At 73.1% G+C, this 57,671-nt stretch carries 47 protein-coding genes (1 of these 47 running past the window's edge); 19 read left to right on the top strand and 28 right to left on the bottom strand.

Features of this window, described 5'->3' with window-relative positions:
* A partial coding sequence (locus FHX74_RS14715; protein WP_220484039.1) for a hypothetical protein occupies positions 1–189 on the top strand: 189 nt, incomplete at its 5' end.
* 144 nt (positions 190–333) lie between these two features.
* On the top strand, positions 334–2,226 hold the full coding sequence (locus FHX74_RS14720) for a hypothetical protein (RefSeq protein WP_182560971.1): 1,893 nt from the start codon (positions 334–336) through the stop codon (positions 2,224–2,226).
* 28 nt (positions 2,227–2,254) lie between these two features.
* On the opposite strand, the gene FHX74_RS14725 is transcribed toward FHX74_RS14720, so the two are convergent.
* Positions 2,255–4,264, bottom strand: coding sequence for a vWA domain-containing protein (locus FHX74_RS14725; RefSeq protein ID WP_182560972.1), 2,010 nt, complete (start codon positions 4,262–4,264; stop codon positions 2,255–2,257).
* A gap of 10 nt (positions 4,265–4,274) precedes the next feature.
* Positions 4,275–5,684, bottom strand: coding sequence for a sigma 54-interacting transcriptional regulator (locus FHX74_RS14730; protein ID WP_182560973.1), 1,410 nt, complete (start codon positions 5,682–5,684; stop codon positions 4,275–4,277).
* Between the two features lie 97 nt (positions 5,685–5,781).
* Between FHX74_RS14730 and sepH the strand changes: the two genes are divergently transcribed.
* Complete coding sequence (sepH, locus tag FHX74_RS14735) at positions 5,782–7,431, top strand: septation protein SepH (RefSeq protein WP_328823842.1); 1,650 nt, start codon at positions 5,782–5,784, stop codon at positions 7,429–7,431.
* Positions 7,432–7,461: 30 nt separating this feature from the next.
* Here the strand turns inward: sepH and FHX74_RS14740 are convergent, their stop codons facing one another.
* From FHX74_RS14740 to FHX74_RS14755, 4 genes are all read right to left on the bottom strand, one after another.
* On the bottom strand, positions 7,462–8,268 hold the full coding sequence (locus FHX74_RS14740; RefSeq protein WP_182560975.1) for an ABC transporter permease: 807 nt from the start codon (positions 8,266–8,268) through the stop codon (positions 7,462–7,464).
* Positions 8,265–9,188 carry an ABC transporter permease gene (locus FHX74_RS20415; protein WP_220484040.1) on the bottom strand — a complete coding sequence of 308 codons (924 nt, stop codon included), beginning with the start codon at positions 9,186–9,188 and terminating at the stop codon, positions 8,265–8,267. The genes FHX74_RS14740 and FHX74_RS20415 overlap by 4 nt, the downstream gene beginning before the upstream one ends.
* On the bottom strand, positions 9,185–10,201 hold the full coding sequence (locus tag FHX74_RS14750; RefSeq protein WP_328823843.1) for an ABC transporter ATP-binding protein: 1,017 nt from the start codon (positions 10,199–10,201) through the stop codon (positions 9,185–9,187). Before FHX74_RS14750 ends, FHX74_RS20415 begins: the two co-directional genes overlap by 4 nt.
* A gap of 190 nt (positions 10,202–10,391) precedes the next feature.
* The gene (locus FHX74_RS14755) at positions 10,392–11,252 is read right to left on the bottom strand and encodes a PHP domain-containing protein (RefSeq protein WP_182560976.1); all 861 of its coding nucleotides are present in this window, start codon (positions 11,250–11,252) and stop codon (positions 10,392–10,394) included.
* A gap of 122 nt (positions 11,253–11,374) precedes the next feature.
* Between FHX74_RS14755 and FHX74_RS14760 the strand changes: the two genes are divergently transcribed.
* Complete coding sequence (locus FHX74_RS14760) at positions 11,375–11,875, top strand: phosphoribosyltransferase (RefSeq protein ID WP_182560977.1); 501 nt, start codon at positions 11,375–11,377, stop codon at positions 11,873–11,875.
* Positions 11,876–12,149: 274 nt separating this feature from the next.
* Here FHX74_RS14760 and FHX74_RS14765 read toward each other — a convergent pair whose 3' ends face one another.
* Entirely contained in the window at positions 12,150–13,067 is a 918-nt protein-coding gene (locus tag FHX74_RS14765) for a sulfurtransferase (protein ID WP_182560978.1), read from the bottom strand.
* Positions 13,068–13,119: 52 nt separating this feature from the next.
* Here FHX74_RS14765 and FHX74_RS14770 point away from each other — a divergent pair, with 52 nt between their 5' ends.
* The gene (locus FHX74_RS14770; RefSeq protein ID WP_182560979.1) at positions 13,120–14,568 is read left to right on the top strand and encodes a serine hydrolase domain-containing protein; all 1,449 of its coding nucleotides are present in this window, start codon (positions 13,120–13,122) and stop codon (positions 14,566–14,568) included.
* A 335-nt stretch (positions 14,569–14,903) separates the two neighbouring features.
* Here the strand turns inward: FHX74_RS14770 and FHX74_RS14775 are convergent, their stop codons facing one another.
* The 5 genes from FHX74_RS14775 to FHX74_RS14795 all read right to left on the bottom strand — a co-directional run bounded on the left by FHX74_RS14775 (position 14,904) and on the right by FHX74_RS14795 (position 22,179).
* Complete coding sequence (locus FHX74_RS14775; protein ID WP_182560980.1) at positions 14,904–15,713, bottom strand: thymidine kinase; 810 nt, start codon at positions 15,711–15,713, stop codon at positions 14,904–14,906.
* A gap of 18 nt (positions 15,714–15,731) precedes the next feature.
* Positions 15,732–16,880 carry an alkaline phosphatase family protein gene (locus tag FHX74_RS14780; RefSeq protein ID WP_182560981.1) on the bottom strand — a complete coding sequence of 383 codons (1,149 nt, stop codon included), beginning with the start codon at positions 16,878–16,880 and terminating at the stop codon, positions 15,732–15,734.
* 132 nt (positions 16,881–17,012) lie between these two features.
* Positions 17,013–17,594: a DUF5998 family protein gene (locus tag FHX74_RS14785; protein WP_182560982.1), complete on the bottom strand. Its 582-nt coding sequence runs from the start codon at positions 17,592–17,594 to the stop codon at positions 17,013–17,015.
* Positions 17,595–17,664: 70 nt separating this feature from the next.
* A complete protein-coding gene (locus FHX74_RS14790) occupies positions 17,665–19,098 on the bottom strand; it encodes a C40 family peptidase (RefSeq protein WP_182560983.1) in 1,434 nt (477 codons plus the stop codon).
* Positions 19,099–19,530: 432 nt separating this feature from the next.
* Positions 19,531–22,179 (bottom strand): GNAT family N-acetyltransferase, encoded by a 2,649-nt coding sequence (locus FHX74_RS14795; RefSeq protein WP_182560984.1) that lies wholly within the window; start codon positions 22,177–22,179, stop codon positions 19,531–19,533.
* Positions 22,180–22,416: 237 nt separating this feature from the next.
* On the opposite strand from FHX74_RS14795, the gene FHX74_RS14800 reads away from it, so the two are divergent.
* The 5 genes from FHX74_RS14800 to FHX74_RS14820 all read left to right on the top strand — a co-directional run bounded on the left by FHX74_RS14800 (position 22,417) and on the right by FHX74_RS14820 (position 28,361).
* Positions 22,417–23,694: a sensor histidine kinase gene (locus FHX74_RS14800; protein ID WP_182560985.1), complete on the top strand. Its 1,278-nt coding sequence runs from the start codon at positions 22,417–22,419 to the stop codon at positions 23,692–23,694.
* Between the two features lie 56 nt (positions 23,695–23,750).
* On the top strand, positions 23,751–24,398 hold the full coding sequence (locus FHX74_RS14805; protein ID WP_182560986.1) for a response regulator transcription factor: 648 nt from the start codon (positions 23,751–23,753) through the stop codon (positions 24,396–24,398).
* Positions 24,395–24,952: a GNAT family N-acetyltransferase gene (locus FHX74_RS14810; RefSeq protein WP_182560987.1), complete on the top strand. Its 558-nt coding sequence runs from the start codon at positions 24,395–24,397 to the stop codon at positions 24,950–24,952. The genes FHX74_RS14805 and FHX74_RS14810 overlap by 4 nt, the downstream gene beginning before the upstream one ends.
* 73 nt (positions 24,953–25,025) lie before the next feature.
* Positions 25,026–26,543, top strand: a complete 1,518-nt coding sequence (gene glpK / locus FHX74_RS14815; protein WP_182560988.1) for a glycerol kinase GlpK — start codon at positions 25,026–25,028, stop codon at positions 26,541–26,543.
* Positions 26,544–26,648: 105 nt separating this feature from the next.
* Positions 26,649–28,361 (top strand): glycerol-3-phosphate dehydrogenase/oxidase, encoded by a 1,713-nt coding sequence (locus FHX74_RS14820; RefSeq protein WP_182560989.1) that lies wholly within the window; start codon positions 26,649–26,651, stop codon positions 28,359–28,361.
* A gap of 24 nt (positions 28,362–28,385) precedes the next feature.
* Here the strand turns inward: FHX74_RS14820 and FHX74_RS14825 are convergent, their stop codons facing one another.
* Positions 28,386–28,901 (bottom strand): DUF1707 SHOCT-like domain-containing protein, encoded by a 516-nt coding sequence (locus FHX74_RS14825; RefSeq protein WP_182560990.1) that lies wholly within the window; start codon positions 28,899–28,901, stop codon positions 28,386–28,388.
* Positions 28,902–29,060: 159 nt separating this feature from the next.
* Between FHX74_RS14825 and FHX74_RS14830 the strand changes: the two genes are divergently transcribed.
* Together FHX74_RS14830 and FHX74_RS14835 are read left to right on the top strand one after the other, a co-directional pair.
* Positions 29,061–30,833, top strand: a complete 1,773-nt coding sequence (locus FHX74_RS14830; protein ID WP_182560991.1) for an AMP-binding protein — start codon at positions 29,061–29,063, stop codon at positions 30,831–30,833.
* Between the two features lie 75 nt (positions 30,834–30,908).
* Positions 30,909–31,811 (top strand): CHAD domain-containing protein, encoded by a 903-nt coding sequence (locus FHX74_RS14835; RefSeq protein WP_182560992.1) that lies wholly within the window; start codon positions 30,909–30,911, stop codon positions 31,809–31,811.
* Positions 31,812–31,841: 30 nt separating this feature from the next.
* On the opposite strand, the gene FHX74_RS14840 is transcribed toward FHX74_RS14835, so the two are convergent.
* A complete protein-coding gene (locus FHX74_RS14840; protein WP_182560993.1) occupies positions 31,842–32,663 on the bottom strand; it encodes a PhzF family phenazine biosynthesis protein in 822 nt (273 codons plus the stop codon).
* A gap of 39 nt (positions 32,664–32,702) precedes the next feature.
* On the opposite strand from FHX74_RS14840, the gene FHX74_RS14845 reads away from it, so the two are divergent.
* Positions 32,703–35,168 carry a DNA gyrase/topoisomerase IV subunit A gene (locus FHX74_RS14845; protein ID WP_182560994.1) on the top strand — a complete coding sequence of 822 codons (2,466 nt, stop codon included), beginning with the start codon at positions 32,703–32,705 and terminating at the stop codon, positions 35,166–35,168.
* A 706-nt stretch (positions 35,169–35,874) separates the two neighbouring features.
* Here the strand turns inward: FHX74_RS14845 and FHX74_RS14850 are convergent.
* From FHX74_RS14850 to FHX74_RS14880, 7 genes are all read right to left on the bottom strand, one after another.
* Positions 35,875–37,740, bottom strand: coding sequence for an ABC transporter substrate-binding protein (locus tag FHX74_RS14850; protein WP_328823844.1), 1,866 nt, complete (start codon positions 37,738–37,740; stop codon positions 35,875–35,877).
* Positions 37,737–37,943: a hypothetical protein gene (locus FHX74_RS14855; RefSeq protein ID WP_182560995.1), complete on the bottom strand. Its 207-nt coding sequence runs from the start codon at positions 37,941–37,943 to the stop codon at positions 37,737–37,739. Before FHX74_RS14855 ends, FHX74_RS14850 begins: the two co-directional genes overlap by 4 nt.
* Positions 37,940–39,010, bottom strand: a complete 1,071-nt coding sequence (locus tag FHX74_RS14860; protein ID WP_182560996.1) for an ABC transporter ATP-binding protein — start codon at positions 39,008–39,010, stop codon at positions 37,940–37,942. Before FHX74_RS14860 ends, FHX74_RS14855 begins: the two co-directional genes overlap by 4 nt.
* Positions 39,003–40,091 carry an ABC transporter ATP-binding protein gene (locus FHX74_RS14865; RefSeq protein ID WP_220484043.1) on the bottom strand — a complete coding sequence of 363 codons (1,089 nt, stop codon included), beginning with the start codon at positions 40,089–40,091 and terminating at the stop codon, positions 39,003–39,005. The genes FHX74_RS14860 and FHX74_RS14865 overlap by 8 nt, the downstream gene beginning before the upstream one ends.
* Positions 40,091–41,005 (bottom strand): ABC transporter permease, encoded by a 915-nt coding sequence (locus FHX74_RS14870; protein WP_182560997.1) that lies wholly within the window; start codon positions 41,003–41,005, stop codon positions 40,091–40,093. The genes FHX74_RS14865 and FHX74_RS14870 overlap by 1 nt, the downstream gene beginning before the upstream one ends.
* Positions 41,005–42,096 (bottom strand): ABC transporter permease, encoded by a 1,092-nt coding sequence (locus FHX74_RS14875; RefSeq protein WP_182560998.1) that lies wholly within the window; start codon positions 42,094–42,096, stop codon positions 41,005–41,007. The genes FHX74_RS14870 and FHX74_RS14875 overlap by 1 nt, the downstream gene beginning before the upstream one ends.
* A 216-nt stretch (positions 42,097–42,312) precedes the next feature.
* Entirely contained in the window at positions 42,313–43,065 is a 753-nt protein-coding gene (locus FHX74_RS14880; RefSeq protein ID WP_328823845.1) for an inositol monophosphatase family protein, read from the bottom strand.
* 107 nt (positions 43,066–43,172) lie between these two features.
* Here FHX74_RS14880 and FHX74_RS14885 point away from each other — a divergent pair, with 107 nt between their 5' ends.
* Positions 43,173–43,787 carry a flavin reductase family protein gene (locus FHX74_RS14885; protein WP_328823846.1) on the top strand — a complete coding sequence of 205 codons (615 nt, stop codon included), beginning with the start codon at positions 43,173–43,175 and terminating at the stop codon, positions 43,785–43,787.
* Between the two features lie 45 nt (positions 43,788–43,832).
* Here FHX74_RS14885 and FHX74_RS14890 read toward each other — a convergent pair whose 3' ends face one another.
* Entirely contained in the window at positions 43,833–45,950 is a 2,118-nt protein-coding gene (locus tag FHX74_RS14890; RefSeq protein ID WP_182561000.1) for a DNA gyrase/topoisomerase IV subunit B, read from the bottom strand.
* Between the two features lie 490 nt (positions 45,951–46,440).
* On the opposite strand from FHX74_RS14890, the gene FHX74_RS14895 reads away from it, so the two are divergent.
* The gene (locus FHX74_RS14895) at positions 46,441–46,644 is read left to right on the top strand and encodes a DUF7455 domain-containing protein (protein ID WP_182561324.1); all 204 of its coding nucleotides are present in this window, start codon (positions 46,441–46,443) and stop codon (positions 46,642–46,644) included.
* 92 nt (positions 46,645–46,736) lie between these two features.
* On the opposite strand, the gene FHX74_RS14900 is transcribed toward FHX74_RS14895, so the two are convergent.
* Entirely contained in the window at positions 46,737–47,258 is a 522-nt protein-coding gene (locus FHX74_RS14900; RefSeq protein WP_220484044.1) for a MarR family winged helix-turn-helix transcriptional regulator, read from the bottom strand.
* A gap of 88 nt (positions 47,259–47,346) precedes the next feature.
* On the opposite strand from FHX74_RS14900, the gene FHX74_RS14905 reads away from it, so the two are divergent.
* From FHX74_RS14905 to FHX74_RS14915, 3 genes are read left to right on the top strand one after another with little or no spacing between them, the layout of a single operon-like run.
* Positions 47,347–47,772, top strand: coding sequence for a nitroreductase/quinone reductase family protein (locus FHX74_RS14905; protein WP_182561001.1), 426 nt, complete (start codon positions 47,347–47,349; stop codon positions 47,770–47,772).
* Positions 47,769–49,121, top strand: a complete 1,353-nt coding sequence (locus FHX74_RS14910) for an FAD-dependent oxidoreductase (RefSeq protein ID WP_220484045.1) — start codon at positions 47,769–47,771, stop codon at positions 49,119–49,121. The genes FHX74_RS14905 and FHX74_RS14910 overlap by 4 nt, the downstream gene beginning before the upstream one ends.
* A 21-nt stretch (positions 49,122–49,142) precedes the next feature.
* Positions 49,143–50,816, top strand: a complete 1,674-nt coding sequence (locus FHX74_RS14915) for a cellulase family glycosylhydrolase (protein ID WP_182561002.1) — start codon at positions 49,143–49,145, stop codon at positions 50,814–50,816.
* Between the two features lie 40 nt (positions 50,817–50,856).
* Here the strand turns inward: FHX74_RS14915 and FHX74_RS14920 are convergent, their stop codons facing one another.
* On the bottom strand, positions 50,857–51,864 hold the full coding sequence (locus FHX74_RS14920) for a phosphotransferase enzyme family protein (protein WP_182561003.1): 1,008 nt from the start codon (positions 51,862–51,864) through the stop codon (positions 50,857–50,859).
* Positions 51,865–51,915: 51 nt separating this feature from the next.
* On the opposite strand from FHX74_RS14920, the gene FHX74_RS14925 reads away from it, so the two are divergent.
* Positions 51,916–52,701: an SDR family NAD(P)-dependent oxidoreductase gene (locus FHX74_RS14925; RefSeq protein ID WP_182561004.1), complete on the top strand. Its 786-nt coding sequence runs from the start codon at positions 51,916–51,918 to the stop codon at positions 52,699–52,701.
* A gap of 33 nt (positions 52,702–52,734) precedes the next feature.
* Here the strand turns inward: FHX74_RS14925 and FHX74_RS14930 are convergent, their stop codons facing one another.
* The 4 genes in view from FHX74_RS14930 to FHX74_RS14945 are tightly spaced (at most 53 nt apart) and all read right to left on the bottom strand, a layout consistent with a single transcriptional unit that may run on beyond the window.
* A complete protein-coding gene (locus FHX74_RS14930; protein ID WP_182561005.1) occupies positions 52,735–54,573 on the bottom strand; it encodes an alpha-galactosidase in 1,839 nt (612 codons plus the stop codon).
* Positions 54,574–54,617: 44 nt separating this feature from the next.
* Positions 54,618–55,643, bottom strand: coding sequence for a zinc-dependent alcohol dehydrogenase (locus FHX74_RS14935; protein WP_182561006.1), 1,026 nt, complete (start codon positions 55,641–55,643; stop codon positions 54,618–54,620).
* A 22-nt stretch (positions 55,644–55,665) separates the two neighbouring features.
* Positions 55,666–57,012, bottom strand: a complete 1,347-nt coding sequence (locus FHX74_RS14940; protein WP_182561007.1) for an ABC transporter substrate-binding protein — start codon at positions 57,010–57,012, stop codon at positions 55,666–55,668.
* Positions 57,013–57,065: 53 nt separating this feature from the next.
* Positions 57,066–57,671, bottom strand: partial view of a carbohydrate ABC transporter permease gene (locus FHX74_RS14945; RefSeq protein ID WP_182561008.1) — the 3' portion only. The gene runs 354 nt beyond the window's last position; only the last 606 of its 960 coding nucleotides appear in the window; its start codon lies off the right edge, out of view; it ends in the stop codon at positions 57,066–57,068.

Genomic DNA, 57,671 nt, shown 5'->3' on the forward strand with positions numbered 1-57,671 from the left:
TTGGCCGCCGGGATCGCGGTCGGCGGCGCGGTGGTCGGGCGCACCGTCGACGTGTGGCACGCGTTCGGTGCCTTCGTCGCGCTCGCCCTGGCCGGGGTGGTGCTGGTCGCCGGTTCGCTGAGCGTGCCGGCGGCCGGCCGGCCGTCGGCCGACGAGCCGGCCGTCGCTCCCGAGCCCGAGCCGTCCTGAGCGTCGCCCGAGCGCCGGCTCACCCGTCCCCGACACGACAACCGCTGTTCTGCGGGTGTTCACGACCCGTCCCTAGCGTTCGGTCCGCCGGCGAGCGTCGGCGCCTTCGCGCCCGTCCGGCGGGCCCCGACCCCGAGGAGCCGCGTGAGCCTGGCCGCCGCAACCGAGCGCACCGCACCTCGGCGAACCGGGGCCGAGGGCCCCGCGGTCAACGACACCGCGGCCGTCGCTCCGACGCGGCCCGGGGCCACCCCGCGCTCGGCGCGCCGGAACCCGGCCGGGGTCGTGCTCGGGGTCCTCGCGCTGGCGCTGCCGGTGCTCGTCTACCTGAGCCGACTGGCCCGGCTCGGCCACTGGCTGGTCGACGACGCGCTGATCTCGTTCGGCTACGCCCGGACGCTCAGCGAGGGCGGCGGCTTCGCCCAGCAGCCGGGGGCCGCGGCGGTCGAGGGGTTCTCCAACCCGACCTGGACGCTGCTGCTGGCCGGGCTGCGGCTGCTCGGCGTGTTCGACCGCGGCCACCGGCTGGCCGGCGTCGAGGACACGGTGCTGGTGGTGCGCGCGCTGGCGGTGGTCGCCTTCGTGCTCACCCTGCTCGCCATCCGGGCCACCGCCCGGTCGGTGCTGGGCGGGCCCCGGCGGACGGCGACCGCCACCCTGGTGGCCGGGCTCGCCCTGGCGCTCTCCCCTGCCTACGTGATCTGGACCGGCAGCGGACTGGAGAACCCGCTCTACGGCCTGCTGGCGGCGGCGCTCGCCGCGCTGCTCGGCACCGCGCGGGCCCGCGGGCGGCTGTTCGCGCTCCGCACCGCGACGCTCGCCGGGCTGCTCGCGCTCGGCCTGGCCGCCACGCGTCCCGACGGGCTGGTCTTCGCCGCCGCCCACCCGCTCACCCTGCTGGTCGTCGCGGTCGGCGCGGCACCCCGCGGCCGGGGCCGGCTCCGGTCCGCGCTGCGTCGCGCTCTCCCGCCCGGAGCGTTCGGCGTCGCGGCCTTCGCGCTGCCGGCCGGGGCGCTGCTGCTGGCCCGGCACGCGACCTTCGGGCTGTGGGTGCCGAACACCGCGGTGGCCAAGAGCCAGGGCGGGCTCGACCTCGGCGTGCCGGCCCGGGCCGCCGGCCTGGTGTCGGCGGCCGGGCTGCCGCTGGTGCTGCTCGCCGCGCTCTCCACGGCGGTGCTGCTGGTTGCGCGGACCCGGGCCGCCCGTCCGGTGACACAGTCAGCCGCGACGGCGACGGCGGCGGCACCGCTGCTGGTCTGCGCGGCGCTGGGCGGTGCCGGGTTCGCGGTGCTGCGTCCCGACTGGATGCCCGAGTACCGGTTCGCCACTCCGGCGACGGTGCTCGGCTCGGCGCTGCTCGGCGTGCTGGCCGTCGGTGCCGGGGTCGCGGTCGCGTCGCCGGTGTCCGGCCGGGAGTCGCCGGCGCCGCGCGGGGCTCGGTGGCCCGGACGCCGCGGGCCGGCGACCGCGGTCGTCCTCGCCGTGGTCGCCGCGCTGCTGGCCGGCGCGGCCGTGGCCGACGACGCGCGCCGCCTCGACGCCTTCGCCCGGACGCCGACGATCTCGGGCTGCTTCGTGGCCGACCGGTACGGCCGGTTGTTCGACCTGTACGCCGACCGGCTGGGCGTCCGCACCGGGACGCTGGTGGTGCCGGACATCGGCGGGGTGCTGCTGGTCAGCCGGCTGCGGGTGGTCGACCTGGCCGGCTTGACCGACCGGGTGATCGCCCGCGACCGGGGCCGCGGCGACACCGCCGCGGTGGCCGAGCAGGTGTTCGGCGTGGTGCGGCCGACCTTCCTGCACCTGCACCGGCCGTGGGACGCCGGGCTGCGGTCCGACCCGCGTCTCCGCCGGGACTACCGGGCGATCGTCCCCGGCCAGGACTACGTCCGGCGCGACGTGGCCTCCGCCGCGGCGGTCGCGGCGCTCCGCCCGACCGCGGTGCGCCGGGTCGCCGCCCTGGTCGCCGAGCGCCGGGCCCGACCGCTGTCCGGCTGCGGGCCGTGGGTGGTCGACCCGCCGCCGGCCGAGCGGTGATCCGTCCGACGACCTCGCGCGCCGGCGGTCAGCGTCGCCCGCGCCGTGCCCGCAGGTAGTCCGCGACCACGTACTCGCCGAGCCGGCCGATGTCGGGGGTGAACACCCGGCCGCCGACCCGGCGCGCCATCGCGTCGACGAACCGGGCCAGCCCGGGGTCCTCGCCGAGCATGAAGGTGTTGATCGTGGCGCCGTAGCGGGCCAGCTCGTCGACCTGGCCGACGGTGGCCCGGACGGTCTCGGCGGTCACCGGCCAGTGGAAGAACGGCGTGCCGTCGTCGAGCAGGTGCGCGGTCGGTTCGCCGTCGGTGACCACCAGCACCACCGGCTCGGCGTCCGGGTGCCGCCGCAGGTGCCGGGCGGCCAGCATCAGCGCGTGCTGCAGGTTGGTGCCCTGCACCCAGCTCGGCTCGACCTCGGCCAGCTCGACGGCGCTGAGCCGGTGGGCGGCCCGACCGAACCCGATGATCTGCAGCTCGTCCTGTCGGAACCGGGTGGCCACCAGGTGCGACAGCGCGAGCGCGGTCTGCTTCATCGGGCCCCAGCGACCGTCGAAGAACATCGAGTTCGACAGGTCCACGCACAGCGCGACCGCCGCCGAGGTGCGGCGTTCGGTCTCGGTCACCTCGAAGTCGTCGACCTCGAGGGTCACCGTGCCGCCGGCCGACCCGGGCGCCAGCCCGGCCGAGGACCGCCGCTGCAGGGCGTTGTGGACGGTCCGCGGGACGTCGATCGGCAGCTCGTCGCCGAACGTCCACGGCCGGGTCAGCCCGGTCGCCTCGTCGGCCGACCCGGTGCGCCGGTCGTCGTGGTCGCCGTGTCCGCGCGCCTCGAGCTGGGAGAACACCCGGCGCAGCGCCGACTCCCCCAGCCGCCGGACGGCCTTCGGGGTCAGCCGCATGCCGTCCTCGTCACGACGCAGGTAGCCCTGCCGCTCGAGCTCGCGCTCGAGGTCGCGCAGCGCGGTGAAGTCACGGACCGCGCCGGAGCCCAGGTGGCGTTCGAGCGCCTCGACGTCGACGTCGTCGAGGGTCGAGCCGACCCCGCTCTGCGACAGCTGGTCCTCCAGCGCCTCGAGGTCGGCGAGGTCGGCGACCGCGTTGACCGCGTCGGAGTAGCCCATCGGCTCGCCCTGGCCGGGCTGGCTGCCCATCCCGGTCGGCGACTGCCGGTCGAGCCCGGGCCGCAGCGCCCGCAGGTTGTCGGCCAGCTGGGCCATCTCGGAGGCCAGGTCGACGTCGCTCAGCGCCTGGCTCATCAGCTGGCCGAGCTGTTCGCGCTGATCGGGGCTCAGGCTGTTCATCATCCGCTGGGCGGCGGCCTGCTGCCGGGCCAGGCTGTCGATCAGCTCGTCGACGTCCTGGGGGTCGTCGGGGAAGAACTCCCCGTGCTTGTCCATGAACTCGCGGAACTGGTCGGTGGTGTCCTCCTGCCGCGCGTGCGCGGCGAGCAGCGCGTTGAGGTCGGACATCATGTCCTTGACCCGCTGCATCGCGGCCTGGTTCTCGGCCGAGCCGGGGTTCTCCAGCGCCTGCTTCAGGCCCTTGAACTGGGCGTCCAGCACCTCGCGCTGGAGCATCTGCTGGATCGAGTCGTAGATCTGCTTCGCCTCGGGCGAGTGCCACGGGTAGGAGTCGAGCCCGCGGACCGCGCCGGCGACGTCGTCGGGCAGGGTGGCCAGCTCCATCTCGGCCAGCCGGGCGTCCGGGCCCTCCTCGCCGGCCAGCGTCTCCCGCTCGGCGGCCAGCGCCTGGTCGAGCGCCGCCCGCACCTGGTCGAGGGTCGAGCCGAGGTTGCCGCGGCGCCGGGCCTGCTGCCGCATCCGCCGGATCCGCTCGGCCAGCTGGTCGAGGCCCTGGCGGCCGTCGGCGCCGTTGCGCAGCAGATCGCGGAGCGCCTCGCCGAGGTTGCCCGAAGCGAGCATGTCGCGACCGAGCTGGTCCATCGCGTCGCGGACGTCCAGCGGCGCGGCCAGCGGGTCCGGACCACCGGACCACGGGCCGTAGCGGTAACCGCGGTCACGGTGTTCGTAGGCCATCGGTTCCGCCTCAGGCGCCGTAGACGGTCCGGCCGCCGACGGTGTCCTTGTCGATCCGTCGGGTGAGGTAGAGGCCCTCGAGGACGAACTCGGCGGCCGCGGCGACCTGGCCGGGGCCGGCGTCGTCGCCGTAGCCGAGCCGGTCGAGCACCTTGGACAGACCGGGCACCGTTCCGAGCTGGCGGAGCAGGTCGGAGGCGGTGACCAGGTCGCCGGTCTCCACCACCGCGCCGTCGCCGAACACCGCGGTGAACCCGGACAGGTCGAGCCCGCCGAGCCGGTCGCGGAACACCTCGGCCTCGGCCACCCGCAGCAGGTGGTCGAGCACCGCGCGCTCGCGTCCCTCCTCGCCCATCTCGAACTCGATCTTGCCGAGCAGGGTCGGGATCACCTGGGGCAGGTCGCAGACCCGGGCCACCGGGGCGGAGAGGAACTCCCCGGTCCGGGCGGCCCGGCGCAGCGCCGACCCGGCGACGCCCTCGGCTGCGGCGATGGCGAACCGGGCCGACACGCCCGAGCGCTGGTCGACCGCCGAGCTGTCCCGCAGGCCGCGGGTGAACCGGGCCAGCACCTCGAGCAGGTGGTCGCCGACCTCGGCGACCAGCTCCGCCTCCTGGGCCAGCAGTGCGACCTCGTCGTGGACGTCGTCGAGGTAGTGGGTGCGGATCTCCGCGCCGAACCGGTCCTTGAGCGGGGTGATGATCCGGCCCCGGTTGGTGTAGTCCTCCGGGTTGGCGGTGGCGATCAGCAGCAGGTCGAGCGGCAGCCGCAGCGAGTAGCCGCGGACCTGGATGTCGCGCTCCTCGAGGACGTTGAACAGCGCGACCTGGATCCGCTCGGCCAGGTCGGGGAGCTCGTTGAGCCCGAACAGCCCGCGGTTGGTCCGCGGCACCAGCCCGTAGTGGACGGTCTCGGGGTCGCCGAGGGTGCGGCCCTGCGCCACCTTGACCGGGTCGACGTCGCCGACCAGGTCGCCGACGCTGGTGTCGGGGGTGGCGAGCTTCTCGGTGTAGCGGTCGTCGCGGTGCCGCCAGGACACCGGGAGGTCCTCGCCGAGCTCGGCGGCCAGCCCCCGGCACCGCAGGCACACCGGCGCGTACGGGTCGTCGTGGATCTCGCAGCCGGCCACCTCGGGCTGCCACTCGTCGAGCAGCCGGGCCACCGTCCGCATCAGCCGGGTCTTGCCCTGACCGCGCTCGCCGAGCAGCACCAGGTCGTGCCCGGCCAGCAGCGCCGCCTCGAGCTCGGGCAGCACCGAGTCCTCGAAGCCCACCATGCCGGGGAACGCGGCCTCGCGGCTCTGCAGCCGGTCGACCAGGTTGGCCCGGATCTCCTCCTTGACGCCCCGGCTCGTCCACCCCGAGGCCCGCAGCTCACCGACCGTGCTGATCGTCGGCGCCGTCGCTGTCTGTTCGCTCACCTGTTCGACACTACGACCGGACGGCAAGGTGGTCGACGGCGCGGTGGGAGCGTCCCGTTCCGGGGCGGTCGGGGCGGGAACCGGTAGGTTGGTCCCGGTGAGCGGACCGGGTGCTGCGACGCCGGGTATCCGCGATCCCGAACGTCCCCGACGCAGCCGGGAGCGGCCCATCGACGGTGAGCCGAGCAGGACGTCACGCCCAGCAGGACCGGGCCATTCGAGACAGGGGCAGCTGGACATCGAGATGGAGAGTGCACTGAGACCGCGCGAGATCCAGACCCGGATCCGCTCGGGCGAGTCGGTCGAGGACGTCGCCCGCGCCGCCGGGGTCCCGGTCGAGCGGATCGAGCCGTTCGCCGGCCCGGTGCTGGCCGAGCGCGAGCACGTCGCGGCCCAGGCCCAGCGGAGCTCCGCCCGGCGCCGCGGCGAGGGGTCGGGACACCGCGAGCTGCGGGCGGTGGTGGCCGAACGCCTCGGCACCCGCTCGATCGACCCCGAGACCGTGCTCTGGGACTCCTTCCGGCTCGAGGACGGCCGCTGGGCGGTCACCGCCCGCTACGCCTCGGGTGAGGCCACCCGGGAGGCGCTGTTCCACTTCGACCCGCGCGGCCGGTTCTCGGTGGCCGGCAACGACGAGGCCCGCTGGGTGCTCGGCGAGCAGAGCCCGCTGCACGGTCCGCAGCCGGGCCGCCAGCCGCGCCGTCCCGGCTCGGAGGACCCGGACGCCGAGCCGACGCTCGAGCTGAGCGACGAGCTCGCGCTGGTCCGCGCCATCCAGGAGCGGCCCGTCGACGCGGCCGCCGCCGGCGGCACGGGTGACGCGGGAGCGGACCAGCAGGACGCCCCGGTGGTCGAGGTGACCGAGGTCGCCGTCACCCGGGTCGAGGTCGTCGCCGAGGACCCCGCGGCCACCGGCAGACCGGTTACCGACAGCCCGGACGCCGGCGATCAGGGCGCTCCGAGCCCGGCACCCGCCGACACCGCGCCCGACACCGACACCGCCCCCGACACCGAGGACGGGGTTCCGGTCGAGCAGCTCGACGAGGCCTCCGAGCTCGACCTGCTCTACGACATGCTCGGCGGCGTCGGCTACAGCGAGGACTCCGGCCGGGTCTACCCCGGCCTGGCGGCCGAGGAGACCGAGGGTGACCTCGGCTGGGAGCCGGGCGTGACGATCAACTACCCGGTCGAGCCGGAGCCCGAGAGCGGCGAGCAGCTGATCGACGACGTCACCGGCGCCGGGCTGGACCCGCACCGGGTGCGGACCCGCACCGAGCCGACCCTGGTCGACTCCGATCCGGTCGAGAACCACCCGTCGGACGACACCAGCCAGGAGGAGGGCGAGGCGGTCCCCGGGGTGGAGGCCGAGCCCTCGCACCCCGGGGAGGACGAGGCGCGGCCCGGCCCCGAGCTGCCGCCGGCTCCCGGCGGGAACCCGGACGACGACGACGCGACCCTCGAGGACGCGGTCCCCGACAGCCCGCAGGCGCCGGCGACCATCCCGCCCGAGCTCCAGGACCCGCCGAAGGACCGGGCGACCGGTGCCGCTCCTGATGCCGTTCCTGACTCGGCGTCCGAGCCGGGACCGGAGCGGCGCACCGGCACCGTCCGGTCCGCGGACGGGCTCGAGCAGGACGCGTTGGTCGACGTGCCCGCCCCGGCCCCGGCCAAGCCGGCCCGCAAGAAGAAGCGGGCCGAGGTGCCGAGCTGGGACGAGATCATGTTCGGCGGACCCAAGCGCGACTGAGGCCGGTTTGGGGCCGTCGTCCCGGCGTCCTCAGCTCGACGCGCTGGCGTAGCGCCGCACGGCCAGCCGCCAGTGCAGCCGGGTGACCAGTACCGCGACCACCCCCAGCCCGACCATGATCACCACCTGTCCGGCCGACGGGCCGCGGGTCAGCGCCTGCACCGGGTAGGTGCTGGCCACCCCGACCGGGACGACGAAGATCATCAGCGTCCGCACCGCGGTCGGGAACAGGCTGACCGGATATCGTCCGGCCGTGAAGGCCTCGAGGACCAGGTCGTGGACGAAGTCGGCCGAGCTGAACCAGAAGGCCAGATAGGCCGCGTTTGTCCAGACCGCCGCGAGCAGCACGGTCCCGCAGAGCAGGGCGAGCACCGCCTGCGCGACCCCGCCCGGCGTCGGGTGGCTGTCCCCCAGCCCGACGACCACCAGTGCGACCCCGGCCAGGGTGCCGGTCAGCGCCGCCGGCTGGACCCAGCGGAAGGTGCAGAACCACTGCGGGTCGACCGGTCGGATCAGCACCCCGTCGAGCTCGCCGGTGCGGACGTAGCCGCTGAGCCGGAGCAGGTTCGGCGCGACGAAGACCTCGAGCAGGCTCTGCACCAGCTGGTAGCACCCGGCCACCGCGATCAGCTGCCGCGCGGTCCAGCCGCCGATCTCCGGGGTGCGGGCCCCCAGCACCAGCACCGGGATCACCCCGACCACGATCCGGGCCAGCGCGACCAGCCCCGTGGTCCAGGCCTGCGCCCGGAACTGCGCGTCCCGTCGGACGGCCTGCACCAGCACCGCGCGCCAGGTGCGGAGGTGCCGGGCCAGGGTGCCCCGCCGCGTCGCGCTCATGCGCCGGACGCCGCGTAGCGCCGGAGCCCGGTGCGCCAGAGCAGCACGCTGAGCCCGCCGACTACCAGCAACCAGCCGAGCTGCTGGGCGAAACCGAACGCGACCCCGCCGGCCACCTGCCCGGTGGCCACCTCGATCGGGAAGGACACGAAGAACCGGAACGGCTGCCAGGACAGCGCGGTGGCCAGGGCCGGCGGCATCAGCACCAGCGGCACCACCGCGCCGGACAGCACCCCCTTGATCAGCTCGAGGGCGACCAGGAAGCCGTTGACGTCGGAGAACCAGAAGGCCAGCGAGGCGCAGGCGATCTCGAAGCAGTGCGCGATCACCGCGGCCACCACCACGGCGACCACCGCCAGCGCCCAGTGCCGCGGGTCGCCGACCACCCGCGGCGTCTCGGGCAGCACGAGCACCACCACCACGATGATCGGGACCAGCAGGGCGAGCTTGACCACCTTCTCGCCGAGGTTGTTGGCGTAGCCGTCGAGGTGCGGCGACGCCGGTCGCAACAGCGACCGGCTGAGCTCGCCGTTGCGGATGCTGGTGGACAGGAACGGCGCCGTCCAAGACGCGGTGGCCATCGAGACCACGCTGACCGCGAGGAAGTAGCTGTCGAGGTAGCTTTGGTCCACCGGCAGGTCGGCGCCGGCGGCCACCGCCGCCCGCCAGACCAGCAGCGAGATCACCGGCACCAGCACGGTGGCCAGCTGGAGCATCAGGAAGTCGCCGCGGTAGACGAAGGTCATCGAGATGTTGAGGGCCAGCAGCCGGCCGAACGCCCGCAGCTGGCGTGGGAGCCGCCGGCGCCGACCGTGACCGCCACGACCAGGATCATCATGCCCGTGATCATGCTGATCATGATCATGACGGCCGTGATCACCGCCACCGTGATCACGACCGGCGACCACCGGCGCGCTCACCGGCCCGCCAGCACGTCGCGCATGACCTGGTCGAGGTCGGCGTCGCCGACGTCGAGGTCGACCAGCTCGCCCCACCCGGCCGCGGCACCCAGCAGCGCCGGCACCGCGTCACGCTCGGCCCGCAGCTCGACGCTCGTCCCTTCCCGGCCGACCATCCGGGTGCCGCGCGGCCAGACCGCCGGGAGCTGCGGCGGGTGCCGGAACGTCAGCCGGAGCTCCTTGTCCGGGCTGGTCCGGGCGACCAGGTCGGCCACCGTGCCGTCGTAGCCGAGCCGGCCGTCGTCGACCAGCAGCACCCGGTCGCAGAGCTGCTCGACGTCGTCCATGTCGTGACTGGTCAGCACGATCGTCGTCCGGTCGCGGCGGTTGACCTCGGCGAGGAACTCGCGGACGGCCGCCGTCGAGACCACGTCGAGGCCGATGGTCGGCTCGTCGAGGAACAGCACCTCCGGGCGGTGCAGCAGCGCGGCGAGCAGCTCGCACTTCATCCGCTGGCCGAGCGACAGCTGCCGGACCGGGACGTCGAGCACCGTGGTCACGTCGAGCAGCTCGGCCAGGCCGGCCACCCGGCGGGCGAAGTCGTCGTGGTCGAGGTCGTACATCGCCCGGTGCACCAGGTAGCTGTCCATCGGCGAGACGTCCCACCACAGCATCGCCTTGTTGCCCAGCACCACGGCGATCCGGCGCAGGAAGGCGAACTCGCGGCGCCACGGCTGGTGCCCGAGCACCCGGACCTCGCCCGCCGACGGGCGCAACAGCCCGCAGCAGAGCTTGATCGTGGTGGTCTTCCCCGCACCGTTGCGTCCGAGCAGCCCGACGAACTCTCCCGGCTCGACCCGCAGGTCGAGCCGGTCGAGGGCCCGGTGCTCCTCGACGTCGCGCGAGACCAGCCCGCGGAGCGCGCCGAGCAGGCCGGGCCGCTGCCGGCTCCGTCGGTAGTCCTTGATCAACTGCTGGGCGACGATCACGCCACCGCCGTCCGACCCGCCGGTCGGGACACCCTTCGTGGACACAGGTTCCAACGCCTTCTGCTCCGGGCAACCGCGCGGTTGCTCACCATTCGCTGCTGGGCCACAGGGTCACCCGGTCGGGCGGCACCTGAGACGCGCGAACATCACCTGCCGGCTCGCGTGGGGCTGCGCGGGACTCTACCGGCCGTCAGCGGGCGCGCCCAACGGTTTTCCCGGACGGCCCGGCGCGCGGTCACCGGGTCCAGAAGTCCTCCGGCCGGCGGCCGCGCCGGAAGCCGTTCTGCTCGGCCATCGCGACCGCGTCGGGGAAGTTCGCGGCCAGCCGGTCCGGGGTGTGGGCGTCGCTGCCGAAGCTGACCGCCCGGCCACCCTCCTGTGCCCACCACTGCGCGATCCACGGCCGGATCACGCCGACGTTGAGCTCGAGCGCCCGGCCGCTGGCCGCGATCGCCCGCATCGCCGCCCGGAACGGCTCCTCGAAGGTGTAGGGGTCGAACGGCCCGAGCCGCTCGGTCGGCCAGCTGCGGACCGCGTAGTCGAGGTGGGTGAAGACCGGGAACGCCGCGTCACTGCCGGCCATCACCACCGCCTCGGCCAGGTAGTCGGTGATCACCCGGTCGGCGGGCCAGCGGCGGTACAGCGTGATCGGCTCGTACCGGACGCCGTCGACGGTGAGGGTGTGCAGCGAACCGTTGACCCGGTCGAGACCGGCCAGGTCCAGCACGGCCAGGGCGCGGTCGAGGTCGAGGTGCGGCTGGCCGAACTCCACTCCGGTGAGGATCCGCAGCCCCGGGTGGTCACGACGGCAGCGCTCGACCTCGGCGCGGAAGGCGTCCAGCCGCGGGAGTGGCGGCACCAGGATGCCGTCCGCACCGATCAGCACCCGGTGCGCGGGCGAGGCGTCCTCGGCGTCGATCCCCCAGCCGGTGAGGTCGCAGTGCTCGGTGAAGATCACCGTGCTCAGCCCGATCCGTTCGGCGCGCGCGCAGTGCCCGCGCAGCGTCCCGTGCGCGGGCGAGTGCGGCCCGGGCCCGCCCGGCGAGACGTCCCAGGAGTACTCGCTGTGCACGTGGGTGTCCGCCGGCAGGTCCATCACCCCAGCCTGCCAGCACCCGGACTCCCGAGCCGCCGACGGATCCCCGAGCCCGTCGACGAGACGCACTGGTGACCGGACACCAGGAAGCGGCCTCGGCCCTCCTCCACTAGCCTGCCGCCATGGCGAGCGAAGCGGTGACCGACGGCGACCGCGAGGTGCTGACCTGGGACCTCTTCGGCCAGGCGACCCGGGATCTGGCCCATGCGGTGGCCGACGACGGGTGGCACCCGGAGATCGTGTTGTCGATCGCGCGCGGCGGTCTGCTGATCGGCGGCGCGCTCGGCTACGCCCTCGACCTCAAGAACACCTTCGTGATGAACGTGGAGTTCTACACCGGGATCGACCAGCGGCTCGAGATGCCGCGGATCCTGCCGCCGGTGCCCGACTTCGTCGACCTCGCGGACGCCCGGGTGCTGATCGCCGACGACGTCGCCGACACCGGCCAGACCCTGGCCTCGGTGATCGAGTTCGTGGCCAGCAAGGTCGGGCAGGTCCGCTCGGCGGTGCTGTACGAGAAGCCCCGGTCGCTGGTCCGCTGCGACTACGTCTGGCGGCGTACCGACCGGTGGATCAACTTCCCGTGGTCCACCCTGCCGCCGGTGGTGCCGACCGCGGGCTGAGCCTGTCGAAGCCCCCGACACCGCACCGCGGGCTGAGCCTGTCGAAGCCCCCGACACCGCACCGCGGGCTGAGCCTGTCGAAGCCCCCGACACCGCACCGCGGGCTGAGCCCGTCGAAGCCCCGGCACGCACCGCGGGCTGAGCCCGTCGAAGCCCCGGCACGCACCGCGGGCTGAGCCCGTCGAAGCCCATCGCACCCCGGGCTGAGCCTGTCGAAGCCCTCGGCACGCACCGCGGGCTGAGCCTGTCGAAGCCCGCTCGCAGGTCGACCGGCTCAGACTCGCGGACCGTCGCCGGTCGCGCGCGGCCGGTCGGGGTCGCTGATCCAGTCGCTCCAGGATCCCGGGTAGATCGCGCCGGCGGTCAGCCCGGCGGCCTCGCGAGCCAGCAGCGTGTGCGCGGCGGTGATCCCCGACCCGCAGTAGAAGACCGGCCCGTCCGGCCCGGCCGCGGCGTCGAGGTCGGCGTAGCGAGCGGCGATCTCCGCGGCCGGGCGGAACCGGCCGTCGGGGCCGACGTTGTCCATCGACGGTGCGCTGACCGCACCCGGCAGGTGGCCGGCGACCGGGTCGACCGGCTCGCTCTCGCCGGTGTAGCGCTCCCAGCCGCGGACGTCGGCCACCGCCGGCGCCGTGCCCGCGGCGATCGCGGCGGCCAGCCGGTCGGCGTCCCAGAACCGGCGGTGCCCGGGCCGTGCGACGAAGTCGCCCTCGACCACCGGCCCGGCCGGCCCGGCCGGGCCGGTCTCCACCGGGTGACCGCCGTCGCGCCAGGCGGCCCAGCCGCCGTCGAGCACCGTGACGTCCGAGTGCCCGGCGTCGGTCAGCAGCCACCACAGCCGGGCCGCGGCCAGCGCGTTCGACCCGTCGTAGACCACCACCGGGCGTCCGCCACTCACCCCGGCGCGACGCATCGCCGCCTGGAAGTCGGCCGGTGCGGGCAGCGGGTGCCGTCCCCCGGGCCGGGCCCGGGTCGCCTCGGCCGGGTGCGGGGCGGAGAGCTCGGTCTCGAGGTCGACGAACCGGGCGCCGGGCACGTGCCCGGCCTCGTGCTCGGGGCGCCCGGACGGCCCGCCGAGCGTCCAGCGGACGTCCAGCAGCACCGGGCGGGCCGGGTCGCTCGCGTCGGTCCCGGCCAGGGCGACCGCGAGGGCGTCGGCGGTCACCAGGACGCCGTCCACGGGCGTGATCATGGCGTTCATCCCACCCATCCTCGTCCGTGCGGGGTTGGGTAGCGTGACCGGCATGCCGACGACGTCCGGACCGGACTTCTCCTCCTCGCTGCAGGCGTTCCTCGACGGTGTGGCCGCCGACGACGCCCTCGAGCTGCACTCGCTGATCGTCCGCCAGCACGGCCGCGAGCTGGCCCGCGGCTGGTGGGAGCCCTACCGCCGCGACGACGTCCACCTGCTCTACTCGCTGAGCAAGAGCTTCACCTCGACGGCGGCCGGGTTCGCGGTGGCCGAGGGGCTGCTCGACCTCGACCGCCCGGCGCACAGCTACATCCCGGGCGCCGCGGAGGTGATCACCGACGACCGGTCGGCCCGCATCACCGTCCGCGACGCCCTGCGGATGGCCACCGGGCACACCGTCGACACGCTGGACCGGCTCCGGGTCGAGGCGCAGCGGCACGACCCGCCGCTCGACCTGCCGGTCGCCTTCTTCGCGCTGCCGCCGGAGCAGGAGCCGGGTTCGGTGTTCTGCTACAACAACGGCGCCACCTACCTGGTCGCGGTGATCGTCCAGTCGCTGGTCGGCGAGCCGCTAAGCCGCTATCTGACGCCGCGGCTGTTCGAGCCGCTGGGCATCGCGACGCCCTACTGGCAGACCGACGCCGCCGGGCGCGAGATCGGCTTCTCCGGGCTGCACCTGCCGACCGAGGCGGTCGCCGCGTTCGGCCAGCTCTATCTGGACGGCGGGCGGCTGGGCGACCGGCAGGTCCTCCCCGAGGGCTGGGCGGCCGAGGCCAGCACCGCGCACACCCCGAACCCGGGTGAGCCGACCACCGACTGGCAGCAGGGCTACGGCTACCAGTTCTGGCGGTCCCAGCACGGCTTCCGCGGCGACGGTGCCTACGGCCAGTTCTGCCTGGTGCTGCCCGAGCAGGACGCCGTGGTGGCGATGACCTCGGACACCGACCAGATGCAGGCGCTGCTCGACCTGGTGTGGGCGCACCTGCTGCCCGCCCTCGACGCCACCGCCGACCCCGCTGCCCCGGGGACGGGCGCGCCCGACCCGATCGTGCTCGACGCGCTGGCGCTGCCGGTGATCGGTGGACATCCGGCGCCGGTGCCCGCCCCGGTGTGGACGCCGACCCCGCCCAGCCCCGAGCAGCCGGCACCGATCTCGGTGCTCGAAGTGAGCGAGGACCGGCTGGTGCTCGGTCACCCCGACGGCGACGGGGAACGACGCTACGAGCTCGGGCTGACCCCGGGCGGCTGGTGCCGGACCGAGCTCGACCTGCCCGAGGGCCGGTTGCTGGTGGGGACGAGCGCCGGCTGGACCGGGCCGGACACCTTCGAGGCCGCGCTGGCGATGATCAACACGCCGCACCGGCTCGAGGTCCGCGGCCAGGTCAGCGCCGGTGACGACGGCACCCCGACGGCGACCTCGACGGTCGGCTGGCGGCTCCCGCCCCTCGGCCCGACCCACCCTTGGATGCTGACCATCCCTCGGGCCTCCGTCCGCCCCTGAGCCGCTGCACGCGCCCTGAGCCCGGACGAGGGGCCCTGAGCCCGGAAGAGGTGCCCTGAGCCTGTCGAAGGGCCAACCCACCGTGCCCTGAGCCCGTCGAAGGGCGAGGCCGTTCGCGGCTTCGACAGGCTCAGCCGGCGTCCCCACGGCTTCGACCGGCTCAGCCGACGTCCCCACGGGCTTCGAAGCGCTCAGCCCACGTCCCAACGGCTTCGACCGGCTCAGCCGGCGTCTCAACGGCTTCGACGGGCTCAGCCGGCGTCCCCACAGGGTTCGACCGGCTCACCCCAGGTCTCAGCCGGGCTTCGACCGGCTCAGCCCACGTCGGAGCAGGGTCAGCCCACCTCGGCGCCCTGGGCGAAGGGCAGCGGGTCGGACAGGGTGGCCCGGGCGACCGCGCGGGTGACCCCGCGCCGGTGGTGCCGGCGGCAGAGCACCTCGTAGGCGACCACCGGCCGGACGTCCACCTCGGTCGGGGTCCAGGTCGGCGCGGGCACCGGGGCCGGCTCCTCCTCGTCGGTGTCGTCGTCGGTCTCGTCGGGAGCGAGCACCGGCTCCTCCGGGTCGAGGTCGGGCACCGCGACCTGCTCGGCCGGTCCGGGCGACGGATCCTCTCCGGCCAGGTCGCCGATCACCACCTGGTCACCCTCGGTGACCATCCGGCCGTCCACCGTCCGCGCGTTGTGGGTCGCCCGCTCCCCGCACCAGCACAGGGCCTGCACCTGGAGCGTCTCCACCCGGTCGCACAGCTCGACCAGCCGCTGCGAGCCCGGGAACATCCGGGTCTGGAAGTCGGTGAGGATGCCCACCGCGGTGACGTCGATCTGCAGCTCGTCGACGATCCGGGCGAGCTGGTCGATCTGCCGCGGCGTGTAGAACTGCGTCTCGTCGCAGACCAGGTAGTCGATCCGCCGCCCGCCGGTCAGCTGCTCGGTGACGTAGCGCCAGAAGTCGAAGTCGGGGGCGACCTCGATGGCCGGCCGCTGGAGCCCGAGCCGCGACGAGATGGTCGGCTCGCCGGCGCGGTCGCGGCAGGTGAAGAGCCGTCCCTGACGTCCGCCGGTGCTGTTGGTGTGGTCGATCTGCAGCGCGAGGGTGGACTTGCCGCAGTCCATCGGGCCGGTGAAGAACAGGAAGTCAGCCACCGGACGATCCTGCCAGCTTCAGTCGACGAGCAGCGGGACCGTCATCTCGGCCGGGGTCAGCGAGCCGTGCATCCCGACCAGGTCGAGCTCGCGCGGGTAGGCCCGGGTCATCACCGCCCAGTCGCTGCGCATCGCCACCAGGACGTCGCCGTACCGCTCGCGCACCTCCGCGTCGACCGGGCCGAACCAGCCGTCCTCGACCGCCTCGTCGCGACTCCGGACCCAGGCGCGCTCATCGAGCCGGTCGGCCCAGCGCGCCGCCACCGCGGCCGGGTCGTCCCGGTCCACGTAGAGCTGGCGGAAGCGTCCCTCGCCGGCCAGGGTGTCGACGCCGGCGCCCAGCTCGGGTTCGTCCTCGACGACCAGCCGGTGCCCGACCGGGACGTCGACCATCCCGTGGTCCCCGGTGACCACCAGCGCGATCTCGGCGGGCAGCGCGTCGCGGAGCTGCCGGCACAGGTCGTCGACCCGGGCCAGCCGGTCGCGCCAGGCACCGGACCGCCAGCCGTGGGCGTGGCCGGCGTGGTCGAGCCGACGCTCGTAGACGTAGACCAGACCGCGTCCCGGTCCGGTGGCCGCCTCGACCACCGCGGCGACCCGGCGCTCCGTCCGAGCCTCCTCGGTCAGCCCGACGAACCCGGGTCCGCGCAGCGCGGCGGCGGTCAGCCCGCTGGCCGCGAACCGCTCGAGCCCGACCGAGGTGGTCCGGATCCCGGCGGCGGCCGCCCGCTCGAAGAGGGTCGGGTGCGGTTGGTAGCGCCGCGGGTCGACGTCGGCGTCCCAGGTGAGCGCGTTGAGCACCGCACCGCTGTCCGGGACGCGCGTCGAGTAGCCGACGATCCCGTGCCGCCCCGGCGGCAGCCCGGTGCCCAGGCTGGCCAGGCTGGTGGCCGTGGTGCTGGGAGCGGTCGCGGTCAACGGCTCGGTCTGTTCGGCCAGCCCGGCCAGATAGGGCGCTCCAGCCAGCGACTGGCGCAGCAGCGTCCAGCCGAGGCCGTCGACCAGCACGACGACGTAGCCGTCGGCCCGGCGCACCCCGACGAGGTCTCTCGGGCACCCCGGGACGCCGAGGTGCGCGCCGATGCTCGGCAGCAGGTCGGACAGGCTGCGGCGGCCGTAGGCGGGGCGGGTGAGGTCGTCGACGGCCGGTGCCGGGGTGTCCGGCACCGGGTCACGGAACGGGTCGTGCGGCCGACTCAGCCCGTCCGCCCCGTCGAGCCGGTCGGACCGCTCGGTGGGACGGCTCGCCGTCCGGGAGGCCGTACGGCCCGACGACGCACGGCGAGGCGACACCGGCCCTCAGACCCCGGCGACGCGCTGGAGGCTGGTGGCGAACCGGATCAACCGGTCCACCCGCTCCTCGCCGTCGGCGGCGGCGCTCATCCGCACCGTCAGGTCGTCCCCGACCAGGGTGCCGGTGTAGCCGTGGTCGGCCTCGCACTGCGGGTCCGAGCAGGTCGCCGGCTCGAGATCGACCCGGCGCATCCCGCCCCAGCTGATCGTCGCCCAGGTCTCGGGCACCCGCGGGGTGTGCCGGTCGAACTGCTCGGGCGCCTCGACCACGCGGGTCACCACCACGGTGCTGATCAGCCGGAGCGGCACCGCCTCGGTCGAGGAGGCGGCGAAGGTGCCGGTCTGGCCGGGCTCCGGCGGGTGGTCGTCGGTGTGACCGACGATCAACCGGGTCGGCGTGAGCAGCAGGATGGTCAGGTGCCGGTGGATCTCGTCGTGGTCGAACGTCGGCTCGTGGTGCACGACGAAGTCGAGGATCGGCTCGTCGCCGGCCGCCAGCAGCACCGCGTCCTCGACCAGGTCCGGGAAGTAGCCGCACGACTCGATGTCGGCGCGCAACTCGGTACGGATGGTCGTCGATGCCCGCATGGACTCATCCTGCCACGCAGCGGCCGCCCCACCCGGACGGGCGGGACGGCCGTGGCGACGGCGGACCGGGTCAGACCCGACCGAAGAAGTTCGGGGTGATCCAGTCGTAGATGCCGGAGATCTTGACGTAGTTGCCCGGGCTCGGTGCCTGGATGATCCGGCCGCCGCCGATGTAGATCGCGGTGTGGTAGATCGAGGCCGGGTTGGAGGTGGAGCCCCAGAACACCAGGTCGCCCGGCCGCAGCTGGCTCATCGAGATGTGCTGGACGTTGTTCCACTGGATGCCGGTGTAGTGCCCGATCTCGACCCCGGCCGACTCCCACGCCCGCATGGTCAGGCCCGAGCAGTCGAAGCTGTACGGCCCGGTGGCGCCGAAGACGTAGGGCTTGCCGAGCTGCGCGTAGGCGTAGGCGATCGCCTTGCGGGCCCCGGCACTGGTGTAGCCGCCGCCGTACCCGCCACCCGAGCTCGACGAGCCCGACGAGCCCGAGGACCCGGAGCTGCTGGACGACGAACCCGACGAACCCGACGAGCCGGAGCTGGACGATCCCGAGCTCGAGGAGGAGGCCTGCTGGCTGCGGGCCTTGGCCCGCTGCTCCGCGCGCTGCTCGGCGCGTTCCTGGGCGGCCTGGCGGGCGGCCGCGGCCCGGGCCGCCGCCTCCTCGCGACGCTTCATCGCGGCTTCGCGGGCCTTGGCCGCGGCGATCCGACGGGCCCGGGCCTGCGCCTCGAGACCGTCCTGCCGCTGCTTGGCGATGGCCACCGACACCCGCTGCGCCTCGGCGAGCTGGCGGATCAGCGCGGCGCGCTGCCCGGCGTACCCGGCGACGGCGGCGGACTGGGCAGCCGCGGCGGCCTCGGCCGCCTGCTTGGCCTGGGCTGCGGCGTTCGCGGCGTTCTGGACGACCTGCTGGGCGGCGGCGGCCTGCGCCTGCGCGCTCGCCGCCTTCGCCTCGGCCGACTTGAGCTGGTCGAACTTGCCCTTGAGCACGGTCGAGTAGGAGTTGAACGAGCCGGCCTGGTCGAGGACCTGCTGAGGGCTGCCGCCGTCGAAGATGGGCGCCCAGGCCAGCAGCCCGGCGTTGCCCTGGACGGCGCTGCGGGCCATCTCGCCCACCTGGGTGCGGGCCAGCGCGACCGCGGCGAGCGCACGCTTCTCGTCGGCCTGGCGGGCCTGGAGCACGGCCTTGGCGGCGGCGAGATCGGCCATCGCCCCGATGTACTTCTGCTCGGCGGCCTGCTCGCGGATCTGCAGGGTCTGCAGCTGGGCCTGGGCGGCGGCGAGCTGGGCCTCGATCGCGTTGACCTGCTGGGCCTTCTGCGCCGCGGCCTGCTGGGCCTTCTGCACGTCGGACTTGCTCGGGATCACCGGATCGGCCAGGGCGGCCGGGCCGGACCCGAGCAGCAGGGAGAGGGAAACCCCGAGGGTCAGGCTGAGGGTGACACCCCGGCGCGCCCGCGCTCGAGGCGACCGTGGGGGCTGACCGGGTTCGCGCTTCGACATCCTGATCCTCTTTCGCTGACCGCCGGCGGCTGCCGCAGCCGGTGCCTTGTCGACCGGTGGGTCACCGGCCGACGTGGAACTCAGGTCGCCTCCGGGGACCCTCCCCCGTGGTCACGGATCACGACGCAGGCAGCACGCTAGGCAGAATCCGTCCCGGTGGAAACACTCTGCGCAGATTTCTCTGTCGTCACAGGCGTGTCCGCTTGACAAAACACAGCCGTGTAATTTGTGACGTGAGAGGTTCCTGAGGCCGCTGTGAAGGCTGATTCAGGCGTGAAATCAGCGTGTGGCCGGTGCGAGCGGCAGCGCCAGCCCGCGGTCGGCCCTCCCGCTCACGGCGGGCGAAAAAGTCCCTCATCCTCGACTGGAGGTCGATGGTTGAGAGTGCTCGAGGGTGAGGTCTCGACGGGCTCGAGGAAAGCGGAAGGACCCTCAGCCGAGGCTGCGGGCCATCGGGTCGCGCTGGGTGCTCGACGGCGCCACCCGGACGTCCGCCCCGAGCACGGCGACGCCGTGCGGTGCCGCGATGCACGGCGAGAGGGTGACCCGGGAGAGCTGCGGCAGGTCGTCGGCCAGCTCGGCCAGCCGGTGCAGCAACTCCTGGATGGCCTCGACGTCGGCCTGCGGTCCCCCGTTCCGCCCGAACAGGGTCTCGGCCGCCCGGAGGTCGCGGACCATGGCCCGGGCGTCCGCGTCGGTCAGCGGCGGGACGCGGTAGACGACGTCCCCGAGCAGCTCGCTCGCGATGCCCTCGAGCCCGAGCGAGACGATCGGCCCGAACGCGTCGTCCTCGACACTGCCCACGGTGAGGGCGACCCCGGCCGGCGCCATCGGCTGCACGACCGGCTGGGCCCGGTGCAGCAGCTCGTCCAGTCCGACGCCCGGCTCACCGGTCTCACGGACCAGGACGCACAGGTTGCTCCAGGCCTGACCGAGCTCGGCGCGGTCGTCGAGGTGCCGGAACACGCTGGCCAGATCAGGCCGCCCCCGGAAGGCTGGCGCCGTGGCCTTCAGCACCACGTTCCAGCCGAACCGCTCGGCCGCCGCCACCGCCTCGTCGAGCGAGAAGACCGGCTGGCGCGGCACCAGGGCGATGCCGTAGGCGTCGAGCAGCTCGGCGGCCTCCTCGTCGGTCAACCGACGGCCCTCCGGGTCCCGAGAGAGCACCCGGTTGACCAGCCGCTGCCCGGCCTGCGGGTCGATCCGCTCGAGCAGCGGCACCGCGCCCGCGTCGCGTTCGCGCCAGTGCGCGTAGGCGCTGGCGGCGGCCAGCGCGTCCACCGCGTCCACCGGACCGCCCAGGATCGGCAGCGTGCCCATCGCGTCCGGCCCCTCCTCGCTGCGGTCGGGCTCGGTGAAGTCGAGGAAGCAGGCCACCAGCGGCTTGGTCGACTCGGCGGCCAGCTGCGACAGCGCCCAGCGGGTCTCGTCCGGTTCCTCGGCGAAGACCCCGACCAGCGCGCAGAGCACCGAGTCGCAGCTGTCGTCCTGCATCGCCGTCCGGGCCAGCTGGGCCACCCGCTCGAGCGGGTCGGTCGCCTCGGTCACCACCACCGGCCCCGCCGCGAGCAGTCCGCTCCGGTCGACCGAACGGGTCAGCTGGTGCGACAGCGAGCTCGAGTTGGTGATCACCCGGACCCGCGGGCCGTTGGGCAGCGGCTGCCGGGCCAGGATCTGGGCGATGTCGAACATCAGCTCCCGCCGGTGCACCACCATCACGCCGGACTGCCGGAACAGCGCGTCGACGGCCGCCGACGGCGCCTGGTTGCTGCCGCCCCGCTCGGTGGAGTAGCCGGTCCGCCGGGCCTGGCCCGGGGAGAAGACGAGCACCGGCTTGCGCCGGGCCAGCCGGCGGACGATCCGGCTGAACTTGCGCGGGTTGCCGATCCGGTCCAGCGAGAGCATGCAGACGGTGGTCGCCTCGTCGTCCTCCCAGAACTGCATCACGTCGTTGGCAGTCACGTCGGCCACGTCGCCGGTGGAGATGAACGAGCTCAGCCCGAGGTGCTGGCGGACCGCGGTGGCCAGCAGCCCCACCCCGATCGCCGCCGACTGGCAGAACACCCCCACCGCGCCGTTGCGCGGCATCGGCCCGGGGCTGGCGTTGAGCGCCACCTCCGGGTCGGTGTTGATCAGGCCGAGGGCGTCCGGGCCGACCGCGCGGATGCCGTAGGCCCGGGCCAGGTTGATCACCGTCCGGTTGTCCTGCGGACCCACTGCCGAGCCGGAGAGCACCACGATGCCGTGCGCACCCTTGTGCGCCGCGTCGATCACCAGGGCGCCCAGCTCCTCCACCGGGACCGCGGAGACGACCAGATCGATCCCGCGCTCCACCGTGGCCAGCGAGCGCGCCGTGGTGACGCCGTTGACCGGGACGTCGTCGGTGCTGATCGCCGTGGTCCGGCCGCGGAAACCCGCCTCGAGCAATGAGTTCGCCAGCCCCTGGGCCCGCCGGCCCGGACCGACGATCACCACCTGGCGCGGGGTCAGCAGCCGCTGCATCGACGCGCCCTCGGCCCGGTGCTCACGGCGCTCCATCACCCCCACCGAGGTGTCGGTGGGCAGGATCGGGAAGTCGACGCTGAGCACGCCGTCCTCGATGCCGCGGGTCACCTTGTAGCCGGCGTCGGCGAACACCTGGGCCATCCGCCGGTTCTCGGGCAGCACGTCGGCGGTGAACCCGGTGATCCCCCGCTCGCGGGCCGCCTCGGCCAGGTGCTCGAGCAGCAGCTGGGCCACCCCGCGGCCCTGGTGGGCGTCCTCGACCAGGAAGGCGACCTCGGCCCGGTCGTCCTCGAGCCGCTCGTACCGGCCGACCCCGATCATCCGGCCGCCGGACACCACGATGAAGGCGACCCGGTCGACGTAGTCGAGCTGGGTGAACCGCCGGACGTCGCGCTCGCTCAGCCGCGGGTAGGGCGCGAAGAACCGCAGGTACTTCGACTCCGGCGAGACCCGGTCGTAGAACTGGACGAGCAGCTCGGCGTCGTCGGGCCGGATCGGGCGCAGCCGGGCCAGCGCGCCGTCCGACAGCAGGACGTCCGCCTCCCACTCCCGGGGGTAGCCCGGGGGGTCGCTCACCTCCGTCACGCCCACGGGACAACACTACGATCACCGCCGCCGCCGACGGTGGACTCGACGGCGGTCGCGGACCCGGCTCTCAGCGGTCCCTGGTCGGTAGGGTTTTCCCCACCCCGGACCGGGCAGCCTGCCGGGTGGCCGGCGGAGCCCCGGCCCGGAAGGCTCGTGGACATGATCACCACCGCCCCGACGCCCACACCGACACCCGCCCCGACACCTGCACCGACACCCGTACCGATGACCAGCACCGAACCCGACCACCGGACCCGCCCGGACCCCGGCGCGCTGGTCCGCCGGTGCTGCCGCGACCTGGGGCTGCTGACCGCGACCTTCGTGGTCGCGCTGCTCGGTTTCGTGGTCGCGACCACGCTGTTCGCGGTGGGCATCGGGACCGCGGTGATCGGCGTCGGGCTGGTCGTCCTGGTCGCCGCGCTGGTCACTGGAGGCGGGTTCGCCCGCTTCCACCGGCTGCTGCTCGCCCGCGCGGGAGTGGCGATCGTGCCGCCCCGCTATCCGGCTCCCGCACCCGGCGTCCGGGGGCGGCTCCGTCGGCTGGCCCACCCGCAGTCCTGGCGGGAACTGTTGCACGTGCTGGTGGCCTTCGTGGTCTCGTGCGTCACCTTCCCGCTCGGCCTGACCTGGTTCGTGGCCGGACCCGGCGGTCTGAGCTACCCGTTCTGGAGCCGCTACCTGCCGGGTGAGCCGCAGGGCCTGGCCTGGCTGCTCGGCTTCCCGGGACGCCTCGCCGAGGACGCGGTCAACGTCGCCCTCGGTCTGGTCCTCCTGCTCACCGCCCCGGTCGTGCTGCGCGGACTGGTCCTGGTGCACGCCGGGCTGGCCCGGGCGCTGCTCGACGACGAGGCCGGCCGGCTCCGCTCCCGGGTGGAGGACCTGACCAGCAGCCGCGCCGCCGCCGGCCAGGCGGAGACCGCCACGCTGCGGCGGCTCGAGCGCGACCTCCACGACGGCCCGCAGCAACGGCTGATCCGGGTCGGTCTGGACATCAGCGCCGCGCACCGCCGGCTCGCCGCCGATCCCGACGGGGCCCGGGCGATCCTCGACGAGGCGCTGCAGACCTCGCGCGAGGCGCTGGCCGAGATCCGCTCGCTCTCCCGCGGGATCGCCCCGCCGATCCTCGCCGAGCAGGGGCTGCCCGCCGCCCTGATCACCCTGGCCGCGCGCTGCCCGGTCGCGACCGCGGTCGCGGTCTCCGACGAGGACCGGCTGGCCGGGCTCTCACCCGCCGCCCAGAACGCCGTCTACTTCACCGTCGCCGAGGCGCTGGCCAACGTGGCCAAGCACAGCGGTGCGGCGGCGGCCCGGGTGGAGCTCCGCGCGGTCGGCGCGCTCGCCGTCGTGTCGGTCGGCGACGACGGTCGCGGCGGCGCGGACGTCGGCAAGGGCCACGGGCTGGCCGGGCTGGCCGACCGGCTCGAGGGCGTCGACGGCCGGCTCGAGGTCAGCTCCCCGGTCGGCGGGCCGACGCACCTGACCGCCACCCTCCCGCTCGGCTGACCGTGGGCGGTCCCCGGGTGCAGCCCCGTGCGGCCGGGGCTGACAGGCTGCCCGGTGTGCGGGTGCTGGTGGCCGAGGACTCGGTGCTGCTGCGGGAGGGGCTGGTGCGGCTGCTCGGCGACCTCGGCTGCGAGGTCGTCGCGGCCGTCGGCGACGCGCCGTCGGTGCTACCGGCCGTCCGCGCGCACCGGCCCGACGTCGCGGTGGTCGACATCCGGATGCCGCCCGGGATGACCGACGACGGGCTGCGGGCCGCGGTCGAGGCGCGCGCGGAGCGCCCCGACCTGCCGGTGCTGCTGCTGTCGGCCTACGTGGAGGCCGGCTACGCCGACCTGCTGCTGGCCGATCGTCGCGGTGGCGTCGGCTACCTGCTCAAGGACCGGGTCACCTCGATCGAGGTGCTCCGCGACGCGCTGCGGACGCTGGTCGCCGGCGGCACGGTGCTCGACCCCGAGGTGGTGGCCCAGCTGCTGATCGAACGCCGCCGCCCCGACCCGCTGGCCGCGCTCACCGCCCGCGAGCGCGAGGTGCTCGGGCTGATGGCCGAGGGCCTCAGCAACGCGGCGATCGCCGACCGGCTCGTGGTCGGGCTCGGCGCGGTGGAGAAGCACGCGGGCAACATCTTCGGCAAGATCGGGCTCCGTGACGACGGCAGCGAGAACCGGCGGGTGCAGGCCGTGCTGACCTGGCTCAGGTCGCGGTGACCGAGGACCGCCTGGCGTTCGGGACCGCGACCGCCGACGAGGTCGAGGAGGTGCTCGCGCTGGTCCGCTCGGCCTACCGCGGCGAGGCCAGCCGGGCCGGCTGGACCACCGAAGCCGACCTGCTCGACGACGAGCGGATCGACGCGCCCGGGGTGGCGGCCAAGATCAGCACCCCCGGGTCGTCGGTGCTCACCGCGCGGACGCCCGACGGCGAGCTGGTCGGCTGCTGCGAGCTGGTGCTGAGCGCCGGCGCGCCCGCCTACTTCGGGATGTTCGCGGTCAGCCCCACCCGCCAGAACGCCCGGATCGGACGCCGGCTGCTGGCCCACGCCGAGGCGCTGGCCGCCGGGGCCGGGGCCGACGCGGTCGAGATGACCGTGATCCGCCAGCGCACCGACATCATCGACTGGTACGCCCGGCGCGGCTACGCACCGACCGGCGAGGTCCGGCCGTTCCCCTATGCCGAGCTGGTCAACGGCCGGGCGCTCCGCGACGACCTGGCCTTCCTGGTGCTCCGCAAGCCGTTGCACGGCTCCGCGGAGGGCGGCCGGTAGGTTGCCTGCAACCCGTCGGCGCCGACGGGTCGGGCCCGACCAGGGCTCCCGCCGAGAGGGGCAGGAGAGGCAGATGGCCGACGTCGTCGCCGCGATCGACCAGGGCACCACCAGCACCCGGTGCATGCTCTTCGACCGCTCCGGGACCGAGGTGTCCCGGCACCAGCTCGAGCACGAGCAGATCCTCCCCGAACGCGGCTGGGTCGAGCACAACCCGGTGGAGATCTGGGAGCGCAGCGTCTCGGTGCTGCAGACCGCGGTCAACCGGGCCCGGATCGCCCCGTCCGACATCGCCGCCCTCGGGATCACCAACCAGCGCGAGACCACGCTGGTCTGGAACCGGCGCACCGGGCGTCCCTACTACAACGCGATCGTCTGGCAGGACACCCGCACCGACCGGATCGCCGCCCGGCTCGAGCGCGAGGGCCACGGCGAGGTGATCCGGCAGAAGGCCGGCATCCCCCCGGCCACCTACTTCGCCGCCGGCAAGCTGCAGTGGATCCTCGAGAACGTCGACGGGGTCCGCGCCGCGGCCGAGTCCGGCGAGGCGATCTTCGGCACCACCGACTGCTGGCTGCTGTGGAACCTGACCGGCGGGCCGCGCGGCGGCGTCCACATCACCGACGTCACCAACGCCAGCCGCACCATGCTGATGAACCTGACCACGCTCGACTGGGACGACGAGCTGCTGGGCTTCTTCGACATCCCGCGGCAGATGCTCCCCGAGATCCGGCCGTCCTCGGACCCGAACCTCTACGGCACCACCAGCGACGACGGCCCGCTCGGCGGCGCGGTGCCGATCGCCGGTGCCCTGGGTGACCAGCACGCGGCGATGGTCGGCCAGGTGTGTCTCGAGGCCGGCGAGGCCAAGAACACCTACGGCACCGGCAACTTCCTGCTGATGAACACCGGCGAGGAGCTGGTGCGCAGCAGGAACGGGCTGCTCTCGACGGTCTGCTACCAGTTCGGTGATGCCAAGCCGGTCTATGCGCTCGAGGGCTCGATCGCGGTCACCGGCTCGGCGATCCAGTGGCTGCGCGACCAGCTGAGGATCATCGCGGACGCCGCGGACAGCGAGCGGCTGGCCGCCGGGGTCAAGGACAACGGCGGCGTCTACTTCGTGCCGGCGTTCTCCGGGCTGTTCGCGCCCTACTGGCGCTCCGACGCCCGCGGCGTGATCGCCGGGCTGAGCCGTTTCAACCACCGCGGCCACATCGCCCGGGCCACCCTCGAGGCGATCTGCTACCAGAGCAAAGACGTCGTCGAGGCGATGGAGGCCGATTCGGGCGTCCACCTCGACGTGCTCAAGGTCGACGGCGGGGTGACCGCGAACAGCCTCTGCATGCAGATCCAGTCCGACGTGCTCGGTGTCGACGTGGTGCGTCCGGAGGTCTCCGAGACCACCGCGCTCGGCGCGGCCTACGCGGCCGGGCTGGCCACCGGCTTCTGGTCCGACGTCTCCGAGCTCCGCGAGAACTGGCACGAGGACACCCGCTGGTCCCCCACCTGGACCGACGAGCAGCGCCGGACAGGTCACACCCGGTGGAAGAAGGCCGTCGAGCGCACCCTCGACTGGGTCGACCTGGACTGACTCCACCGCCCCGCGGCCGACCCGACGTCGAACGGCGGCGACCCCGGACGGGCGGCGACGTCGGCGGGATTCGGGGCGGTGGTGCGGGCCGGGCAGAATGGCGGCATGGCCACGCTCACCTCTCCGCTCAACCCGCAGACCCGCGCCGAGGCGCTCCGGCGGCTGGCCACCGAGGAGCTCGACGTGCTGGTGATCGGCGCCGGGGTGACCGGGGCCGGAGCCGCCCTCGACGCGGTGACCCGCGGGCTCAAGGTCGGGCTGGTCGAGGCCCGCGACTACGCGGCCGGCACCTCCAGCCGGTCGAGCAAGCTGTTCCACGGCGGGCTGCGCTATCTCGAGCAGCTCAACTTCCACCTGGTCTTCGAGGCGCTCAAGGAGCGCAAGCTCGCCCTGGAGAAGCTCTGCCCGCACCTGGCCCGGCCGGTGCCGTTCATCTTCCCGCTGCAGAAGCCGGCCATCGACCGCGGTTACGCCGGGCTCGGCATCACCGTCTACGACGTGATGGGCGCCGGCCGCGGCGTCCCCTCGCACCTGCGGCACCTGGGCAAGGCCAAGACCTACGCCAGCTTCCCCTCGGCCAAGCGCGGCGCGCTGACCGGCTCGATCCGGTTCTACGAGGGCCAGGTCGACGACGCCCGGCACACCCTGTTCCTGGCCCGCACCGCGGCGCACTACGGCGCGATCGTCGCCTCCAGCACCCGGGTCACCGGCTTCCTCCGCGAGGCCGACCACGTGGCCGGTGTCCGGGTCCGCGACCTCGAGGACGGCACCGACTTCGAGATCCGGGCCAGGCAGACGATCAACTGCGCCGGGGTCTGGATCGACGAGATCCAGGAGATGGTCGGCGGCCGCGGGCAGTTCAAGGTCCGGGCCAGCAAGGGCATCCACCTGGTGGTGCCGCGGAACCGGATCAACTCCAAGACCGGGATCATCACCCGGACCGAGAAGAGCCTGCTGTTCGTCATCCCGTGGGGCAGCCACTGGCTGATCGGCACCACCGACACCGACTGGCACCTCGACCTGGCCCACCCGGCGGCCAGCCAGGCCGACATCGACTACGTCCTCGACCACGTCAACGCCCTGCTCGCCGACCCGCTGACCCGGGCCGACGTCGTCGGCGTCTACGCCGGGCTGCGCCCCCTCCTGGCCGGCGAGGACGAGTCGACCTCGAAGCTGTCCCGCGAGCACGCCGTCGCCTCCCCGGTCGACGGGCTGACCATGATCGCCGGCGGCAAGTACACGACCTACCGGGTGATGGCCAAGGACGCCGTCGACGCGGTGGTGCACAACCTCAACCGCAAGGTGCCGGGCTCGATCACCGAGGACGTCCCGCTGCTCGGCGCCGACGGGTACGCCGCCGCCTGGAACAGCCGCGAGCTGACCGCCGAGCGCACCGGGCTCAGCACCGCCCGGATCGAGCACCTGCTCGGCCGCTACGGGACCCTGCTTCCCGAGCTGCTGACCATGATCGAGGAGCGCCCGGAGCTGCGCGAGCCGTTGGCGTCGGCGCCGGAGTACCTGCGGGTCGAGGCGGTCTACGCCGCCTCGCACGAGGGGGCGCTGCACCTCGACGACGTGCTGGCCCGGCGCACCCGGATCTCCATCGAGACCTGGGACCGTGGCGAGGCGGCGGCCGCCGAGGTGGCCGCGCTGGTCGCCCCGGTGCTGGGCTGGTCCGAGGCCGACGTCGAGCGCGAGGTGGAGCACTACCGGGCCCGGGTGGCCGCCGAGCGCGAGTCGCAGACCATGCCCGACGACCGGACCGCCGACGCCGCCCGGCTCGGCGCCCCGGACGTCCGCACCGGCATCCCGGCCTGACCGCCCCGGACCGCCAGCGCAGCGTCAGGCGGGCCAGCTCGGCCGGTCCGGGCGGGCGTCCGGCCGCAGCTGCCGGCGGTCGCGCTCGCGCGCGACCTCCCACGAACGCCGGAGGGTGTGGTAACCGGCCGCTCCCCCGACGGCCGCCACCGACCCACCGACCAGCCCGAGCACCGCGTACTCCGCCGCCCCCGCCACCGACAGCCCGAGCAGCAGCACCGCGGCCAGTCCGAGACAGCTGATCATGATCAGGATCGCCAGCACGTCGGCACCGCGCCACGGCACCGGCGGGTGGGCGGTCGGGGTGGGCGGCACCGGCGGCAGCGGCGGCAGGTCGGCCAGCAGCACGTCGAGGTCGCGACGGCTGACCGCCCGGAGCGCCTGGCCGGCGCGGTGGTCGAAGTCGTCGGGGTCGAGCCGCCCGGCGGCGTAGTGCGCGCCGAGCGCGTCGGCCACCGCGCTCCGTTCGAGATCACCGACCCGCTGGCGGGGATCGGGACGCTGCCACGGGGGAAGGCCGAACGGCCCGGTCGTCGTCACCCCGCCGACTCTGCCGCGCCGCCGCCGGTCCCGCATCGGCCCGCGGTCTGCCGGCCGACGCACCGGCATCGGCCCGGGGTAAGACCTCCGGTGACGAGCCGCCTGCGGTGCTGCTGCCGTCTGCTGCGGGCCGGGAGGCGCTGCACTAACGTGCCGACCATGCCTTTGCACGCGCAGGTCCGGGCCGCTCGCGACTTCCTGGTGCTGCACCGCGAGGACTACGACACCGCATACGCCGGGTTCAGCTGGCCGACGCCGGCGATCTACAACTTCGCCACCGACTGGTTCGACGGGCTGGCCGAGGAGCGCGGCCACCAGACCGCGCTGTGGGTGATCGACGCCGCCCCGCCCGGGACGGAGGACACGGTGAGCCGCGAGCGCCGGCTGACCTTCACCGAGCTCCGGGACCGGTCGGTGGCGGCCGCGCACTGGCTCCACGACCACGGGCTGCGCCGGGGTGACCGGCTGCTGCTGGTGCTGGGCAACACCGTGGGTCTGTGGGAGGTGATGCTGGCGGCGATCCGGATCGGCGCGGTCGTCATCCCCGCCACGCCGCAGCTCTCCCCCGCCGACCTGGCCGACCGGGTCCGCCGCGGGCACGCCTCGATGCTGGTCGCCGACACCGCCGACGCGGCCAAGTTCGCCGGGATCGAGCCGCCGCACGGCAAGGTCGCGGTCGACGGCGGCGGGACCGGGGCGCCGGCACCGGACGGCTGGCTCGACTACGCCGAGGTGCGCGTCGACCCGGCGCACGACCCGCACTTCCCCGGCTGTACCCGTGCCGAGGACCCGATGCTGCTCTACTTCACCTCGGGCACCACCGCCCAGCCGAAGCTGGTGCAGCACAGCCACGTGTCCTACCCGATCGGGCACCTGGCCACCCTCTACTGGATGGGGCTGCAGCCCGGCGACGTGCACTGCAACATCTCCTCGCCCGGCTGGGCCAAGCACGCCTGGAGCAACTTCTTCACCCCCTGGCTCGCCGGCGCCACCGTGCTGGTCTACAACTACGCCCGGTTCGACCCGGCCGGGCTGCTCGCGGTCCTCGAGCGCTGCGAGGCCACCACCTTCTGCGCGCCGCCGACGGTCTGGCGGATGCTGGTGCAGACCGACCTCGCCGCCGCGCGCACCTCGCTGCGCGAGTGCCTGTCGGCCGGTGAGCCGCTCAACCCGGAGGTGATCGACCAGGTGCAGCGCGCCTGGGGCCTCACCATCCGCGACGGCTACGGGCAGACCGAGACCTCGGCCCAGGTCGGCAACCCGCCCGGGAGCCCGATCAAGCTCGGTTCGATGGGCCGGCCGCTGCCCGGGTTCGCGCCGGTGCTGGTCGACCCGGCGAGCGGCGAGCACCGCGACGACGAGGGTGAGCTGTGCCTGCGGCTGGACCCGCGGCCGCTGTCGCTGATGGCCGGCTACAAGAGCGACTCGGAGTCGTTCGACGACGAGCTCAACGCCGCCGCCTTCGCCGGCGACGTCTACCACACCGGCGACGTGGTCGGCCGCGACGCCGACGGCTACCTGACCTACGTCGGCCGGTCCGACGACGTGTTCAAGGCCAGCGACTACCGGATCAGCCCGTTCGAGCTGGAGTCGGTGCTGATCGAGCACCCGGCGGTGGCCGAGGCGGCGGTGGTTCCCGCACCGGACCCGGTGCGGTTGGCCGTGCCCAAGGCCTACGTGGTGCTGGCCGCCGGCTGGGCGGCCGACGCCGACACCGCCCGGCAGATCCTCGGCTACGCCCGCGAGCACCTGGCACCGTACAAGCGGGTCCGCCGCCTCGCGTTCGGCGAGCTGCCGAAGACGATCAGCGGCAAGATCCGGCGGGTCGAGCTGCGCCGGGCCGAGCAGGCGAGGGCCGGGTCGTCCGGGGCCGACGAGGCGGCGAGCGACCGGCCGGACGGCGAGTTCCGCGACAGCGACTTCAGCTTCTGAGGTCGTTCACCCGGGTTGGGTACGGTCGAGGACCCGCTCCGGCGGTGGACCCTGCCGACCGACCGAACGGTGATCATGAGCCCGAAGAAGTCCCCCGACCCGCGCGTCCTGATCGGTGCCTACCTCGCCGCCCAGTGCACCGCGGTGCTCGACGCCGAGGTCCCGATCACCGCGGCCGCCGAGGCCCGGGCGGCGGGACGACCGACCGAGCCGGCCGTGGTGGTCGAGCTGGTGCACGACACCCGGGTCGCCCTGCGTCGGCTCCGCAGCACGCTGCGGGTCTTCGCCGCCGCCTTCACCGAGCCCGAGCGGACCCTGCTGCTCGAGGAGGCCGGCTGGTACGCCGAGAGCCTCGGCGCGCTGCGCGACCTCGACGTGATCGACGAACGGGTCCGGGCCGGCCTGGCCGCGCTGCCGCCCGCGCTGCGCGTCGGCGACCCCGAGGCACGGCTCGAGGCGGACCTCACCGAACGTCGCGCCGCGCACCTGGGGGCGCTGGCCGGCGTCCTGGAGACCGAGCGGTACGCCGGGCTGCGCTCGATGCTGACCGGCTGGCGCGAGAGGCCGCCGTGGGCGCGCAAGGCCAGGAAGGTCGACCTGCGCAGCCGGGTCAAGGCCGCCGACCGCAAGCTCACCGGCCGGGTGGCCACCGCGGTCACCGCGGTCCGGGCCGACGACCCGGAGGCGGCCCACCTGCTGCACCAGGCCCGGAAGACCGCCAAGCGGCACCGGTACGCCGCCGAGCTGGCCCAGCCGGTCCTCGGGGCGAAGACCGAGGCCTTGCTGGTCGCCCGCAAGCAGCTGCAGGACGAGCTCGGGCTGCTCCAGGACGCGGTGGTCACCGTCGCCTACCTGGCCGACCTCGGGCGGCGGCTGGGCAACCGGGCCGGGCGGAACGTGTTCAGCTTCGGGGCGGTCGCGGCGCTCGAGCAGCGCGCCGAGACCGACGGCATGCGCCGGTTCGCCGACCGCGGCTGAGCGTCGGTGCCGCCGTCCGTCGCCGCGCCCTCAAAGGGCGACGGTGCCGGTGATCCCCACCACGGTGTCGCCGCCGACCCAGACGTCGGTGCCGTCGTGGTGCAGGTGGATCCGCCCGCGGCGGCCGATCGCAGTCCCCTGGGCCGCGACGTAGTCGTCGGGCGCCCGGCCGGAGCCGATCAGCCACTGCGCGACTGCGGCGTTGAGGCTGCCGGTCACCGGGTCCTCCCCGCCGGGGAAGAAGGCCCGCAGCTCCCAGCCGACCTCGCCGCCCGGCGGGTGCGGACCGACCAGCCCGATGTCACCGAACCCAGCCACCGGCAGCGGCGGCGGGTCGACGTCGAGCACCGTGGCCGCGTCGCTGAGCAGCAGCGCCACCCAGCCCGGACCGTTGTCGGCCCAGGCGGCATCGACCACCTGGTCCGGGCGCAGCCCGAGCTCGCGGACCAGCGTGGCCAGCGGTTCCGGATCGACCGGCCCGCCGCGGAGCAGCGGCGGCGCGGCGAAGGCCAGCCGGTCGCCGTCGCGGCGGATCCGCACCAGCCCGGCGCCGCACTGCTGGACCAGCACGTCGTCGGCCCGCGGCGCGCCGCCGGCCTCGAGCCAGGCCCGGGCCGACCCGAGGGTGGGGTGCCCGGCGAACGGGAGCTCGCGGGCGGTGGTGAAGATCCGCAGCCGGTAGTCGGCGCCCGGGTCGGTCGGCGGCAGCAGGAAGGTGGTCTCGCTGAGGTTGGTCCAGGCGGCGAAGGCGGCCATCCGCTCGTCGTCGAGGCCCTCCGCGTCGTGGACGACGGCGACCGGGTTGCCCCGGGTGAACTCGGCGGAGAACACGTCCACCTGGCTGAAACGCATGTCCGTCACCCTGTCACGCCCCGCTGACAGAATGCCGGTATGGCCCGAGCACCCCGTACGCCGACCGACGAGCCGACCGAGGAGCCGGCGGAGCGGATCCTCGACGTCGACGTCCGCAACGAGATGCAGAACAGCTTCCTCGAGTACGCCTACTCGGTCATCTACAGCCGGGCGCTGCCCGACGCCCGCGACGGGCTCAAGCCGGTGCAGCGACGGATCCTCTACTCGATGCGCGACATGGGGCTGCTGCCCACCCGGGGCCACGTCAAGTGCGCCCGGGTGGTCGGTGAGGTGATGGGCAAGCTGCACCCGCACGGCGACGGCGCGATCTACGACGCGCTGGTCCGCACCACGCAGTCCTGGACCATGCGGCTGCCGCTCGTCGACGGGCACGGCAACTTCGGCTCGCCCGACGCCGGCCCGGCGGCGATGCGCTACACCGAGTGCCGGATGGCGCCCTCGGCGCTGGCCATGACCGACGGGCTCGACCAGAACAGCGTCGACTTCGTCCCCAGCTACGACGGCAAGGAGACCCAGCCGGCGGTGCTGCCGGCCGCGTTCCCCAACCTGCTCGTCAACGGCACCAGCGGGATCGCGGTCGGCATGGCCACCAACTGCCCGCCGCACAACCTGATCGAGGTGGTGCAGGCCCTCCGGCACCTGCTCCGGCACCCGGACGCGAGCGTCGACGACCTGATGCGGTTCGTCCCCGGCCCGGACCTGCCGACCGGCGGCAAGATCATCGGGCTGGACGGGATCCGCGAGGCCTACCAGACCGGCAAGGGCACCTTCAAGATCAGGGCGACCGCCCGGGTCGAGCAGACCTCGCCGCGGCGCAAGGGGATCGTGATCACCGAGCTGCCCTACGGGATCGGCCCGGAGAAGGTGGTCGAGCAGATCTCGGCGGCGGTCAAGGCCAAGAAGCTGCAGGGCATCGCCGACCTCAAGGACCTCACCGACCTGGCCCACGGCACCCGGCTGGTGGTCGAGGTGAAGAACGGGTTCAACCCGGACGCGCTGCTCGAGCAGCTCTACCGGTTGACCAAGCTCGAGGACAGCTTCGCGATCAACGCGGTCGCCCTGGTCGAGGGCCAGCCGCGGACGCTGACCCTCAAGGAGCTGATGGAGGTCTACCTCGCGCACCGGCTGGAGGTGGTGCTCCGCCGGACGACCTTCGAGCGCGACCGGGCCGCCAACCGGCTGCACCTCGTCGAGGGGCTGCTGCTGGCCATCGTCGACATCGACGACGTGATCGCGATCATCCGCTCCTCCGAGGACGCGGCCGCGGCGCGGACCCGGCTGATCGAGGTCTTCGACCTGACCGAGGTACAGGCGAACTACATCCTCGACATGCAGCTGCGGCGGCTGACCCGCTACAGCAGCATCGAGCTGGAGACCGAGCGCGACGAGCTGCGCGACCGGATCGCCGAGCTGACCTCGATCATCGAGGACCCGGCGCAGCTGCGGCTGCTGGTCGGCAACGAGCTGGCCGAGGTCGCCAAGCAGCACGGCACCCCGCGCCGGACCATCCTGCTGGCCTCCACCGGCGTGACCGCGGCGGCGGCCCCGCTCGAGGTGGCCGACGACCCGTGCTGGGTGCTGCTCTCCTCGGCCGGGCTGCTGGCCCGGACCGAGACCGCCGACCCGCTGCCGGGGGCGGAGACGGCCGACCAGCGGGCCAACCACGACGTGGTCGTCAGCCGGATCGCCACCACCGCCCGCGGCGAGTTCGGCGTGCTCACCTCGGCCGGGCGGCTGATCCGGGCGTCCGCGCTCGATCTGCCCACCGTCCCGGTGACCGCGGCCGCCCCGAACCTGCAGGGCGGGGCGCACGTCAGCGAGCTGCTCGCGGTCGACGGCGGCGAGCGGGTGCTCGGGCTGACCACGCTGGCTCCCGACTCCCCCGGGCTCGCGCTCGGGACCCGGCGCGGCGTGGTCAAGCGGGTCAACCCCGAGCTGCTGGCCAAGGACAGCTGGGAGGTGATCCGGCTCGACGACGGCGACGAGGTGGTCGGCGCGGTCGAGCTCGACGCCGCGCACGGCGGCGACCGCGCCGAGCTGGTGCTGATCAGCAACGACGCCCAGCTGCTGCACTTCCCGGCCTCGGTGGTGCGCCCGCAGGGCCGCGGCGGCGGCGGGATGGCCGGGATCAAGCTGGCCGACGGGGCCGCGGTGGTGTTCTTCGGGGCCGTGCCGGCCGACCGGCCCGGCGCGGTGGTGACCGTGGCCGGGAGCAGCCGCGCCCTGCCCGGCACCGACGCCGGCAGCGTCAAGATGACCGACCTCGCCGACTACCCGGGCAAGGGCCGGGCCACCGGCGGGGTCCGCTGCCACCGCTTCCTCAAGGGCGAGGACGTGCTGCTGGTGGCCTGGGCCGGGCCGCTGCCCGCCCGGGCGGCCGCCGCCAGCGGCGCCCCGGTCGAGCTCCCCGAGCTCGACCACCGGCGCGACGGGTCCGGCGTGCCCGGCAGCCAGCCGATCGCCGCGGTGGCCAGCGCGGGCTGAGCCGCCCTTCGACAGGCTCAGGGCGCGTTCGGACGTCGGCTGAGCCTGTCGAAGCCGCGCACCTGCCCTTCGACAGGCTCAGGGCACGTTCGGACATCGGCTGAGCCTGTCGAAGCCCCCACCTGCCCTTCGACAGGCTCAGGGCACCGTTGCGACGTCGGCTGAGCCCGTCGAAGTCCGCCACCTGCCCTTCGACAAGCTCAGGGCACATTCGGCCGCCGGCTGAGCCTGTCGAAGCCCCAGCCCATCTGCCCTTCGACAAGCTCAGGGCACCGTTGCGACGTCGGCCGAGCCTGTCGAAGCCCCGCACCCGCCCTTCGACAGGCTCAGGGCACGTTCGGCTGCCGGCTGAGCCTGTCGAAGCCCGCCAACCTGCCCTTCGACGAGCTCAGGGCACGTTCGGCCGCCGGCTGAGCCTGTGGAAGACGCTCATCTGCCCATCGACAAGCTCAGGGCACCGTTGCGACGTCGGCTGAGCCTGTCGAAGCCGCCCACCCGCCCTTCGACGAGCTCAGGGCACCGTTGCGACGTCGGCTGAGCCTGTCGAAGCCGCCCACCCGCCCTTCGACAAGCTCAGGGCACCCTCGGACGCCGGCTGAGCCTGTCGAAGCCCCTTACGCGCCCTTCGACAGGCTTAGGGCACGGAAAGACGAAACGCCCCACCGACCCGGGGAACCGGATCGGCGAGGCGCTTCGCAGCTGCAGACTAGCCGCTGACCGGCTCGAGCTTGCCGTTCATCATCCAGAGGATGACGTTGTTGTCGCCGTAGAGCGAGTTCAGCGCGATCGGGTCGCTGGCCGGCGGGAACTCCTTGACCCGCTTGCCGTTGAGCGCGGGGCAGTTGCCGTAGCGCTCGAACATCGGGAGCAGCGGGAGCAGCTCGTTGAAGACCTGCGCCAGCTTCTCCACGTTCGCCTTGACGGCGTTCTCGTCCAGACCGCTGCCCGAGGCGGTGATCAGCTTCTGGATGTCGACCTCGCCGAAGCCCGAGGTGTTGGTCTTCAGCTGGAAGTCCATGCCCTTGCCACCCTGGTTCTGGGTGATCGGGTAGTTGTTCGTCAGGAACGCCTGGACGAAGCTGAAGTACGGGTACGGCTGGGTCGAGTTGCCCCAGCCCTGGATGGCCAGCTCGAAGTTGCCCTTGGCCACGTCGATCGGCTCCTGGGTGGAGACCACGCCGCGGAGTTCGATCTTGATGCCGAAGTTGGTGAGCTGGTCGGCGATGTCCTTGGCGCAGGCGCTCCAGTCGGCGTAGTCCGACGGGTACTCCAGCTGGTAGCTGGCCGTCTTGCCGCTCGGGGTCTGCCAGCTCGACCCGTTCTTCTTCCAGCCGGCCTCGGTCAGCAGCTGCGCGGCCTTGTTCGTGTCGTAGTCGTAGGTGTCGAGCTTGCCCTTGACGTCGGCACTGAGCCAGTTGTCGACCAGGTTGTCGGAGAACCCGCACATGTACTTGGCCCCGATGCCCGACGGGCCGAGCGAGGCGGTGCCGTTCTGCGCCCGGTTGATCGCGCAGGCGATGCCCTGCCGCGCCTTCGCGTTGCCGAACTCGCTGAGCTTCGCGAAGTTGAACAGCATGGCCGGGCCGGAGTACGTCGGCGGCTTCATGGTCTGGTAGCCGATCGCCTCGAACTGCTTGGTCGAGGCCACCGGGAACCCGTAGGTGCCGTAGTCGAGGTCCTTGCTCAGCACCAGCGGGGTGACCGCAGGGGTCTCGCCGTTGTAGAGCAGGATCTTGTCGAACTTCACCGTGTTGGCCGCGTAGCCGGTCGAGTTCTTGACCAGGGTCAGCTGGGTGTTGTTGATCGTGCTGTACTCGATCTGGAACGGCCCGCTGACCACGTACTCCTTGGGCGCGAACTTGACCAGGTCCTGGTTGAGCGACTTGGCCTCGCTGGAGTTGGCGAAGTCGCCGGTGATCTTCTGCGCCTTGTCGGCGTAGTCACCGTAGACCGAGGTCGGGATGATCGTGCTGCGCAGCAGGTAGCGCTCGACCACCATCGCCGGCTGGTTCATCTTCATGGTGAAGGTGGTGTCGTCGGGCGCCGACACCTCGCTGATGTAGTCCCACAGCGGCGAGTTGAGGATCCGCTGCACCCAAAAGGTGGTGACGTAGTCCTTGGCGGTCAGTGCCGAGCCGTCGCTCCACTTGAGCCCGCTCTTGACCTTGACGGTGTAGGTGTTGCTGGCCTTGTCCAGGCTGTAGCTGTCGGCCAGGAACAGCTCCCACGTCCCCTCCTTCCAGTGGTAGTAGCCGGTCGGCGGGCAGAGCAGGTCGATGTAGATGCCGCCGCCGAGGATGGCGTTCGGGATGCCCACGTAGGGGTTGCCCGCGACGTTGTAGTTGCCCTGCGGCGACTGCAGGTAGGGCCAGCCGCCGTTGAACTGGGCGGTCCCCCCACCGCCACCGTTGCCACCGTTGCCACCGCTGTTCGACGGAGCGGCCGGCGAGCAGCCGGCGGCGACCGCGCCGACACCGGCGACGCCGACCGTGGACAGACCCACCAGCTGCAGCAGGCTGCGCCGGGTGATCGGGGTGGGGGTCGGGACGGGTCCCGGGGTTGGTTCGGTCACGAATCCTCCTTGCTTCGGGTCGGGCGCACACCGCACCGGACCATGACTATGGCGAGTCCGATCAGGACGAGTCCCATCGCCAGGCTGGCGATGGTCAGCACGAACTGGGCCGTGCCGGGACGGACGATCAGGAGACACAGCAGCGACATGCCGGTCAGCAGGCTGCCGCCGGTCATCGCGGTCTTGCCGAGGGCGACGATCACGAGGTGCTCGTGGCCCCGGCCGGTTCGGGCGGGCGGATCCGGTCACCCGGGTGCCCGTCCTCGCGTTGGACGACGTGGCAGGAGACGCTGCGCCGGGCCACCGGCGCCAGCGCGGGCTCCTTCACGTCGCAGAGCCCGTCCTCGGCGATCGGGCACCGGGGGTGGAAGCTGCAGCCGCTCGGCAGGTTGGCCAGGCTCGGGATCTCCGCGCTCTTCAACCCCCCGCCCTCGAGCTTGCGGGCCGCCGCGTCGGGGTCGGGCTCGGGGACGGCGTCCAACAGCGCCCGGGTGTAGGGGTGCTGCGGGTTGTTGATCACCTCGGGGGTCGGGCCGTACTCGACCACCTTGCCCAGGTACATCACCGCGGTCCGGCCCTGCCAGCCGAAGTACTTGGCGATGGCCAGGTCGTGGGTGATGAACAGGAAGCCGACGCCGAGGTCGTCGCGCAGCGAGCCCAGCATGTTGAGCATGGCCACCCGGATCGACACGTCGAGCATCGAGGTCGACTCGTCGGCGATGATCAGCTTGGGGTCCAGCGACAGCGCCCGCGCCACCGCGACCCGCTGCCGCTGGCCGCCGGAGAGCTGGTGCGGGAACTTCGACAGGTAGTTCTCCGGCGGGGTGAGGTTGACCCGGCGGAGCAGCTGGGTGGCCTGCTCCCAGGCCTCCTTGCCGTTCTTGGCCAGCCCGTGCTTGCGCAGCGGCGCGGTCAGCGTCGCCTCGACGGTGCGGATCGGGTTGAGCGAGGCGTACGGGTCCTGGTGGACGTACTGGACGGCGGTCCGGAAGTTCCCGAACCCCGCCTTGTCGAGGCTCCAGATGTCCTGGCCGTCGTAGGAGATCGTCCCGGCGGTCGGCTTGGACAACCCGGCCGCCATCCGGGCGGTGGTGGTCTTGCCGCAGCCGGACTCCCCCACCAGGCAGAGCACCTCGCCGGCGTTGACGGTCAGGTTCACCCCGTCGACGGCGGGCAGCGTGGCGTGCTTGGTGGTGAAGATCTTCGAGACGTCGCTGATCTCCATCAGCGCGTGCGAGCTCTTCGCGTCGTGCTCGGTGTGCTCAAACATCGGCGCCCACCACCTCCCGGCTGCTGTGCACGTCCTGCCAGCGCAGGCAGGCCGCGGTGTGGCTGAGACCCAGCGGCCGCTCCTCGATCAGGTCGAGCGGCGGGTCGGTGGTCGCGCAGGCGTCGACCGCGTACTGGCAGCGGTCCCGGAACGCGCACCCGGTGGGCAGCTTGGCCAGCGAGGGCGGCGAACCGGGGATCGAGGCCAGCGTCGGCAGCTCGCCGCGGACCGGCGGCACCGCGTTGATCAGACCCGCGGTGTACGGGTGGTGCGCGTCGTTGAAGATGTCGCGGACGCTCCCGGTCTCGATGATCCGGCCGGCGTACATGGTGGCGACCCGGTCGGCCAGCTCGGCGGCCAGCGACAGGTCGTGGGTGATGAAGATCATCGCGAACCCGCGCTCGGCGCGGAGCTCGGCCAGCACGTCGACGATCGCCCGCTGGGTGAGGATGTCCAGCGCGGTGGTCGGCTCGTCCAGCACCAGCAGCCGCGGGTCGAGCAGCAGCGCCATGGCGATCAGGATGCGCTGCCGCATGCCGCCGGACAGCTCGTGCGGGTAGCTGTCGAGCACCCGCTTGGGCTCCAGCCGGACGCCGCGGAGCATCTCGCTGCTCCGGTCGGTGATCTCCTGCTGGCTCGGCTTGCGCCCGTCGGCGTGCGCCTTGATGGTGTCCCCCATCTGCTCGCCGATCTTGAGCACCGGGTTGAAGGCGTTCATCGCCCCCTGGAACACCATCGCGCCCTCCTCCCAGCGCCAGCGCCGCAGCGCCTGCCGGTTGAGCTTGAGGACGTCGACGTGCTTGCCCTGGCCGTCGGTGTAGTCGATCGACCCGCTGGGCACGCTGCCCAGCCGCGGCAGCAGCCGCAGCAGACCGAGCCCGAGGGTGGTCTTGCCGCACCCGGACTCGCCGACCAGGGCCAGCGACTGGTTCGGGTAGAGGTCGAAGCTGACCCCGCGGACCGCGTCCACGTGGCCCTTGTTGCTGGTGCGGTAGCGCACCACCAGGTCGCGGACCGAGAGGATCGGCGTCTCGGACGCCGGGCTCGACGCGTGCGTCGTCGACATCGCCGGGGCCGCCATCAGCTGTCCCGCAGACGGGGGTTGATGATCTCCTCGAGCGAGCGGCTGAGCATGATCAGGCCGAGGTTGAGCAGCACGATCATCGCCACGGGGGCGAGGATGTAGAGCACCGCGAGCGGGTTGAACATGGCGCCGGACGTCCAGGCGTCGTTGATCATGATCCCCCAGTTGCTGCCCGACATCGGGGCCAGGCCGAGCAGGTAGAGACCGGCCAGCGCGTAGATCGCGTTGGTCACGGCGATGATGAAGTTGATCAGGATGTAGCTGGCCATGTTCGGCACGATCTCGACGAACACGATCCGCCAGGTGCCGAGGTTGAGCAGCCGGGCCGCCTCGACGAACTCGCGCTCCTTGAGCGAGAGCACCTGGGCCCGGATCGAGCGCATCAGCACCGGCCAGGTCAGGAAGCCGAGCAGCGCGGCCAGCGCGACCGGGGAGTCCAGCTGGAAGAACGCGCCCATGACCGCGAGCAGGACGATCTGCGGCACCGTCATGACGATGTCGGTGATCTGCAGCATGATCGCGTCGAACCGGCCGCGGAAGTAGGCGGCCAGCGCGCCGATGGCCACCGCGATCACCGTGGTGAGGGCGGCGGCACCGAAGCCGACGAAGATCACCACCTGGCCACCGCGGACGATCAGCTTGAGCACGTCCTGGCCGCTGCCGTTGGTGCCCAGCCAGTGGGCGCCGCTCGGGCCGTTCCAGGCCAGGTTGACGTCGGAGACCGGCGGCGAGACGACCAGCGGGCCGAGCACCGACATCCCGACGATCAGCACCACCAGGATCAGTCCGGCGAACCCGGACGGGCTGCGGGTGAGCTGGGCGAAGACGCCCTGCCCGCGGCTGCGGGCGGCGCCCGCGTCGGCCGGGGCTCCCGGCACGGTGCCGCCCAGGGCGGCGATCGCGTCGGCCATCAGGCCTCCCCCTCCCCGACCCGGATCCTCGGGTCGAGCACGCTGTAGATCAGGTCGGCGATCAGGTTGGCGAAGACCACCGAGGCGGTGAGGATCAGCAGGATCCCCTGCAGCACGGTGTAGTCGCGGGTCTGCAGCGCCGCGTAGAGCGAGGCGCCGATGCCGGTGTACTGGAAGGTCTGCTCGACGAAGATCGCCCCGCCGACCACGAACCCGGCCTGGGTGGCGATCTGGGCGACCAGCGGCAGCACCGCGTTGCGCCCGACGTAGGCGCCGCGGATCCGGTTGTCCCCGAGCCCGCGGGCCCGGGCCACCATCACGTAGTCCTCCTCGAGCACCTGGGTGGTCGAGGACTTCATCACCAGCGCCCAGGTGCCGGCCGTGGTCAGCACGTAGGTGAGGATCGGCATCTGCGCGTGGTACATCACGTCGGAGAAGAAGCTCAGGCTGAAGCTCGGCTCCACCCCCGAGGTGATCGTGCCGCGGGCCGCGCCCACGTCGTAGATCCCCAGCTCGGCGCCGAGGATCACCACGATCATGATCGCCATGATGTAGTTCGGGATCGCGTGCAGGATGCTGCCGACCGCGGTCACGCCGTGGTCGATCACGCCGCCGCGGCGGTAGGCCATCACCATCCCGAGCAGCAGGCCGACGACGATCGAGATGATCATGCCGATGCCGACGCTGAACAGGGTCCAGGGCAGGTAGCGGCCGATCACGTCGATGACCGGCACCCCGCGGGTGGCGATCGAGATCCCGAGGTCCCCGTGCAACAGACCCAGCAGGTACTGCAGGTACTGGACGATCAGCGGGGTGGTCGGGTCGAAGCTGAAGTAGGAGCGGGCGGAAGCCGCCGCGTCCTCGTAGGAGACGCCGTACTGGGCGATCTGGCTGTTGATGTAGACCTGGACCGGGTTGCCCGGGAGCAGCCGGACCAGGAAGAACACCGCCGTCGCGACCACCCAGATCACGAAGATCGCCCGGAGCACGCGTCGCAGCGCGTAGTTGCGCCAGACCTTGACCAACGCCTTGCCGACACCGTTCGTCGCCGGCGCGCGGACCCCGGAAACCTCCGGATTTGCTACCGCCATCACCCTCCTCGGGTTGGATCCTCGAGCCGAAGTGGTCGGAGCGTACAACGCCAAATTGGTCTAGGTCACTTCAAACGCGTTACCGATATCGAACAGATGCCTGTGGGTCTCGATCGGCTCACAACAAGGCGTGTCGGCACCCCGGCCGCTCCGTGATCGGGCAAGCTACCGCGCCGCCCGCGCTCCCGCAGGCGGTTGCAGAGATCGGACCTGCGCTCAGACGTGCAGCGCGGCGAGGATGTCGTCGACGGTCCGCGGACTGCCCGCGACGTGCCAGCGCTGGCCGCGGTGCTCGACCACCTCGGCCCGCCCGCCGGCGGCCCGCACCAGTGCGGCACCCGGCAGCCAGTCCCACGGCAGGGCGTTGGCCTGGAGGAACGCGCCGAGCCGACCGCCGGCCACGCTGGCCAGCTCGACCGAGCCCGAGCCGAGCACCCGGACGGTCGCCGCACCGGCGATCACCGACAGCACCGGCAGCCGCCGGTCGTCGTCGAGCCGGGTGGGGTGCAGATAGCTGGCCAGCGACACCTCGGCCAGCGGCCGGTCGACGAGCGGAGCCACCGGCTCGCCGTCCAGCGTGGTCGGGTCGTCCTCGCCGCCGAGCCACAGCTCGCCGGTCGAGGGCTGGTAGACCGCGCCCAGCAGCGGGGTGTCACCCCGGGCCAGCGCGACCGCGGAGCACCAGATCGGCAGCCCGGAGACGAAGTTGTAGGTGCCGTCCACGGGGTCGACGAACCAGGTCCGGTCCCCCGCGCGCCGGGCGCCCTCCTCGCCGACCAGCCCGTCGTCGGGACGCTCGGTCCCGAGCCGGCGGGTGACCAGCTCCTCGGCCGCCCGGTCCGCGTCGGTGACCACGTCGGAGACCGAGGTCTTCCGGTCGGTGCGGACGCCCTGCGCCCGCATCCGGGCGGCCAGCTCGCCGGCCTCGCGGACCAGCGAGCCCGCCAGCTCCAGGTCGGATGACGTCACGGCGGCACCCTAGCCGCCGCGACCGGGGCGGCGGGGCGGACCGTCGGGGCGGACCGTCGGGGCGGACCGGCGGGGCGGGGCCTTGTCCGCCGTGGTCTGCTGTGGCCGTGGGTGATCACTTCTACCGTCCGGCCGAGGGCCACCGTCTCGCGCACGACCCGTTCAACGCGATCGTCGCGCCGCGTCCGATCGGCTGGATCGCGACCCGGTCCGCCGACGGCGTCCGCAACCTGGCGCCGTACAGCTTCTTCAACGCCTTCAACTACACCCCGCCGATCGTGGGGTTCTCTTCGAACGGCTACAAGAACTCGGTGGCCAACGCCGAGGCGACCGGGGTGTTCACCTGGAACCTGGTGAGCCTCGAGCAGGCCGAGGCGATGAACGCCACCTCGGCCGCGGTCGACCCGGACGTCGACGAGTTCGCTCTGGCCGGGCTCGAGCCGGTGCCCGGCACCGAGGTCGCCGCCGACAGGGTGGCCGGCGCGCCGGTCAGCTTCGAGTGCCGGCTGAGCCAGGTGATCCGGCTGACCGCCGCCGACGGCACCCCGACCGAGAGCTGGCTGACGCTCGGCGAGGTGGTCGGCGTGCACATCGACGAGCGCTACCTGAGCGACGGGGTCTACCAGACCACCGAGCCGACGCCGGTGGTCCGGGGCGGCGGGCCGAGCGCCTACTACGCGATCCACGAGCAGAACCGGTTCGACCTCGACCGCCCGGCCTGATCGCCGGCGCCGTCGACGTCCGGAGCGCGCAGGTGCCGGGAGCGCTCAGGCGTCGATGGCGGCGGCGTCGAGGGCGTAGGCGCCCTGGACGATGAACTCCTTGCGCGGACCGACGTCGTTGCCCATCAGCATCTCGAAGGCCGCCTCGGCGTCCTCGGCGTCGTCGACGGTGATCCGCCGCAGCAGCCGCCGCCGCGGGTCCATGGTGGTCTCGGCGAGCTGGTGGGCGTCCATCTCACCGAGCCCCTTGTAGCGCTGCGGCTCCTTGAACCCGACGCCCTTCTTGGTCAGCTCGGCGGCCTTCCGCTGGTACTCGGCGTCGGTGTAGGTGTAGGTGAACTTCTCCATTCCGCGCTTCGGGTTGGTCAGCTCGAACCGGTGCAGCGGCGGGACCGCCGAGAACACCCGGCCCGCCGCCACCAGCGGCCGCATGTAGCGGAAGAACAGGGTGGCCAGCAGACACCGGATGTGCGCCCCGTCGGAGTCGGCGTCGGCCATGAAGATGATCTTGCCGTAGCGGGCCGCGTCGAGGTCGAAGCTGCGTCCGGAGCCGGCCCCGACCACCTGGATGATCGAGGCGCACTCGGCGTTCTTGAGCATGTCGCCCATCGAGGCCTTCTGGACGTTGAGGATCTTGCCGCGGATCGGCAGCAGCGCCTGGTACTCGGAGTTGCGGGCGGCCAGCGCGGTACCGAGCGCCGAGTCGCCCTCGACGATGAACAGCTCGCACCGCTCGACGTCGTTGCTGCGGCAGTCCTTGAGCTTGGGCGGCAGGCTCGAGCTCTCCAGCGCGTTCTTGCGGCGCTGGGCCTCCTTGTGCGCCCGGGCGGCGACCCGGGCCCGCGAGGCCGAGACCACCTTCTCGAGCACGGTGCGGGCCTGCGCCTTGGTCTGTGCGCGGGTGGAGGTGAGGAAGGCGGTCAGCTCGGCCTCGGTCACCTTGGTGACGATCCGCGAGACCGCCGGGGTGCCGAGCACCTCCTTGGTCTGGCCCTCGAACTGCGGTTCGGCCAGCCGGACGGTGACCACCGCGGTCATCCCCTCGAGGACGTCGTCCTTGACGACCTCCTCGCCCGACTTGAGCAGCCGGGTGCCCTCGAGCACCTTGGTGAACGCCCGGGTGAGGGCCCGCTCGTAGCCGGCGACGTGGGTGCCGCCCTTCGGGGTGGCGATGATGTTGACGAACGACCGGACGGTGGTGTCGTACCCGGTCCCCCAGCGCACCGCGATGTCGACCTCGAGCTCGCGCTCGACGTCGGTCGGGGTCATGTGGCCGTCGTCGTCGAGCATCGGGACCGTCTCGGTGAACCGGTCGGTGCCCTGCAGCCGCAGCACGTCGCTGACCGGCGGGTCGGCGGCCAGGAACTCACAGAACTCGGTGATCCCGCCGTCGTGGCGGAAGTCCTGCACCACCGGCTCGCCGCCACGGGCGTCGGTGGCGGTCAGCCCCAGCCCGGGCACCAGGAAACTGGTCTGGCGCAGCCGGGCCTCGAGGTCGGGCAGCGAGAGCTCGGCGGTGCTGAGGAAGATCTGCCGGTCCGGCCAGTAGCGGACCCGGGTGCCGGTGACGCCCTTCTTCGCGCGCCGGAGCTTCTGCAGTCCGCTCTGCGGGGTGAACGGCGCGTCCGGTCCGTCGCCGTCAAAGACGCCGGGCACGCCGCGGCGGAAGGACATCCCCCAGGTGCTGCCGTTGCGGTCGACCTCGACGTCGAGCCGCGCGCTCAGGGCGTTGACCACCGACGAGCCGACGCCGTGCAGACCGCCGGTCGCGTTGTAGGAGCCGGCCCCGAACTTGCCGCCGGCGTGCAGCTTGGTGAAGACGACCTCGACACCGGAGAGCTTGGTCCGCGGCTCGATGTCCACCGGGATGCCGCGACCCCGGTCGTGGACCGCGATGCTGCCGTCGGCCGCGAGGCTGATGTCGATCTGGTCGCCGAAGCCGCCGAGCGCCTCGTCGACCGCGTTGTCGATGATCTCCCACAGGCAGTGCATCAGCCCGCGGGTGTCGGTCGAGCCGATGTACATGGCGGGACGCTTGCGGACCGCCTCCAGCCCCTCCAGCACCAGCAGGTGGCGCGCCTCGTAGTCGCGTGACTCACCGGCCGCGACCGGGTTCTGCCGCGAGGAGGTGCTGCCGGACGCGGTGACGGAGGCGGTGGACACGCCGCGAGGTTACCCGTCGGGACCGACGCTCCCGGGGAGGTCCGGGCCACCCCATCCGCGATGTCGTCGGGCACGAATCACCGGCGTCGGGAGCACCGGCGTTCGCCCGCGGCGGACGGTCCCGGGAGCGTTCGGAGAGGCAGGTACGGTGGGCGAGGTCCAGGGTGACCGGGTGACCGGGCACCCGTTGCCGACGACGGGGTCGGGTCGGCATCCGGATGGCGGCGGGCCGGGGAACAGATCCGTGCACGGATTGTCCGCAGTCCGTGCGCGCGTTGCCGTTACACAACCTTCACGGTGTGGAGACACTGGGCGGGAAGAATCCGGGCCGTCCCCGGTGTTGACTGGACGTACGAGCTGATGGACGTACCGCATCAGTGGGTAAGACAGCAGGGCAGGACCGCACGACAGTGGGACAACAGCAGGACCCCGGGCAGGACCGGCGCAGCCGGCACCGGCCCCGGAGCCCCAGACGGAGAGAGCGAGGCCAATCGTGAGCACCACAGTGATCGAAGGAGCTGCGTTGAACGCAGCGGACCGTTGTGACCGATGCGGCGCCCAGGCCTACATGCGGGTCACGCTCTCGGGTGGGGGCGAGCTCCTCTTCTGCGCCCACCACGGCAAGGAGCACGCCGACCGCCTCAAGCAGGTCGCGCTCAAGATCCAGGACGAGACGGACCGCCTCGCCCGCTGACCGCCAGGTCAGCCAGCCAGCATCACCGAAGGGCTCCCGCCGCCGGCGGGGGCCCTTCGTCGTCCCCGGGGGACTCCGGCACCGGGACGGGATCAGGCCGACGGGTCGTCGCCCTCGTCGCGACGGTCGGCGTACGCACGGAGCACGGCGGTCGCGCCGCGCAGGTAGTCGAGCACGGCGGCCGCCCGGTCGGGATCGAGCCCGTCGGTCAGCCGGGCCAGCGCCGCGTTGAGCGGGCGGAGCGTCGCGACCACCTCGTCCCGGGCGCTCTCGGTCAGGTGCAGCTCGACCCGCCGCCGGTCGCGCGGGTGCCGCTGCCGGAGCAGGTGGCCGCGGGCCTCGAGCCGGTCGACCATCACCGTCGCCGAGGCGGTGGTGATGCCGAGCCGGCGGGCCAGCTCCCCCGGTCCGATCACGCCGTCGGGCGAGTCCTGGGCCCGGACGATCACGTCGAGCGCGGCCACGTCCCCCGGCGACATCCCCATCGACCGGCCCATCGCGTCCTGCACGTCGGCGTAGGTGGCCAGCAGGTCCCGGAGCGCCAGCCCGATGGGCACTGCCCCGGCCGCCGGACCCGGCGGGCCGACCTCCCGCTGTTGTCTGCCGTCGGTCACGTGCCTATCCTAGTTCACAAGGTAACTAGATGAACTAGTGATTGAAGAGACCGTGTCGACGTCGAGCCCCGGCCCCGACCCGCGAGCGATGAACACCCAGATGACCCAGCGGCTGCTCGTCACCGAACCCGACCAGATCCCCGTCGGCGGTTACGGCCTGCGGGTGCTCGAGGTGCCCGGCCGGCGCAGTGGCGAACCGCGCCGCACCCCGGTCGGGCTGCTCCGGCTCGAGGACGGCTACCGGCTGGTCTGCCCGGACCGCACCCGCGACTGGCCGAGCAACCTCATCGCCGCGGGTCACGGGTCGGTGCTGGCCGGCGGCCGTCGCGACGACTACCGCACCGAGGAGCTGCACGGCCGGCCGGCCGCCGAGGCGGTGTCGCGCTACCTCGCCGCGGTCGACGCCCCGTGGGCGGTGGCCGCCTTCGGACTCCCCGACCACCCGACCCCGGAGCAGGTCGAGCCCGCACTCGACCGGATGGCGGTCTTCGCGCTGGTCCCGGCGCAGTCGTGAGCACCACCGAGAAAGTCGACGCCGCCGAGCCGGAGCTGACCACCGACGTCGCGATCGTCGGAGGCGGACCGGGCGGCGTGCTGCTGGCCTACCTGCTGGCCCGGGCCGGCGTCCGGGTCGACCTGCTCGAAGCGCACCGCGACTTCGACCGGGACTTCCGCGGCGACTCGCTGCACCCGTACACGCTCGAGCTGCTCGACCGGCTGGGACTGGCCGACGACCTGCTCAAACTCGAGCACTTCGCGGCGACCAGGTTCCGGATGCACACCCCGGCGGGCACCCTGGTCACCGCCGACTACGGCCGGATCCACTCGAAGTTCAACTACATCGCGCTGATGCCGCAGGCCCGGTTCCTCGACTTCCTGGCCGGGCGGGCGGCCGCGCTGCCGTCGTTCACGCTGCGGACGGGGGCGCGGGTGCGTCGGTTGCTGACCGACGCCGACCAGGAGCCGGTCGGCCGGTCCGGCGACGGGCTGCCGGGCACGGTCACCGGCGTGGCCTGGAAGGACGACGCGGGCGAGCACCGGCTGCGCGCCCGGCTGGTCGTCGCCGCCGACGGCCGGTTCTCCCGGCTCCGCACGCTGGCCGGCGTCCCGGTCACCGACCTCGGTGCGGCCAGCGACCTGCTCTGGTTCCGGCTGCCGCGCCGGCCCGAGGACCCGCCCGAGGCCGACGTCGACCTCTACTTCGGCACCCACCACTACGTCGGGCTGCTCGGCGGCGACGACACCTGGCAGATCGGCTACAGCCTGCCCAAGGGCGGCTTCGCGGCGGCCCGCGAGGCCGGCGTCGAGCCGATCCGCGCGTTCCTCCGCGAGCACGTCGCCTGGTTGGGTGACCGGATCGACCAGCTGACCGACTTCGGCCAGACCACTTTGCTGTCGGTCGAGCTGCTCCGCGCCGAGCGCTGGCACCAACCCGGGCTGCTCTTGATCGGCGACGCGGCGCACGTCATCTCACCGGTGGGCGGGAACGGCATCCTGATGGCCATCCAGGACGCGGTGGCGGCGACCAACCGGCTGGTGCCGGTGCTCACCGGCCACGGCGGCGCGCCGGTCCCCGAGGTGGTGCCGGAGGCGGTGCTCGCCGCGATCCAGGCCGACCGCGAGGCGGCCATCGTCGAGGTGCAGGACGACCAGGCCAAGGTGGAACGGCGGGCCAAGGAGGCGCGCGAGGCGGGCCGTCCGCTGATCCCGGGCCGGCTGCTCAAGGTGGTCACCGCGATCCCGGGCGTCCGGGCGCGGTCGGCCCGGTCGAACGCCTACGGGCCGAACCCGCCGGTGCTCGCGTCCGGGCTGCTCGCCGGTGACGGGAACGAGGACGCCGCGAAGCCCCTCCCCGTGCGCTGATCGTGCCCTAGGGTGCGGACGGTGAGGACCGTCTCCCGGCTCCGGCCGGTCGCCCGCCGCAGGTTCGGCCGCCGGTTGCTGCCGGCCTCGGTGACCGCGGTGGTCGCGGTGGTCTGCACACTGGCCGTCGTGGTCGGCTTCCTCACCGTCCGCCCGGACCGTGCCGTGGCGGCGACCTCGGGCTGGTTGCGGACGTCCGGGGCGACGATCACCACCGCCGACGGCCGGCCGTACGTGATCAAGGCCGTGTCCTGGTTCGGGATGGAGACCGCCAACTGCGCTCCGCACGGGCTGTGGCAGATCGGCCTCGACGCCGGGATGGCCCAGATCGCCTCGTTCGGCTTCACCACCATCCGACTGCCGTACAGCAACGAGTGCCTGGCCGGGTCGAGCACCAGTGGCATCGACGCGAGCAAGAACCCGGGGCTGGTCGGCAAGACGCCGCTGCAGGTGATGGACGCGGTGATCGCCTCCGCCCGCGCGCACGGGCTGACCGTCATCCTCGACCGGCACCGGCCGGACTCCGGGTCGCAGTCGGCGCTCTGGTACACCTCCGCCTGGTCGGAGCAGCGCTGGATCGACGACTGGGTGATGCTGGCCAAGCGCTACCGGAACGACCCGACGGTGATCGGCGTCGACCTGCACAACGAACCGCACGGCACGGCGTGCTGGGGGTGCGGGGACCGGAGCCGCGACTGGGCGGCCGCGGCCACCCGGGCCGGCAACGCGGTGCTGGCCGCCAACCCCAACCTGCTGATCGTCGTCGAGGGCGTCGAGCAGCAGGGCAACAACCAGGCCACCTGGTGGGGCGGCGGACTGGCCGACGTGGCCGCCCACCCGGTGGTGCTCTCGGTGCCCAACCGGGTCGTCTACTCCCCGCACGACTATCCCGCCTCGATCTACCCGCAGCCGTGGTTCTCCGCGGCCGACTACCCGGCCAACCTGGACCGGGTGTGGACCGCGAACTGGGGCTACCTGGTGCAGCGGAACATCGCGCCGGTGCTGCTCGGCGAGTTCGGGACCAGGTTGCAGACCGATACGGACCGGCAGTGGCTGACCCGGCTGGTCGGCTACCTGAAGACGAACCGGATCAGCTTCGCCTACTGGTCGTTCAACCCGAACAGCGGTGACACCGGGGGGCTGGTCGGCGACGACTGGGTCACCCCGCAGCGCGCCAAGCTCGACGCCCTCGCCCCGATCCTCGGCCGGTCGGCCCCGACCAGCGGCCCGTCCACTCCTGCCCCGAGCAGTCCCGCTCCCAGCAGCCCGGCACCCAGCAGCCCGGCACCCAGCAGTCCAGCACCCAGCAGCCCGGCACCCAGCAGCCCGGCACCCAGCAGCCCGGCACCCAGCAGCCCCACCCCGAGTGCCCCGCCGAGCAGCGGTGCGCCGAGCAGCGGTGCGGCGACGGCCAGCTGGCAGCTCAGCTCGTCGTGGAACGCCGGGTACGTCGCGCAGCTGACCGTCCGGGCCGGTTCCACCGCCAAGAACGGCTGGAGCGTCAGCTGGGCCGACCCGTCGGCGACCGGAGTGGCCAACGCCTGGGGCATGACCTGCGCGGTGGCGTCCGGGCGGGTCACCTGCACCGGGGCGGACTGGGCCCGGACCATCCCGGCCGGACAGAGCGTCACCGTCGGGCTGCAGGCGAACTCGCCGGGCCCGGCCCCGCAGTCCCCGGTGTTGACCCTGCGCTGACCCCTGCGCTGAATCCTGCGCTGGCTCGGTCGACCGCGGCTCAGCCGTCGCGCTCGACCCGGCCGCCCAGCTGGTCCAGGATCCCGGCCAACCGGGCCGTGGTCCGGTCGACCGGCTCGACGTCGGGACGCAGCCACTGCAGCTCCGAGAGCGCGCCGATGCGGGCGAACTCGGCGAGCCGCTCGACGTCGGCCTCGGGCAGCGGGCCGCCGGCGTCGCGGTACCAGCGCCACACCTGCTCGGCGGGGACGCCGGCCGTCCCGTACGCGGTCTGGGCGACCTCCCAGGCCAGCGGTTCGATCCGGCAGTCGTCGAGGTCGACGATCCCGACCAGGTCGTCACCGGCGAAGAGCAGGTTGCGCGGATTGAGGTCGCCGTGCACCGCGGCCCGCCGGTCGAGCCGACCCGCGGCCTGCTGCCGGTCGAGCCAGTCGTCGAGCCGGGCCAGCTCGTGGTCGATCTCCTCCACCACCTGCGCGGTGCCCGGCGCCGGCTCGGCGGTCAGCCGCTCGCGCGTCGCCGGCCAGCCGAACCAGCGCGGACGCTCGTCGACCGCGGTCGTCCCCGGTCGCGGCGGCAGGTCCGCGTCCAGCGCGGCCCGGTGCAGCGCAGCCAGGGCCGCCGCGACCTGTCGGGTCCGGATCCACGGGGCGACCAGCCGTCCGGAGCGGCCGGCCACGAACGGGTAGAGGGTGAGCGCGTGACCGCGGACCACGGGCACCCGGCAGGTCTCGGCCCGGACCACCGCGGGCACGGCCGCGCCGACGGCCGCCGCGAACCGGTGCTCCCAGGCGACCTGCTCGACGGTCCGCTCGGGGCGGCTGACCCGGAGCACGCGGTCGTGGTCGGGGCCGTGCAGCCGCCAGGTCTGGTTGAGCAGTCCCTCGGTCAGCAGCGAGGCCGGGCCGACGGTCACGCCGAAGTGGTCGGCGACCACACCTGGCACCTCGTCGGCGGTGAGCCACAGCGGGTGCCACCCCTGCTCGTCCGCGTCCCAGACCCGGGTCGCGCCCGGCGACAGCGTGCCCTGCGTCCGCGGCTCGTCCACGAACGCCGACCCTAGCCAGGCCACCGGTCGCCCGCGCCGTAGATTCGCGCGATGACCAGCGAGCTCACCTCCGTCCCCGGCGCCCGGCCCGCCGTCGTCGTCACCGGCGCGGCCCAGGGCATCGGCGAAGCGATCACCCGGGTGCTGGTCGCGGACGGCCGGGTGGTGGTCGCCCTCGACCGCGACGGCGAGCGGCTCGACGGGTTGGTCGAGCGGTACGGCGAGGCCGTGGTCCCGGTGACCGGGGACGTCCGGCAGCGCGATGACCACGAGCGGGCGCTGGCCGAGGCGCAGCGGCGGGGGCGGCTGGTCGGCTGGGTCAACAACGCGGGGATCGAGCACCCGACCCGCGCCCGCGACCTCGACGAGACCACGATGCAGGCGATCGTCGGGGTCAACCTGATGGGCACCATGCTCGGCTGCGCGACGGCAGCCCGGGCGATGCACGGCACCGGCGGAGCCATCGTCAACGTGTCGAGCATCCACGCCCTGGTCGGGTTCCCGGACTCCTTCGTCTACGCCGCCACCAAGGGCGGGATCGACGCACTCACCCGACAGCTCGCCGTCGAGGAGGCGCCGCACGGGATCCGGTGCAACACGGTCCGTCCCGGGGCGGTGATGACGCCGCTGACCCAGCGCTTCCTCGACGAGGCCGACGACCCGCGGGCGCTCTACGACGAGTACGCGGACCTGCACCCGATTCGTCGGCTGATCGACCCGCTCGAGGTGGCCCGGGTGGTGGCCTTCCTGCTGTCGGACGCGGCCGGCTTCGTCAACGGCGAGGCGGTCACGGTCGACGGCGGGGCCACCGCCCGCTGCTACCCCTATCCGACCTGACCGCGCTCGGCCCGGGCGCAGCTCGGGAGCAGCTCAGGAGCACGGACTCAACGACCACAGCACCGAGGTCGCCGTGTCCGCCGCGGTGAGCCCCTCCGCCGAGAGCTCGCGCCCGGTGCGGACCGTCACGCTCTCGTCGCCGAGATCGCGGACCTCGTAGCGGGCGTCCGGGTCGAGGCCGCGCGGGTGCAGCGGCAGCCAGCTCCCGGTGGGTGGCAGCCGGAACCCGGCCACCACGTGCTGCCGTCCCGAGGTGAGCTGGAAGGCGGGCTGGCGCCAGCCCTGCTCGGCGTGCAGCGGCTGCTCCCCCAACGGGACGAGCACGCCGTCCGCCAGCAGCGGGCGCAGGTGCCGGTCGTAGACCCCGAGGTGGTGACGGAGCCGGGCACGCAGGTCGGCGCGCATCTCGGTCAGCCGGACCGAGATCCCGAACCGGTGCAGCATCGCCGCCCTGATCATGGTGTCGAACCGGTCGACGGTGAGCAGGGTGCCGGAGTAGTCGACCTTCTGGAAGCGGTGCTCGCCGCGCCACTCGCTCTGCGGCCAGTGCAGCAGCTGGCGCGGCGGCAGCTGTTGGGCGGCTCCCCACAAGCAGGTCAGCGCGTGCTCGGTCCAGTCCGGGTCGGAGAGGAAGAACGCATGCACGTGCTCGGCCAGCCCGGCGTCGATCCGGAGGCCGCCCGACGAGCAGGCCTCGAACAGCGTCCCGGGATGGGCCGACCGGAGCGCGTCGAGGACCGCGTAGAGGCCCCGGTAGTGGGAGAGCAACCCGTCGCCGGGGCCGTGACCGTGGTCGTCGCGGGCGCACCCGTCGCCCGGGTCGAGGTTGAAGTCCCACTTGATCCACCGCGCCCCGGTGGCCTCGATCAGCCCGCTGACGCTGCGGCGGACGTGCTCCTGCCCGGCCGGCGAGCCGAGGCAGACGTAGCCGAGTGGCTCGCCCGCGGCGCCGCGCGCGAGCAGCTCGGGACGGCGTGCCGCGACGGTCGCCTCCGGCCCCACCGCCTCGGCCTCGATCCAGATGCCGAAGTCGATCCCGTGCTCGCGGGTCCGGTCGGCCAGCCAGGCGAGGCCGTGCGGGAACCGGGCGGTGTTGACGAGGTCCCAGTCGCCGCGCTGGCCCACCCAGTCGCTCCCCGCGTCGGAGCGACCGAACCAGCCGGCGTCGAGGACGGCGACCTCGAGCCCGAGGTCGGCCGCGACCGCGGCGTTGGCCAGGAAGACGTCCTCGGTGATCTCGGCGTCCTCGTAGGGCCACCAGTGGTTCCACTCGGTGAGCAGCGGCGCGGTCGGTCCGGACGCGGCCAGGTGGCGGACCAGGGCCGCGGCCGCGGCCGGGCGGTCGGCGCCCCAGCCGACGCTGACCGCCGGGAGGGTCGGGAGCGGGCCGTCGCCGACCGTCGTGGTCTGACCCTCCGGTCGCAGCCCGACGTGCAGCCGCTGCCCGTCGAGACTGAACCGCCAGTTGCCGCTCCAGTGCACGGTGATCGCGTACCAGCCGTCCGCGAGCTCGGCGAACAGCCAGGGCATGGCCTGGTTGCTCGACCGGCCGGCCGTGGTCTCGACCACGGCCGCCGTCCCGGTGGGCACCGGGAGCGGCTGGAACTCCATCCCCCAGCTGCTGGCGAACCCGACGAGTCGGACCAGCCCGGGCAGCTGGACGACCGCCAAGTCGGGTCGCACCGCGGTGCCGGGAGCCGCGGCGGTGACGACCGGCGTCCAGGTCGCCGCGCCGGGACCGGACCGGGTCCGGGACAGCTCGATCTCCGCGGACGGTGGACGCACCGTCGGCTCGGCCGGCGACCGCCCCGTCGTCCGGTCGAGCGTGGTCTCGGGTGCGGTCAGGTCGGCGGACGGGCCGGTGGCGGGCATGGGGCTCCTGACGATGGCGGTGGGCGGGTACGGCCGAGGGCCGGTCAGCGCGGCGGTTCGAGCACGACCTTGCCGGCCGGGTCACCGGCCAGCAGCAGCTCGTACCAGTGCTGCCCCTGCTCGAGCCGGGCGTGGACCAGCCCGGCCGGGAAGACCAGTTCCTCCTGGCGCAGCAGCTCCACGGCGGCGGCGAAGTCGTCCGGGGTGTAGGCGAAGCTCGTGGTCAGGGTGACCTCGCGACGGATCAGGTCGCGGACCGGCAGCGGCGTCTCGTGGGTGTGCAACCCGACCAGGCAGACGGTGCCACCGGACCGGACCACCCGGGTCGCGCTCTGCCGGGTGACGGTGCTGCCCACCGCGTCGAACACGACGTCGACGCCGTAGCCACCGGTCAGCTCGCCGATCCGGGCAGCGAGCCGCTCGGGGTCGCTGTCGAGCTCGACCGCCCCGCAGGCGCGGGCCGCCTCGCCCCGACCGGCGTGCGGCTCGGTGAACCAGACCGCGCCGACCCCGCGGAGCCGGAGCACCTCGATCAGCAGCAGCCCGATCGGCCCGGCGCCGAGCACCAGTGCGGTCGCGCCTGGGGCGGGCCCGGCCTGCGCGACGGCCCGCACCGCACAGGCCGCCGGTTCGGCCAGCACGGCGCGTTCGGGCCGGGCAAACCCGTCGAGCGGGTGCAGCGCGTCGGCCGGCACCACCACGAACTCGGCGTTGCTGCCGGGCAGGTGGGCTCCCAGCAGCTGCCGGTGCGGGCACACGTTCGGCCGCCCGGACGCGCAGACCGGGCACCGTCCGCAGGACCGCAGCGGGTTGGCCGTGACCGGGGCCCCGACCGTGAGCCGGGGCGCCGGTTCCGCCCCGGGCCCGTAGCGATCGACCACGCCGACCAGCTCGTGGCCGAAGACCAAGCCCGGGTGCCGCAACCCGTCCGAGCCGGTGAACCCGCCGAGCTCCGAACCGCAGATCCCCGACTGCCGGACGGCGATCCGCACCTCGCCCGGCCCCGGCACCGGCTCGTCGACCTCGCGGACCTCGAAGCGGGCCACCTCGGCCAGCACCAGGGCCTTCATCGTCGTCGTCCTCGACCGGCGGTCAGTTGCTGATCAGCTTGGTGGCCGCGTCCTGCATCTTCTGCGCGGCCGCCTGCGGGGTCAGCTTGTTGTTGAACATCTGGTCGAAGTTCGGGCCGAACACCTCGTTGAAGATCTGCTGCATGTTGGTCGTGTAGATGTCGCCGATCCGAGCCTGCGGCAGCGCCTTCATCGTCTCGGCGAAGCCGTCCGGCATCCCGGAGAGCATGTCGGAGGAGTCGCGGGCGGCGTTCTCGATCGGGATCCAGTCGTGATCCTTGGCCATCTGCTTCTGGAAGGTCGTCGCACTCCACAGCGCAAAGGTCTGCGCGGCGGTCAGCGCGCCCGACTTCTTCGGGATGACCCAGCCGCCGAGCCAGTAGGGCGCGACCCGCTGGCCCTGGTAGGTCGGCATCGGCGCCATCGCCCACTTCGCCTTCATCTGGTTGTAGGAGGCGATGTCCCAGGTCGCGCCCGGCACCATCGAGTAGGCCCCGGAGGCGAAGCCGCCGTTGTTCGCGGCGACGTCGGCCCGCTCCTCCGGCCGCGGGGCGATGTGCTGGGCCCACATCAGGTCCTGGACGAACTTCATCGACTCGACGACCTTCGGATCGGTCATCTGGAACGCGGTCGGCTCGAGCGGCTTGTCGACGAACGCGGTGCCGGTGGCCCAGGCGAGGGTCTGGATGCCCCACCAGATGCCGAGGGTGCCGATGTCCAGGCCCCACCGGGTGACCTTGCCGCCGGAGCTCTTCTGCAGCTGCGGTGCGACCTCGACCACCTTGTCCCAGGTCCAGGTGGCGTCGGGATAGTCGAGGCCGGCCTCGTCGAAGTGGTCCTTGTTGTAGAAGAGGGCGGTCGACTGGATGTTCTCCGGGATGCAGTAGAGGTTCTTGCCGTCGAACTTCCACGGGTCGTAGAGGTTCGTCGGGTACTTCGCGGCGTCCATCATCGCGGTGGTGTCGATCACCGGCTGCTCGTCGAAGACCAGGCCCTTCTTGTAGTGGGCGTAGGCCTGCACGTCCCAGTAGTAGATGTCGAACGGCTTGTTGGCCGCGTACTGCAGCTGCACCTTCTGCCAGTACTGGTCGTAGGGCAGGAAGTTGATCTTGGCCGTGAACTTGCCCTGGTGGTCCTGGTTGAACAGGTCGACCCGCTTCTTGAAGTTGGCGTCGATCGTCGGGCCGTTGCTCCAGGCGAAGATCTCCAGGTCGGTGCGGCCGATGACCTTGCCGTCGGTCGGGACCGGAGCCGGCTGGTCCTGGCTGCCGGACCCGCCGGAACAGCCGGCCGCGCCGGCCAGGACGGCGCCGCCGGCCAGGCCGCCGAGCAGCGTCCGGCGGGAGATCGGGCGGTGGAGAGCGGTCATCGTGACGTCCTTCCGGTGGTGAGAGGTGCTGGAGCGGTGGGGTCCGGTGGCGGTCACTTGTTGATCCCGCTGACCGCGATCCCGCGGATGAAGTAGCGCTGCGCGAGCAGGAAGACGATCACCGACGGCAGCGCCGCGATGGTGGTGGCCGCCATGGTGAGGTGCATCTGCGGACCGATCCGCGGCGAGCCGCTGAAGTAGGACAGGGCGACCGCGATCGTGTACTTCGACTCGTCGGACAGGTAGATCACCGGACCGAAGAAGTCGTTGTAGGCGCCGACGAAGGTGAAGACGGTGACGGTCGCGATCACCGGCCAGCTCAGCGGCAGGAACAGGCTCCACCAGATCCGGAAGTAGCTCGCCCCGTCGATCCGGGCGGCCTCCTCGAGCTCACGCGGGATGCCGAGGAAGAACTGCCGGAACAGGAAGATGAAGAACGCGCTGCCGAAGAAGGCCGGCAGGATCAGCGGCTTGAAGGTGTTCAGCCAGCCGAGGTTGTTGAACACGATGTAGGTGGGCACCAGAGTGACGGTGCTCGGCAGCATCAGCGTGCCCATCAGCACCGCGAAGATCACCTTCTTGCCGGGGGCCCGGAGCCGGGCGAAGCCGTAGGCGCAGAACGAACAGCTGAGCAGCGTCCCGAGGACGACGAGTCCGAC

The organism is Microlunatus kandeliicorticis (assembly GCF_014137855.1).
In the GTDB taxonomy this organism is placed as follows: Bacteria; Actinomycetota; Actinomycetes; order Propionibacteriales; family Propionibacteriaceae; genus Microlunatus; species Microlunatus kandeliicorticis.

Excerpts from the sequence above, each read along its gene's own strand:
- FHX74_RS14740 (WP_182560975.1), bottom strand. The coding sequence starts at position 8,268 with ATGAGCGCGACGCGGCGGGGCACCCTGGCCCGGCACCTCCGCACCTGG.
- FHX74_RS14940 (WP_182561007.1), bottom strand. The coding sequence starts at position 57,012 with ATGACCGCTCTCCACCGCCCGATCTCCCGCCGGACGCTGCTCGGCGGC.
- FHX74_RS14765 (WP_182560978.1), bottom strand. The coding sequence starts at position 13,067 with ATGATCACGCCCGTGGACGGCGTCCTGGTGACCGCCGACGCCCTCGCG.
- FHX74_RS14840 (WP_182560993.1), bottom strand. The coding sequence starts at position 32,663 with ATGCGTTTCAGCCAGGTGGACGTGTTCTCCGCCGAGTTCACCCGGGGC.
- FHX74_RS14930 (WP_182561005.1), bottom strand. The coding sequence starts at position 54,573 with ATGCCCGCCACCGGCCCGTCCGCCGACCTGACCGCACCCGAGACCACG.
- FHX74_RS14845 (WP_182560994.1), top strand. The coding sequence starts at position 32,703 with ATGGCCCGAGCACCCCGTACGCCGACCGACGAGCCGACCGAGGAGCCG.
- FHX74_RS14770 (WP_182560979.1), top strand. The coding sequence starts at position 13,120 with ATGCCGACGACGTCCGGACCGGACTTCTCCTCCTCGCTGCAGGCGTTC.
- FHX74_RS14835 (WP_182560992.1), top strand. The coding sequence starts at position 30,909 with ATGAGCCCGAAGAAGTCCCCCGACCCGCGCGTCCTGATCGGTGCCTAC.
- FHX74_RS14905 (WP_182561001.1), top strand. The coding sequence starts at position 47,347 with ATGAACACCCAGATGACCCAGCGGCTGCTCGTCACCGAACCCGACCAG.
- FHX74_RS14800 (WP_182560985.1), top strand. The coding sequence starts at position 22,417 with ATGACCAGCACCGAACCCGACCACCGGACCCGCCCGGACCCCGGCGCG.
- glpK (WP_182560988.1), top strand. The coding sequence starts at position 25,026 with ATGGCCGACGTCGTCGCCGCGATCGACCAGGGCACCACCAGCACCCGG.
- FHX74_RS14870 (WP_182560997.1), bottom strand. The coding sequence starts at position 41,005 with ATGGCCGACGCGATCGCCGCCCTGGGCGGCACCGTGCCGGGAGCCCCG.
- FHX74_RS14865 (WP_220484043.1), bottom strand. The coding sequence starts at position 40,091 with ATGGCGGCCCCGGCGATGTCGACGACGCACGCGTCGAGCCCGGCGTCC.
- FHX74_RS14860 (WP_182560996.1), bottom strand. The coding sequence starts at position 39,010 with ATGTTTGAGCACACCGAGCACGACGCGAAGAGCTCGCACGCGCTGATG.
- FHX74_RS14755 (WP_182560976.1), bottom strand. The coding sequence starts at position 11,252 with ATGGACCTGCCGGCGGACACCCACGTGCACAGCGAGTACTCCTGGGAC.
- FHX74_RS14820 (WP_182560989.1), top strand. The coding sequence starts at position 26,649 with ATGGCCACGCTCACCTCTCCGCTCAACCCGCAGACCCGCGCCGAGGCG.
- FHX74_RS14935 (WP_182561006.1), bottom strand. The coding sequence starts at position 55,643 with ATGAAGGCCCTGGTGCTGGCCGAGGTGGCCCGCTTCGAGGTCCGCGAG.
- FHX74_RS14790 (WP_182560983.1), bottom strand. The coding sequence starts at position 19,098 with ATGTCGAAGCGCGAACCCGGTCAGCCCCCACGGTCGCCTCGAGCGCGG.
- FHX74_RS14785 (WP_182560982.1), bottom strand. The coding sequence starts at position 17,594 with ATGCGGGCATCGACGACCATCCGTACCGAGTTGCGCGCCGACATCGAG.
- FHX74_RS14725 (WP_182560972.1), bottom strand. The coding sequence starts at position 4,264 with ATGGCCTACGAACACCGTGACCGCGGTTACCGCTACGGCCCGTGGTCC.
- FHX74_RS14875 (WP_182560998.1), bottom strand. The coding sequence starts at position 42,096 with ATGGCGGTAGCAAATCCGGAGGTTTCCGGGGTCCGCGCGCCGGCGACG.
- FHX74_RS14830 (WP_182560991.1), top strand. The coding sequence starts at position 29,061 with ATGCCTTTGCACGCGCAGGTCCGGGCCGCTCGCGACTTCCTGGTGCTG.
- FHX74_RS14925 (WP_182561004.1), top strand. The coding sequence starts at position 51,916 with ATGACCAGCGAGCTCACCTCCGTCCCCGGCGCCCGGCCCGCCGTCGTC.
- FHX74_RS14760 (WP_182560977.1), top strand. The coding sequence starts at position 11,375 with ATGGCGAGCGAAGCGGTGACCGACGGCGACCGCGAGGTGCTGACCTGG.